Annotated in this window: 42 protein-coding genes and 2 pseudogenes; 25 read left to right on the top strand and 19 right to left on the bottom strand. The window is 70.8% G+C overall.

The window, feature by feature from the left end; genetic code table 11:
• Window positions 1–1,101: NAD(P)H-dependent amine dehydrogenase family protein (locus GPY60_RS19235; protein WP_156689283.1), on the top strand; the 1,101-nt coding region annotated here is incomplete at its 5' end.
• Here GPY60_RS19235 and GPY60_RS19230 read toward each other — a convergent pair.
• A complete protein-coding gene (locus tag GPY60_RS19230; RefSeq protein WP_156689282.1) occupies window positions 1,098–2,495 on the bottom strand; it encodes an alpha/beta hydrolase domain-containing protein in 1,398 nt (465 codons plus the stop codon). The genes GPY60_RS19235 and GPY60_RS19230 overlap by 4 nt on opposite strands.
• Window positions 2,492–3,621, bottom strand: a pseudogene (locus GPY60_RS19225) (sigma-70 family RNA polymerase sigma factor). Before GPY60_RS19225 ends, GPY60_RS19230 begins: the two are co-directional and overlap by 4 nt.
• Between GPY60_RS19225 and GPY60_RS19220 the strand changes: the two are divergent.
• From GPY60_RS19220 to GPY60_RS19205, 4 genes are read left to right on the top strand one after another with little or no spacing between them, the layout of a single operon-like run.
• On the top strand, window positions 3,566–4,408 hold the full coding sequence (locus GPY60_RS19220; protein WP_156689280.1) for an alpha/beta hydrolase: 843 nt from the start codon (window positions 3,566–3,568) through the stop codon (window positions 4,406–4,408). The pseudogene GPY60_RS19225 and the gene GPY60_RS19220 overlap by 56 nt on opposite strands.
• A gap of 45 nt (window positions 4,409–4,453) precedes the next feature.
• Window positions 4,454–5,203 carry a DUF2786 domain-containing protein gene (locus GPY60_RS19215; protein WP_156689279.1) on the top strand — a complete coding sequence of 250 codons (750 nt, stop codon included), beginning with the start codon at window positions 4,454–4,456 and terminating at the stop codon, window positions 5,201–5,203.
• Window positions 5,200–5,703, top strand: a complete 504-nt coding sequence (locus GPY60_RS19210; RefSeq protein WP_156689278.1) for a TIGR04338 family metallohydrolase — start codon at window positions 5,200–5,202, stop codon at window positions 5,701–5,703. The genes GPY60_RS19215 and GPY60_RS19210 overlap by 4 nt, the downstream gene beginning before the upstream one ends.
• A gap of 44 nt (window positions 5,704–5,747) precedes the next feature.
• Window positions 5,748–7,823, top strand: a complete 2,076-nt coding sequence (locus GPY60_RS19205) for a beta-glucosidase (protein WP_156689290.1) — start codon at window positions 5,748–5,750, stop codon at window positions 7,821–7,823.
• Window positions 7,824–7,853: 30 nt separating this feature from the next.
• Here the strand turns inward: GPY60_RS19205 and mymT are convergent, their stop codons facing one another.
• The gene (gene mymT / locus GPY60_RS19200) at window positions 7,854–8,015 is read right to left on the bottom strand and encodes a metallothionein MymT (RefSeq protein WP_156689289.1); all 162 of its coding nucleotides are present in this window, start codon (window positions 8,013–8,015) and stop codon (window positions 7,854–7,856) included.
• 116 nt (window positions 8,016–8,131) lie between these two features.
• Here mymT and GPY60_RS19195 point away from each other — a divergent pair, with 116 nt between their 5' ends.
• On the top strand, window positions 8,132–8,791 hold the full coding sequence (locus GPY60_RS19195) for an O-methyltransferase (RefSeq protein ID WP_231639726.1): 660 nt from the start codon (window positions 8,132–8,134) through the stop codon (window positions 8,789–8,791).
• On the opposite strand, the gene GPY60_RS19190 is transcribed toward GPY60_RS19195, so the two are convergent.
• Complete coding sequence (locus GPY60_RS19190; protein ID WP_156689276.1) at window positions 8,788–9,771, bottom strand: NAD(P)H-dependent flavin oxidoreductase; 984 nt, start codon at window positions 9,769–9,771, stop codon at window positions 8,788–8,790. The genes GPY60_RS19195 and GPY60_RS19190 overlap by 4 nt on opposite strands.
• Before the next feature lie 6 nt (window positions 9,772–9,777).
• Complete coding sequence (ilvD, locus tag GPY60_RS19185) at window positions 9,778–11,478, bottom strand: dihydroxy-acid dehydratase (protein WP_156689275.1); 1,701 nt, start codon at window positions 11,476–11,478, stop codon at window positions 9,778–9,780.
• 76 nt (window positions 11,479–11,554) lie between these two features.
• Between ilvD and GPY60_RS19180 the strand changes: the two genes are divergently transcribed.
• The 5 genes from GPY60_RS19180 to GPY60_RS19160 all read left to right on the top strand — a co-directional run bounded on the left by GPY60_RS19180 (window position 11,555) and on the right by GPY60_RS19160 (window position 17,345).
• Window positions 11,555–11,845: a metal-sensitive transcriptional regulator gene (locus tag GPY60_RS19180; protein ID WP_156689274.1), complete on the top strand. Its 291-nt coding sequence runs from the start codon at window positions 11,555–11,557 to the stop codon at window positions 11,843–11,845.
• Window positions 11,846–11,960: 115 nt separating this feature from the next.
• Window positions 11,961–13,217 carry an MFS transporter gene (locus GPY60_RS19175; protein ID WP_156689273.1) on the top strand — a complete coding sequence of 419 codons (1,257 nt, stop codon included), beginning with the start codon at window positions 11,961–11,963 and terminating at the stop codon, window positions 13,215–13,217.
• Window positions 13,218–13,303: 86 nt separating this feature from the next.
• Entirely contained in the window at window positions 13,304–14,290 is a 987-nt protein-coding gene (locus GPY60_RS19170; protein WP_156689272.1) for a L,D-transpeptidase, read from the top strand.
• Window positions 14,291–14,500: 210 nt separating this feature from the next.
• Complete coding sequence (locus GPY60_RS19165; RefSeq protein ID WP_156689271.1) at window positions 14,501–15,088, top strand: TetR/AcrR family transcriptional regulator; 588 nt, start codon at window positions 14,501–14,503, stop codon at window positions 15,086–15,088.
• Window positions 15,078–17,345 (top strand): molybdopterin-dependent oxidoreductase, encoded by a 2,268-nt coding sequence (locus GPY60_RS19160; protein ID WP_156689270.1) that lies wholly within the window; start codon window positions 15,078–15,080, stop codon window positions 17,343–17,345. Before GPY60_RS19165 ends, GPY60_RS19160 begins: the two co-directional genes overlap by 11 nt.
• Here GPY60_RS19160 and GPY60_RS19155 read toward each other — a convergent pair.
• On the bottom strand, window positions 17,298–18,290 hold the full coding sequence (locus tag GPY60_RS19155) for a GlxA family transcriptional regulator (protein ID WP_156689269.1): 993 nt from the start codon (window positions 18,288–18,290) through the stop codon (window positions 17,298–17,300). The genes GPY60_RS19160 and GPY60_RS19155 overlap by 48 nt on opposite strands.
• Window positions 18,291–18,379: 89 nt before the next feature.
• Between GPY60_RS19155 and GPY60_RS19150 the strand changes: the two genes are divergently transcribed.
• The 4 genes from GPY60_RS19150 to GPY60_RS19135 are packed head-to-tail and all read left to right on the top strand — an operon-like array spanning window position 18,380 to window position 21,277.
• Window positions 18,380–19,030: an HD domain-containing protein gene (locus tag GPY60_RS19150; protein WP_197283741.1), complete on the top strand. Its 651-nt coding sequence runs from the start codon at window positions 18,380–18,382 to the stop codon at window positions 19,028–19,030.
• A gap of 33 nt (window positions 19,031–19,063) precedes the next feature.
• Window positions 19,064–19,768, top strand: coding sequence for a nitroreductase family protein (locus GPY60_RS19145; protein ID WP_156689268.1), 705 nt, complete (start codon window positions 19,064–19,066; stop codon window positions 19,766–19,768).
• Window positions 19,769–19,789: 21 nt separating this feature from the next.
• The gene (locus tag GPY60_RS19140) at window positions 19,790–20,713 is read left to right on the top strand and encodes an NADP-dependent oxidoreductase (protein ID WP_156689267.1); all 924 of its coding nucleotides are present in this window, start codon (window positions 19,790–19,792) and stop codon (window positions 20,711–20,713) included.
• Window positions 20,714–20,746: 33 nt separating this feature from the next.
• Entirely contained in the window at window positions 20,747–21,277 is a 531-nt protein-coding gene (locus GPY60_RS19135; RefSeq protein ID WP_156689266.1) for a cupin domain-containing protein, read from the top strand.
• A 4-nt stretch (window positions 21,278–21,281) separates the two neighbouring features.
• Here GPY60_RS19135 and GPY60_RS19130 read toward each other — a convergent pair whose 3' ends face one another.
• Window positions 21,282–23,282 carry a M13 family metallopeptidase gene (locus GPY60_RS19130; RefSeq protein ID WP_156689265.1) on the bottom strand — a complete coding sequence of 667 codons (2,001 nt, stop codon included), beginning with the start codon at window positions 23,280–23,282 and terminating at the stop codon, window positions 21,282–21,284.
• A gap of 42 nt (window positions 23,283–23,324) precedes the next feature.
• Here GPY60_RS19130 and GPY60_RS19125 point away from each other — a divergent pair, with 42 nt between their 5' ends.
• Both GPY60_RS19125 and GPY60_RS19120 read left to right on the top strand, forming a co-directional pair.
• Window positions 23,325–23,969 (top strand): hypothetical protein, encoded by a 645-nt coding sequence (locus GPY60_RS19125; RefSeq protein WP_156689264.1) that lies wholly within the window; start codon window positions 23,325–23,327, stop codon window positions 23,967–23,969.
• Window positions 23,970–23,977: 8 nt separating this feature from the next.
• The gene (locus tag GPY60_RS19120; RefSeq protein WP_156689263.1) at window positions 23,978–24,667 is read left to right on the top strand and encodes a hypothetical protein; all 690 of its coding nucleotides are present in this window, start codon (window positions 23,978–23,980) and stop codon (window positions 24,665–24,667) included.
• 4 nt (window positions 24,668–24,671) lie between these two features.
• Here the strand turns inward: GPY60_RS19120 and GPY60_RS19115 are convergent, their stop codons facing one another.
• Entirely contained in the window at window positions 24,672–25,229 is a 558-nt protein-coding gene (locus tag GPY60_RS19115; protein ID WP_156689262.1) for an XRE family transcriptional regulator, read from the bottom strand.
• Complete coding sequence (locus GPY60_RS19110; protein ID WP_156689261.1) at window positions 25,226–28,225, bottom strand: MMPL family transporter; 3,000 nt, start codon at window positions 28,223–28,225, stop codon at window positions 25,226–25,228. The genes GPY60_RS19115 and GPY60_RS19110 overlap by 4 nt, the downstream gene beginning before the upstream one ends.
• Window positions 28,226–28,564: 339 nt before the next feature.
• Here GPY60_RS19110 and GPY60_RS19105 point away from each other — a divergent pair, with 339 nt between their 5' ends.
• Window positions 28,565–29,104 (top strand): hemophore, encoded by a 540-nt coding sequence (locus tag GPY60_RS19105; RefSeq protein WP_156689260.1) that lies wholly within the window; start codon window positions 28,565–28,567, stop codon window positions 29,102–29,104.
• Window positions 29,105–29,108: 4 nt separating this feature from the next.
• Here GPY60_RS19105 and GPY60_RS19100 read toward each other — a convergent pair whose 3' ends face one another.
• Window positions 29,109–30,266: a lysylphosphatidylglycerol synthase transmembrane domain-containing protein gene (locus GPY60_RS19100; RefSeq protein ID WP_156689259.1), complete on the bottom strand. Its 1,158-nt coding sequence runs from the start codon at window positions 30,264–30,266 to the stop codon at window positions 29,109–29,111.
• A gap of 148 nt (window positions 30,267–30,414) precedes the next feature.
• Here GPY60_RS19100 and GPY60_RS19095 point away from each other — a divergent pair, with 148 nt between their 5' ends.
• Window positions 30,415–31,563, top strand: coding sequence for an AI-2E family transporter (locus GPY60_RS19095; protein ID WP_156689258.1), 1,149 nt, complete (start codon window positions 30,415–30,417; stop codon window positions 31,561–31,563).
• A 114-nt stretch (window positions 31,564–31,677) separates the two neighbouring features.
• Here the strand turns inward: GPY60_RS19095 and GPY60_RS19090 are convergent, their stop codons facing one another.
• From GPY60_RS19090 to trmB, 3 genes are read right to left on the bottom strand one after another with little or no spacing between them, the layout of a single operon-like run.
• The gene (locus GPY60_RS19090) at window positions 31,678–34,572 is read right to left on the bottom strand and encodes an MMPL family transporter (protein ID WP_156689257.1); all 2,895 of its coding nucleotides are present in this window, start codon (window positions 34,570–34,572) and stop codon (window positions 31,678–31,680) included.
• A gap of 49 nt (window positions 34,573–34,621) precedes the next feature.
• Window positions 34,622–35,338 carry an NYN domain-containing protein gene (locus GPY60_RS19085; RefSeq protein WP_156689256.1) on the bottom strand — a complete coding sequence of 239 codons (717 nt, stop codon included), beginning with the start codon at window positions 35,336–35,338 and terminating at the stop codon, window positions 34,622–34,624.
• A 9-nt stretch (window positions 35,339–35,347) separates the two neighbouring features.
• Complete coding sequence (trmB, locus tag GPY60_RS19080; RefSeq protein WP_370462765.1) at window positions 35,348–36,106, bottom strand: tRNA (guanosine(46)-N7)-methyltransferase TrmB; 759 nt, start codon at window positions 36,104–36,106, stop codon at window positions 35,348–35,350.
• A gap of 182 nt (window positions 36,107–36,288) precedes the next feature.
• Between trmB and GPY60_RS19075 the strand changes: the two genes are divergently transcribed.
• The 3 genes from GPY60_RS19075 to GPY60_RS19065 all read left to right on the top strand — a co-directional run bounded on the left by GPY60_RS19075 (window position 36,289) and on the right by GPY60_RS19065 (window position 40,909).
• A complete protein-coding gene (locus GPY60_RS19075; protein WP_156689255.1) occupies window positions 36,289–37,365 on the top strand; it encodes a hypothetical protein in 1,077 nt (358 codons plus the stop codon).
• Window positions 37,362–38,894, top strand: a complete 1,533-nt coding sequence (locus tag GPY60_RS19070; protein WP_231639725.1) for a hypothetical protein — start codon at window positions 37,362–37,364, stop codon at window positions 38,892–38,894. Before GPY60_RS19075 ends, GPY60_RS19070 begins: the two co-directional genes overlap by 4 nt.
• A gap of 185 nt (window positions 38,895–39,079) precedes the next feature.
• The gene (locus tag GPY60_RS19065) at window positions 39,080–40,909 is read left to right on the top strand and encodes a phosphoenolpyruvate carboxykinase (GTP) (RefSeq protein ID WP_156689254.1); all 1,830 of its coding nucleotides are present in this window, start codon (window positions 39,080–39,082) and stop codon (window positions 40,907–40,909) included.
• A 71-nt stretch (window positions 40,910–40,980) separates the two neighbouring features.
• On the opposite strand, the gene GPY60_RS19060 is transcribed toward GPY60_RS19065, so the two are convergent.
• The 3 genes from GPY60_RS19060 to GPY60_RS19050 form a co-directional block, all read right to left on the bottom strand.
• Entirely contained in the window at window positions 40,981–41,355 is a 375-nt protein-coding gene (locus GPY60_RS19060; RefSeq protein WP_156689253.1) for a hypothetical protein, read from the bottom strand.
• Window positions 41,352–41,549, bottom strand: a complete 198-nt coding sequence (locus GPY60_RS19055; protein WP_156689252.1) for a hypothetical protein — start codon at window positions 41,547–41,549, stop codon at window positions 41,352–41,354. Before GPY60_RS19055 ends, GPY60_RS19060 begins: the two co-directional genes overlap by 4 nt.
• 549 nt (window positions 41,550–42,098) lie before the next feature.
• Complete coding sequence (locus GPY60_RS19050; protein WP_231639724.1) at window positions 42,099–44,714, bottom strand: helix-turn-helix domain-containing protein; 2,616 nt, start codon at window positions 44,712–44,714, stop codon at window positions 42,099–42,101.
• A 154-nt stretch (window positions 44,715–44,868) separates the two neighbouring features.
• Here GPY60_RS19050 and fadD4 point away from each other — a divergent pair, with 154 nt between their 5' ends.
• Window positions 44,869–46,386, top strand: a complete 1,518-nt coding sequence (gene fadD4, locus GPY60_RS19045; RefSeq protein WP_156689251.1) for a fatty-acid--CoA ligase FadD4 — start codon at window positions 44,869–44,871, stop codon at window positions 46,384–46,386.
• On the top strand, window positions 46,383–47,330 hold the full coding sequence (locus GPY60_RS19040; RefSeq protein WP_370462764.1) for an enoyl-CoA hydratase/isomerase family protein: 948 nt from the start codon (window positions 46,383–46,385) through the stop codon (window positions 47,328–47,330). The genes fadD4 and GPY60_RS19040 overlap by 4 nt, the downstream gene beginning before the upstream one ends.
• Here the strand turns inward: GPY60_RS19040 and GPY60_RS19035 are convergent.
• Window positions 47,315–47,722 (bottom strand): CD225/dispanin family protein, encoded by a 408-nt coding sequence (locus tag GPY60_RS19035; RefSeq protein WP_156689250.1) that lies wholly within the window; start codon window positions 47,720–47,722, stop codon window positions 47,315–47,317. The two genes, GPY60_RS19040 and GPY60_RS19035, sit on opposite strands and share 16 nt — an antisense overlap.
• A gap of 85 nt (window positions 47,723–47,807) precedes the next feature.
• Window positions 47,808–48,962, bottom strand: a complete 1,155-nt coding sequence (locus GPY60_RS19030) for an acyl-CoA dehydrogenase family protein (RefSeq protein WP_156689249.1) — start codon at window positions 48,960–48,962, stop codon at window positions 47,808–47,810.
• Between the two features lie 9 nt (window positions 48,963–48,971).
• Between GPY60_RS19030 and GPY60_RS19025 the strand changes: the two genes are divergently transcribed.
• A complete protein-coding gene (locus GPY60_RS19025) occupies window positions 48,972–49,967 on the top strand; it encodes a MaoC family dehydratase (protein ID WP_156689248.1) in 996 nt (331 codons plus the stop codon).
• An 11-nt stretch (window positions 49,968–49,978) separates the two neighbouring features.
• On the opposite strand, the pseudogene GPY60_RS27570 reads toward GPY60_RS19025, so the two are convergent.
• Window positions 49,979–50,297, bottom strand: a pseudogene (locus GPY60_RS27570) (hypothetical protein); the annotation flags it as partial.

Here is a 50,297-nt window from a genome sequence, read left to right as displayed (position 1 = left end):
ATGGGGGTCATCGCGCTGCGCGGGGTGATCGACCACCCGCAGTTGGAATTGGTCGACCTCGTGGTGCACAGCGACGCGAAAGCGGCGCGCGACGCCGGGGAGTTGTGCGGGGCCGAACCGGTGGGGGTGGTCGCGACACAGGACCCCGCGGCGCTGCTCGCCGGTGACGCCGACGCGGTGGTCTACGCCGCCGGCGCGAACCTGCGACCGCTCGAGGCGGTGGCGGACATGGTGGCGATCCTGCGGGCGGGCAAGAACGTGGTGTCGTGTTCGGTGGTGCCGTTGGTGTTCCCCGACGCGGTCGACGGTGCACTGACCGATCCGTTGCGCCAGGCGGCGCTCGATGGGGGAGTATCATTCTTCACCACGGGCATCGACTCCGGGTTCGCGAACGACATTCTGCCGCTGACGCTTACGGGTGTGTCGCGGTCGATCGAGTCGGTGCGGGTGACGGAGATGTTCAACTACGCCACCTACCCGGACAAGTCGGCGGTGTACGAGATCCTCGGGTTCGGCCAGCCGCCGGAGTGCCGGGCCTTCGCCGCGCAGCCGGGCATGTTCGCGTTCGGCTGGGGTCCCGTGCTGCACCAACTGGCCGCCGGGCTGGGCGTCACGATCGACCACATCGACGAGAGCGTCGAGCGGGTGCCCGCCGGCGAGGCGTTCGACACCCCGACCGGGCACATCGCGGCCGGAACGATCGCGGCGATGCGCTCGACGCTGACCGGTTACGTCGGCGGCAAGGCCACGTTCGTCCTCGACCACGTGACCCGCATGCGTGACGACATCGCCCCCGACTGGCCACAACCCCACATCGCTATCCCGCCGAAGGATCTCGGCTACGGGGCGGCGTCGGGCCGCGGGCTCTATCGCGTCGAGATCGACGGATCGCCGAGCATGCGTTGCGAATTCGAGATGGCCGAGGACTACGACCACGACCTCGGGGCGCGGATGGCGGGCGCCTCGCGGATGGTCAACGCCATTCCCGCGGTGTGTGCGGCGCCGCCGGGCCTGCTGTCGGCCCTGGACCTTCCGCTCGTCACCGGACGGGGCCTCGTCCGCCCGGTGCCCGGACCCCCGCCGGACAGCCGGCTGTTCTAGCCCTTCGGGTACATGGCGGCCGCAAGCTCGCGGATCTCGGCGCGGTCGGCGGCGAGAACGAAACCCGCCTCGATGGCCTCGTCGAGCGCCGCGGTGAAACGCGGTAGGTAATCGTCAATACCGTTCGGGTAGAGGCGGTTCAGCGTTGCCGTGTCGAAGGGTTCGCCGGAGCCGAAGATCGCGGACATGTGGCTCTCGGTCCCGCCGAATCCGGTCGTCCGGGCGATCGGGACGTCCACCCAAGGGGTACGGACCCCGCCCCGCGCGAGGCCGTTGGCGTCGAGAACCGGCTGCGGCTGTTCGGTGTCGCGCACCTCGATGGGTCTGGCCGTCGGCGGCGGCGCGGCAGTGCCCACCCACGCGTTGAGCGCGCCGAGCGCGGCCTGGACGACGTAGTGGTGTTGCGGCGCGAAGTTGATGTAGTGCGAAAGCCGTTGTCCCATCAAGGTGTCGGTGGGCGCGTAGGCGGCGGCGAGGTCGTCGATCGGTGCCGAACCACTGTCGATGGGCGCCACCATGATCGTGTAGTTGTCGGCGTGTGCGGCGCCGGGAATCTCCCAGACGCGCAACCGTTCGTGGTCGGGCTGCCTGGCGAAGTAGTAGCCCTCCCGGGCGGCGCTGAACAGGTCGGTCTCCGTGATGACCGTCAGCACCGGGACGCGCAGGTCCCGGCGGAAGGCGACCGCCTGCCGCGCGCGGTGTTCGTCGAAGATGGAGCTGCCGTCGAGGGGCGCGCCCGCCGCGAACCGCGAGTGGACGAGGAAGCCGTCGAACGCCCCCGCGAGCGGGTCGACCGCGTTGATGTAGGTGGTGAGGAACATGGCCGACTGGGACTCGCCCAGCGCGATGACGTGCCGGGGCCGCAGGCCGCGCATAATTCCGCTGGCGCCGGCACTTCCGAGCAGGGCCCCGGCCTGCGAGAAGATGTCGTAGGCGAAGGCGTCGCCGGGGTGGTGCAGGCCGCCGTAGCGCGCCGGGTCGTGGCTCTTGAGGGACATGTCCGCACCGAGCATGCTGGTGCCGCCCTCCACGCCGACCCGCTGCGCCGAGATCGCGACGTACGCGTAGCCCGAGCGGACGACCTCACGATGCGCCATCATCCACACCGCCGGGGCGTCGATGCCGCTGCTGACGTTGAGCCATTCCACCAGCACCGTCCCGTTGAACCGCGCGGGGTCGGCCGGGGTCAGCGCCGCGATCCGGGTGGTGTAATCGGCTGTGGCGGAGGGGTTTACCGGCCAGTGGCCGTCTGGGCCCAACTCGCCGGCCGCGGCGTACGAGGTGGCGGTCCCGGACACGAAGAATTCCTCGGCGACGTAGCCGACGTCACCAATGTCGTAGGCGCCCAACAGCAGGAACGGTTTGCCGGGCGCGGGGGTGACGATCGGCGTCATTGCAATAGCGAACCGGGCAACCCGAACCTGGCGAACAGCGCGCCGTCGAGGAAGGCGACCACGTGCGAAATCCGGCCGTCGACCATGTCGAGCACGTGCAGTTGGAACGGCACGTGCACCTCCCCGGCGCGCATGTACATGGCGGCCGCCGGCTGGCCGTTGGCGGTCAGGGGGATCATGCGCATGTCGCCGGGATGCTCGGCGGGGCACTGCTGGTGGATCAGCGTGATGATGTCGCGTGCGCCCCGGTACCAGCCGGTGTAGGGCGGCATCTCCCAGATGGCCTCGGCGGTGAACAGCTCGACCAGCCGATCGATGTCGTAGGACTCGAACGCGGCGATGTACCGGTCCAGCAGGTCCTTCGCCTCGGCGGAGTCGGGTGCCGGCAACCGATCCTCCGTGCTGGGCCGGACGGCTTCCAGCTGGGCGCGGGCCCGCTGCAGCAGGCTGTTGACCGCGACGGTGCTGGTGCCGACCGCCTCGGCCACCTCGGCGGCCTTCCACTGCAGCACGTCGCGCAGCAGCAGCACCGCCCGCTGGCGAGGTGAAAGGTGTTGCAACGCGGCCACGAACGCCAGCCGCACCGACTCGCGCGACCCGACCACGACCGACGGGTCGGCCGGGTCGTCGGCCAGGTCGGGCAGCGGCTCGAGCCAGGGCACCTCGGCGCGTTCGACCAGGTCCGCGGTGGGGTCCGCGTTCGGGGCGCCGAGCCCGGTGGGCAGCGGCCGGCGCTGACGGCCCTCCAGCGCGGTGAGGCAGGTGTTCGTGGCGATGCGGTGCAGCCAGGTCCGCATCGACGACTTGCCCTCGAAACGGTCGTAGGCCTTCCACGCCCGCAGCAGCGTCTCCTGCACCAGGTCCTCGGCGTCGTGCACCGATCCGGTCATGCGGTAGCAGTGCGCGAGCAGTTCGCGGCGGTAGGGCTCGGCGTCGGCCGAGAAATCACCCCGGGCGGCGCCGGAGCCTTTGATGTTTTCCGCAAGGAGCTCCACGAGGCATGAGCCTACGCATTGAGGCCGACAGCCAAAAAGGGAAGACCGCCCCGCCAGCCACTACGCTGGCCCGTGATGACTACCACCACCCGCACGGAACGGGACTTCGACGGCGTCGGCGGCGTGCGCATCGTGTACGACGTGTGGACGCCGGACAGCGCACCGCGCGCGGTGGTCGTGTTGTCCCACGGCCTGGGCGAGTATGCCCGCCGCTACGACCACGTGGCGCAGTGCTTCGGCGACGCAGGTCTGGTCACCTACGCGCTGGACCACCGCGGTCACGGCCGCTCGGGCGGCAAGCGGGTGCTGGTGCGGGACATCACCGAGTACACGGCGGATTTCGACACGCTGGTGGGCATCGCGACCCGGGAGCATCCGGGCCTGAAGTGCATCGTGCTCGGGCACAGCATGGGCGGCGGGATCGTCTTCGCGTATGGGGTCGAACGGCCCGACAACTACGACCTGATGGTGCTCTCGGGCCCGGCCGTGGCGGCCCAGGACCAGATCTCGCCGCCGAAGCGGCTGGCCGCCAGGGTGCTGGGTGCGGTCGTGCCGGGCCTGCCCGTCGAGGAACTCGACGTCGACGCGATTTCGCGCGACCCGGCCGTCGTCGCCGCCTACAAGGCCGACCCGCTGGTGTACCACGGGAAGGTGCCCGCCGGCATCGGCCGCGCGCTGCTGCAGGTCGGCGAGACCATGCCGCGGCGCGCCCCGGCGCTGACCGCGCCGCTGCTCGTGGTGCACGGCTCCGACGACCGCCTGATCCCCGTCGCCGGCAGCCGCCGCCTGGTCGAGTGCGTGGGGTCCACCGACGTCCAGCTCAAGGTCTATCCCGGCCTGTATCACGAGGTCTTCAACGAGCCCGAGCGCGCGCAGGTGCTGGGCGACGTGGTCGCCTGGATCTCAAAACGGCTGTGAGCCGCCGCGAGCGGAGTGTCGCCGGGCTGCCGTAATTTGGCGCGTATGACGGACGACAAGATGCTGGCCCGCATCGCCGCCCTATTGCGTCAGGCCGAAGGCACCGACAACGCGCACGAGGCCGACGCCTTCATGAGCGCCGCGCAGCGGTTGGCGACGGCCGCGTCCATCGACCTGGCGGTGGCGCGGTCCCACGGTGACAAGCGCTCGGCCGCGCAGGCCCCGACCCAGCGCACCATCACCATCGGCACGGCCGGCAGCAAGGGCCTGCGGACCTACGTGCAGCTGTTCGTGGTGATCGCCGCGGCCAATGACGTGCGCTGCGACGTGGCGTCTAACTCGGCCTTCCTCTACGCGTACGGATTTCCCGAGGACATCGACGCCACCCACGCCCTGTACGCCAGCCTGGTCGTCCAGATGGTGCGCGCGTCGGACGCTTACCTCGCCACGGGCGCGCACCGGCCGACGCCGACCATCACCGCCCGGCTCAACTTCCAGCTGGCCTTCGGGGCGCGCGTGGGCCAGCGCCTGGCCGAGGCGCGCGACGAGGCCCGCAGCGAGGCCACCAGGGATCGCCGACGCCCGCCCGGAACCGCGATCGCGTTGCGCAACAAGGAGCTCGAGCTCCACGACTTCTACCGCGGCGCGTCGAAGGCGCGGGGCACCTGGTATGCCAGCCGGGCGTCGGCCGGCTACTCGTCGGCCGCCCGGCGCGCGGGCGATCGGGCGGGCCGGCGGGCGCGCCTCGGGAACAGCCCGGAGCTGCCCGGCGCCCGCGGCGCGCTGGGCCGGTGAGCCCGGGCACCAGGGACTCGCAGAGGGCCAAGGTCTACGCCGCCGAGGAGTTCGTCCGGACATTGTTCGACCGCGCGGCCGAGCACGGTTCGCCCGTGCTGGAGTTCTTCGGCACGCAGTTGACGCTTCCGCCGGAGGGCCGGTTCGGGTCGATCGCCGCCGTCCAGCGCTACGTCGACGACGTGCTCGCCCTGCCCGCGGTGCGGCACCGGTGGCCGACGGTGCCGCCGCTGAAGATCCGGCCTCGGCGGGCGGCGACCGCGGCGCACTACGAATACCGCGACGGCACGGGCGTGATCGCGGTGCCCGACCGGGACACCGCCGACTGGGCGCTGCGTGAGCTCGTGGTGCTGCACGAGGTGGCGCATCACCTGTGCCGGGCCGAGCCGGCGCACGGGCCGGAGTTCGTCGCCACGCTGTGCGCGTTGACCGAACTGGTCATGGGGCCCGAGCTGGGGCACGTGCTGCGCGTCGTCTACGCGAAAGAGGGTGTGCGGTGAGCGAGTTGGATCCCGACGCCCGGGCGCGTGAGGTCGAGGCCCGCATGACCGACGACGAGCGCTTCTCGCTGCTCGTCGGGGTGATGGGCGCCGGTGAGATGTGGCCGGTGCGCGACGAACGCATCCCGCCGGGCACCCCAATGAGCGCGGGCTACGTGCCGGGGGTGCCGCGTCTCGGCGTGCCCGCGTTGCTGATGAGCGACGCCGGGCTGGGCGTCACCAATCCCGGCTTCCGGCCGGGCGACACTGCCACCGCGCTGCCGGCCGGGCTGGCGCTGGCCGCAAGCTTCAACCCGTCGCTCGCCCGGGCCGCGGGGGAGGTGATCGGCCGCGAGGCCCGCAGCCGCGGGTTCAACGTCCAGCTCGCCGGTGCGATGAACCTCGCGCGGGACCCGCGCAACGGCCGCAACTTCGAATACCTCTCGGAGGACCCGCTTCTGACGGCCACGATGGCCGCGGAGTCGGTCAACGGCATCCAGGCGCAGGGCGTCGTCTCGACGGTCAAGCACTTCTCGCTGAACTGCAACGAAACCAACCGGCACTTCCTGGACGCGGTCATCGACCCCGACGCCCACCGCGAATCCGACCTGCTGGCCTTCGAGATCGCCATCGAGCGGTCGCAGCCGGGTGCGGTGATGACCGCCTACAACAAGGTCAACGGCGAGTACGCCGCCGCGAACCGCGCCCTGCTGACCGGAATCCTCAAGGGCGCCTGGGGATATCGTGGCTGGGTCATGTCGGACTGGGGCGCGACGCCCAGCTGGGAGTGCGCCACGGCGGGGCTCGACCAGGAATGCGGGGCGCAGATCGACGCCCTGCTGTGGCAGGCGGAGGCATTCGGCGAGCCGCTGCGCTCCGCCTACGCCGACGGCAGGCTGACGGGGGAGCGGCTGTCCGACATGGTCCGCCGCATCCTGCGGTCGGTCTTCGCCGTGGGAGCGGACAACACCTCCGGCGCGACACAAATCGACGAGGCTGCCCATCACGAGGTCGCGCTGCGGATCGCGCGCGAGGGGATCGTGCTGCTCGCCAATGACGGGATCCTGCCGTTGGCGCCGGAATCGGCGGGCCGGATAGCCGTCATCGGCGGCTACGCGCAGGCGGGCGTCCCGGCCGGTTACGGCTCGAGCACCGTCGTTCCGCCGGGCGGCTTCGCGGCTGTGATCCCGATCGGCGGCACCGGCCTGGAGGCTGGGATGCGCAACCTCTACCTGGTGCCGTCGAGCCCGGTGGACGAGCTGAGAAGGCTTCTGCCCCATGCACAGATCGACTTCGATCCCGGCATCGCCCCGGCCGAGGCGGCGCTGGCCGCGCAGCGGGCCGATGTCGCGGTCGTGTTCGCGGTCCGCGCCGAGGGCGAGGGATTCGATCTCGCGGACCTGTCGCTGCCGTGGGGGCAGGACGCGCTGATCGCCGCGGTGTGCGGCGCCAACCCGAACACGGTGGTGGTGCTGGAGACCGGCAACCCGGTCGCGATGCCGTGGGCGGATTCCGTGAGGGCGATCGTCCAGGCGTGGTACCCCGGTCAGGCCGGCGGCCGGGCCATCGCGGAAACCCTTGTGGGAGAGGTTAACCCATCGGGCCGCCTGCCGGTGACATTCCCCGTGAGCCTCGAGCAGACGCCGCGCCCGGAGCTGCCCGGCCGGGACGCGGCGTGGGGAACGCCCAGCACCATCGACTATGCCGAGGGCGCCGACGTCGGCTATCGCTGGTTCGCCAGGACCGGCCGGGACCCGCTGTTCGCGTTCGGTCACGGCCTGTCCTACACGACATTCGACTACCGCGACCTCGTGGTCACCGGCGGCGACACGGTGACCGCCAGCTTCGACGTCGTCAACACCGGCAACCGGGCCGGCGCCGACGTGCCCCAGCTGTACCTGACCGCCGCTCCGGATGGGCAGCGCCTGCGGCTGCTGGGATTCCGGCGTGTCGAACTCGGGGCCGGTGAGGGCCGGCGGGTGACGATCGAGGCCGACTCGCGACTGCTCGCCCGCTACGACGGCGGGGCGGGATGCTGGCGCATCGAGCCCGGCGAACACCGAGTAGCGGTGGGGATTTCGGCCGCCACGTGGCGGCTGGCCGCGCCGGTGGCGCTGACCGGCCGCACGTTCGGGCGCTGAACGAGCCCGACGCGCGGCCGGCCGGTGTGCCTACTGGACGGGGGTCAGCTCGTCGCCGCACGTGCAGCGGTAGGCCTCACCGGCGCCGCTGCAGTGGCAGGGAACCTCGATCCGCACCCGACAGCCGCAGCCCTCGTGGCCACAGCTCAGCACGGTTCCGGCTTCGTAACTCGCCATGTCAATCACCCTTATCTGTGTCGGAGACTTGCAGGTGGCCGGCGACCACCCCGTCACTATATACCCTAAGGGGGTATGGGTAAACAGCCCGGATGGGGCACGGCTTCCCCCGTGCGGCTAGCGTGGCGAGGGTGAGCAACGAACCGACCCCGCACGACGTAGACGCCTTCCTGGACGCAACGCTGATCGGCGACGATCCCGACCTGTCGGCGGCCTTACAGGCCAGCGACGCCGCTGGCCTGCCGCCGATCGCGGTGTCGGCGCAGCAGGGCAAGTTCCTCAGCCTGCTGGCCGGGGCCACGCAGGCTCGGCGGATCCTCGAGATCGGCACGCTGGGCGGGTTCAGCACCATCTGGCTGGCCCGGGGCGCCGGCCCGCAGGGCCGGGTGGTGACGCTGGAATACGAGCCCCGGCACGCCGAGGTCGCGCGGGCCAACCTGCAACGTGCCGGCCTCGCCGACCGCGTCGACGTGCTCGTCGGTGCCGCGCTGGAGACGTTGCCCAGCGTGACCGGCGGCCCGTTCGACCTGGTGTTCATCGACGCCGACAAGGAAAACTATCCGGCCTACCTCGACTGGGCGGTCCGGCTGGCGCGTCCCGGGGCACTCATCGTGGCGGACAACGTGGTTCGCGAGGGCAGGGTGCTGGCGCCGCAGGCCGGCGACGCGCAGGCGCGGGCGGTGCGCGAGACGCTGCAGGCGATGGGCGAGCACCCCCGGCTCGACACCGCGGTGATCCAGACGGTCGGCGCCAAGCGCTGGGACGGCTTCGCGTTGGCGCTGGTGCGTTAGCGCGGGCTCAACCGTTCGACCACCTCGGCGGCCGACTCGACGTCCTCGATGCGCAGCGCCGTCTCCCCGGCGTACAGCGCCGCCCGGTCCACCCATGAGTCGGGCATCTCGGCCACCGGCGCCAACGGCGTGAAGAGCGGTCGACGTGCCGATTGCAGCCGCAGCAGCGGGCCGGCGTCGAAGTAGCCCAAAGCCGACATCGGGCCGCTCACCGCGTTGAGCGAGGCCGGCAGCGCCTTGGCCCTGCCATCGGGGCGGCACCACCGCCGGGTCGCGTCGTTGGGGACGACACGGTGCCGCAGCGGCCAGCTGAACCCGAACAGGTTGGTCTCGATCGTCTTGTCCGCGTTGAGGATTCGCCGCTGATATGCGCGGTTGGCGTTCGCCTCGTGCGTCATCAGGAACCGGGTCCCCGCGATCACGCCGGCCGCGCCGGCCGCCAGGGCCGCCCGCGTGTCGGCCCGCTCGGCGATGCCGCCGGCGACGAACACCGGCCGCGGCCCGGCCACGGCCAGCGCCTGCGGCAGAAAGTCGAGTGCGGGCATGGTGCCGACCAGGTGGCCGCCGGCCTCGCGGCCCTGGGCGATGAGACCGTCGGCGCCGCCGGCGACGGCGGCCAGGGCCTGGTCCGGGGTGCCGACCATCACGAAGACGAGGGAGCCGGCGTCGCGGAGATGCCCGATGAGACCGCGCTTTTCGCCGAACGCCAGCACGACGACGTCCACCCGCGAACTGACGCAGACCTCGACGTGCCGGCGGTGCAGGAACGGCAGCAACAGGTTCACCGCGACCGCGCGGCCGGGGGCCTCGGCGCGCACCCGGGCGATCCCGTCCCGCAGCCGGCGGGGCGTCTCCAGGCCGATGGTGCCCAGGCCGCCGGCCTTGGCCACGGCGGCCGCCAGCTCGGCGCGCGCCAGCCCGCCGCCCATTCCGGCCTGGCCGACGGGAACGTCGAGCCGCAACCGGTCGGCGATATCCATGGAGGACTAGCCGCAGACCGCGCCGATCGCCGCCGAGCTGACGAGTTTGACGTACTTGGCCAGCACACCGGTCTTGTAACGGGGCTGGGGCGGCACAAAACCTTCACGGCGGGAGTCGAACTCGGCCGGGTCGGTCAGCACGTCGAGCGTGTGGTTGGCGACGTCGAGGCGGATGCGGTCGCCGTCGCGCAAGAACGCGATCGGGCCGCCGTCGACCGCCTCCGGCGCGATGTGGCCCACGCACAGGCCGGTGGTGCCGCCGGAGAAGCGGCCGTCGGTGAGCAGCAGCACGTCCTTGCCCAGGCCAGCGCCCTTGATCGCGCCGGTGATGGCGAGCATCTCGCGCATCCCCGGTCCGCCCTTGGGGCCCTCGTAGCGGATCACCACGGCGTCGCCCTTGGTGATGGTGCCGTCCTCGAGCGCGTCCAACGCGGCCCGTTCGCCGTCGAAAACCCTTGCGGTGCCCTCGAACACGTCGGAGTCGAAGCCGGCCGACTTGACCACCGCACCCTCGGGCGCCAGCGACCCGCGCAGGATCGTGATGCCGCCGGTCGGGTGGATGGGATTGTCCAGCGCGCGGAGCACCTTGCCGTCCGGGTCCGGTGGCGTGATGGCGGCAAGGTTCTCGGCCATGGTCTGCCCGGTCACCGTCAGGCAGTCACCATGCAGCAGGCCCGCATCCAGCAGCGCCTTCATGATCACCGGAACCCCACCGATGTGGTCGACGTCGAACATCACATGGCGACCGAAAGGTTTGACGTCGGCCAGGTGCGGCACCTTGGCACCGATCCGGCTGAAGTCGTCGAGCGAGAGCGGGACGTCGGCCTCGTGGGCGATCGCCAGCAGGTGCAGCACCGCGTGCGTCGAGCCGCCGAACGCCATCACCACCGCGATGGCGTTCTCGAACGCCTCCTTGGTGAGGATGTCGCGGGCGGTGATGCCGCGGCGCAGCAATTCGACAACGGCCTGGCCGCTGCGGCGGGCGAACCCGTCGCGGCGGCGGTCGGTGGCCGGCGGCGCCGCGCTGCCCGGCAGCGACATGCCGAGCGCTTCGGCCGCACTGGCCATGGTGTTGGCGGTGTACATGCCGCCGCAGGCCCCCTCGCCCGGGCAGATGGCCCGCTCGATGGCGTCGACGTCCTCGCGGGGCATCAGCCCGCGCGCGCAGGCGCCGACGGCCTCGAACGCGTCGATGATCGTGACCTCGCGCTCGGTGCCGTCGGAGAGCTTGGCGACGCCCGGCAGGATCGAGCCGGCGTAGAGGAAGACCGCGGCCAGGTCGAGGCGCGCGGCGGCCATCAGCATGCCGGGCAGCGACTTGTCGCAGCCGGCCAGCAGCACCGAGCCGTCGAGGCGCTCGGCCTGCATCACGGTCTCCACGCTGTCCGCGATGACCTCGCGGGACACCAGCGAGAAGTGCATGCCCTCGTGGCCCATCGAGATCCCGTCGGACACCGAGATGGTGCCGAACTCGAGGGGGTAACCGCCCGCCGCGAAGACCCCCTCCTTGACCGCCTTGGCGAGGCGGTCGAGGGACAGGTTGCAGGGCGTGATCTCGTTCCACGACGAGGCGACCCCGATCTGCGGCTTGGCGAAGTCCTCGTCGCCCATGCCTACCGCGCGCAGCATGCCGCGGGCGGCGGCCTTCTCCAGGCCGTCGGTGACGTCTCGGCTGCGCGGTTTGATGTCGGCGGTCTCGGTGGCCATCGCTCAAGTATGCGGGATGAGCTGCACCGCAGACGAAGGGCCCATACCCCGACGGGGTATGGGATAGACTCGTCGGGTGACGAGCGCGCACGGGTATTCGGAGCAGAAGAACAACTACGCCAAGCGGTTGCGGCGCATCGAGGGGCAGGTGCGGGGCATCGCCCGGATGATCGACGAGGACAAGTACTGCATCGACGTGCTCACCCAGATCAGCGCCGTCAACAGCGCCCTGCGTTCGGTGGCGCTGAACCTGCTCGACGAGCACCTCAGCCACTGCGTGACCAATGCCGTGGCCGAGGGCGGTGACCAGGCCGACGAGAAGCTGGCCGAGGCCTCCGCCGCGATCGCCCGGCTGGTTCGTTCCTGACGACGCGGGGCGTGTTGAAACGAAGAAAGTCGTGAACCCGTAGTCGCAGTGCGTACGGTAGGAGCAGCGTGATCGCGTAAGCAGCCGCACCCGGCCAGATCCCGCGCCCGAGCCTATGACTGCCGACACCGCCACCGCAGCCGCGCGAACGTGGACGCCACGCATCGCGGCGCAGCTTGCCGTCCTGGCGGCGGCGGCCTTCACCTACGTCACGGCCGAGATCCTGCCGGTCGGCGCGCTGTCGTCGATCGCGCGGAACCTGCACGTCAGCGTCGTCTTGGTCGGGACGCTGCTGTCCTGGTATGCGCTGGTGGCGGCCCTGTCGACCTTCCCGCTGGTGCGCTGGACGGCGCACTGGCCGCGGCGGCGAGCGCTGGTGGTCAGCCTGGTCTGCCTGACCGCCTCGCAACTCATCTCGGCGCTGGCGCCCAACTTCGCGGTGCTCGCCGCCGGCCGGGTGCTCTGCGCCGTCACCCACGGCCTGCTGTGGTCGGTGATCGCACCGATCGCCACCCGCCTGGTGCCGCCGAGCCACGCCGGCCGCGCCACCATGTCGATCTACATCGGCACCAGCCTGGCCCTGGTCATCGGCAGCCCGCTGACCGCGGCGATGAGCCTGATGTGGGGCTGGCGGCTCGCCGCGGTGTGGATCACCGTCGCCGCGGCCATCGTCACCGTCGCGGCCCGGTTGTTGCTGCCCGAGATGGTGCTCACCGACGACCAGCTCGCCTGCGTGGGTCCCCGGGCGCGTCACCACCGCAACCGGCGGCTGATCATCGTCAGCCTGATCACGATGGTCGGCGTCACCGGCCACTTCGTCTCGTACACCTACATCGTGGTCATCATCCGCGAAGTCGTCGGCGTGCGCGGGGCGAACCTGGCCTGGGTGCTGGCCGCCTACGGCGCCGCGGGGGTGGTCGCCGTGGGCCTGGTCGCCCGGCCCCTCGACAGCCGGCCGCGCGGCGCCATCATCGCCTGCATGGCGGGGCTGACGGCGGTGTTCGTCGTGCTGATGGGGCTGGCTTTCGGCGGCCAGCCCGCCGTCGCGACCGTGCTGATCGGCACGTGCGCGATCGTGCTGTGGGGGGCCATGGCGACGGCGGTGTCGCCGATGATGCAGGCCGCCGCCATGCGCAGCGGGGCCGACGACCCCGACGGCGCCTCCGGGCTGTACGTGACCGCGTTCCAGGTCGGCATCATGGCGGGCTCGCTGGGTGGCGGGCTGCTCTACGAGCGCAGCATGGCGCTCATGCTGACCGCATCGGCCGGCCTCATGGCCGCCGCGCTGGCGGGCATGGCCGCCAACAGGCGGCTGCTCGACGTTGCGCCGCAAGCTCAGCCGATTCATAGCTCCGCAGGTCACCGGCCCTAATTGGGCCCGTACGGGCCGCGTAAATGAGTAGCTCGTCGCCGCGCTATGCGACACTGTGTCGAGACCGTGACTGGAGGGATGGGTATATGTCGGGCTGGACGAGGGCAAGCTTTCACGCCGCTCTGACCGCAGCCGGGTTGGCCGCTTCGCTGGTGCTGGGCGCCGGCTTCGCGTCGGCGGACCCCGACCCGGCACCCGGTGACCCGGGTGTGGTCGCCGCACCGCCCGGGCCTCCCGCGCCCCCGCCGGACCCCTTCGCCGCGCCGCCTCCGGCCAACAACCCGCTGATCCCGGCGCCGCTCGCCCAGCCGACCGCGACGGGTCCCGCTGCCGGGCAGAACCCCGCGCCGTTCACGGGCACGGCGCCGTTCGGGCCGCCGTCGTTCGTGCCGAAACCCGGCTCGACGGTGGGCGTCGCGCAGCCGATCATCCTCAACTTCCCCGGGACCGTCGAGGACGCCGGCGCCGCGATCGACGCCGTGCACGTGTCGTCCGTCCCGCCCGTGCCGGGCAAGTTCTACTGGATGACGCCGACGCAGCTGCGCTGGCGCCCGCTGAGCTTCTGGCCCGCCCACACCGCGGTGACGGTCGACGCCGGCGGCACGGTCATGAGCTTCCAGACCGGGGACACGCTGATCGCCACGGCGGACGACTCCACCCACCAGCTGACGATCACCCGCAACGGGACGGTGGAGAAGACCTTCCCGATGTCGATGGGCATGACGTCCGGCAATCACCAGACTCCCAACGGCACCTACTACGTGCAGGACAAGAAGGCGTCGGTGGTGATGGACTCCTCGACCTACGGGGTTCCGGTCAACTCGACCTACGGCTACAAGGTGACCGTGGAGGACGCGGTTCGCTTCGACAACGTCGGCGACTACGTGCACAGCGCGCCGTGGTCGGTCGACGACCAGGGCAAGCGCGACGTCAGCCACGGCTGCATCAACATCAGCCCCTCCAACGCGCGGTGGTTCTTCGACAACTTCGGTCCGGGCGACCCGATCGTCGTGAAGAACTCCTCCGGCGGCGACTACAAGAAGAACGACGGCTCCGCCGACTGGATGAACTAGCGCCGGCCGCTTGGCCGCCTGCGCGCTTTGAGTGTGCGTTCCTGGCCTTGAGTGTGTAGTGGTGGCGGCGTCGCTCGGCGTGCCGCCTGCGTGGTTACACTCTCGACGCCGTCCTTACACTCTCGACGCCGTCCTTACACTCTCGACGCCGGGCTTGCGAACGCCGGTTATGTATAGCAACATACATAGCCGGGGTAGCGAGGAGTGTGAATGCCCAGCCCACGCGAGCGCATGGTCGTCTCCGCCGCGCTGTTGATACGGGAACGCGGCGCGCACGCCACCGCGATATCCGACGTCCTCGAGCACAGCGGCGCGCCGCGCGGGTCGGCCTACCACTACTTTCCCGGGGGGCGCACCCAATTGCTCTGCGAGGCGGTCGATTACGCCGGTGATCATGTGGCCCGCATCATCGCCGAAGCCCGAGACAGCCGCGAGCTGCTGGACACGCTGATCGACAAGTACCGCCGGCAACTGCGCGACACCGACTTCCGCGCCGGCTGCCCCGTCGTCGCGGTCTCCGTCGAAGCCGGGGAGGAGACCGACCGCGAGCGGATGGCGCCGGTGACCGAGCGGGCGGCCGCCGTGTTCGCCCGCTGGTGCGACCTGATCGCCCAACGGTTCGTCTCCGACGGCATGCCGGCCGACGAGGCCCACGAGGCGGCGCTGTTGGCGACCAGCGCGCTCGAGGGCGCCATCGTCCTCGCGCGGGTGCGGCGAGACCTGGCACCACTGGACGCCGTGCACCGGCGGCTGCGCGCGCTGTTGCCCCTGGGAAAGGAACACGAAGATGACCGCTGAGTGGCAACCGACCGCATGCATCCTGTGCGAGTGCAACTGCGGGATCGTGGTGCAGGTCGAGGACGGCCACCTCGCCCGCATCCGGGGCGACAAGGCCCACCCGGGTTCGCAGGGTTACACCTGCAACAAGGCGTTGCGGCTCGATCACTATCAGAACAATCGCGGCCGACTCACCTCCCCGCTGCGCCGACGCGTCGACGGCAGCTACGAGGAAATCGACTGGGACACGGCGGTTGTCGAGATCGCCGAGGGCTTCAAGCGCATCCGCGACACCTACGGCGGCGACAAGATCTTCTACTACGGCGGCGGGGGCCAGGGCAACCACCTCGGCGGGGCCTACAGCGGCGCGTTCCTCAAGGCCCTCGGCTCCAAGTACCGCTCAAACGCGTTGGCGCAGGAGAAGACCGGCGAGGCCTGGATTGACGCCCACCTGTACGGCGGACACACCCGCGGCGAGTTCGAGCACGCCGAGGTGTCGGTGTTCGTCGGCAAGAATCCGTGGATGTCCCAGAGCTTCCCGCGCGCCCGCGTGGTGCTCAACGAGATCGCCAAGGACCCGGTGCGGTCGATGATCGTGATCGACCCGGTGCTCACCGACACCGCGAAGATGGCCGACTTCCACCTGCGGGTGCGTCCGGGTACCGACGCCTGGTGCCTCGCCGCCCTGGCGGCGGTGCTGGTGCAGGAAAACCTCTGCAACGAAAGCTTTCTCGCCGACCATGTGCACGGCGCCGACGCCGTGCGCGCGGCCCTGCGGGACGTGCCCGTCGCCGACTACGCGCAGCGCTGCGGGGTCGACGAGGAACTGTTGCGCGCGGCGGCGCGGCGCATCGGCACCGCCGGCAGCGTGGCGGTGTTCGAGGACCTCGGCGTGCAGCAGGCGCCCAACAGCACGCTGTGCTCCTACCTGAACAAGATGCTGTGGATCCTGACCGGCAACTTCGCGAAAAAGGGCGGCCAGCACCTGCATTCGTCGTTCGCGCCGCTGTTCAGCACGGTCTCGGGCCGCACGCCCGTCACCGGTGCGCCCGTCATCGCTGGGCTGATCCCCAGCAACGCCGTGCCCGAGGAGATCCTGACCGATCACCCCGACCGGTTCCGGGCCATGATCGTCGAAAGCGCCAATCCCGCACATTCCCTGGCCAATTCCGCCGCCTGCCGGGAGGCCTTCCAAAGCCTCGAGCTGATGGTGGTCGTCGACGTCGCGATGACCGAGACCGCCCGGCTGGCCCACTACGTGCTGCCCGCGGCGTCGCAGTTCGAGAAGTGCGAGGCGACGTTCTTCAACTTCGAATTCCCCGCCAACACCTTCCAGTTGCGCCGACCGCTACTGGAGCCCCTGCCCGGCACGCTGCCCGAGCCGGAGATCTGGGCCCGGCTGGTGCGCGCGCTCGGTGTGCTCGACGAAGCCGACCTGCGCCCGCTGCGCGAGGCCGCCGCGCGCGGCCGGCAGGCCTACGCCGAGGCGTTCTTGACCGCCGTCGCATCGAATCCGACTGTCGCCAAATTGGTTCCGTATGTCCTCTACGAGACGCTGGGTCCGACCCTGCCCGGGGGACTGGCCGGTGCGGCGGCGGCGTGGGGGCTCGCGCAGAAGACCGCCATGGCCTACCCCGACGCCGTGCGGCGCGCCGGCCACGCCGACGGGAACGCCCTCTTCGATGCCATCCTCGACAACCCGTCCGGGGTCACGTTCACCCTGCACGAATACGAGGACGACTTCGCGCTGATCGGCCACTCCGATCACAAGATCGCGCTGGAGATTCCCGAAATGCTCGACGGTCTGCGGTCTTTGGCGGCGGCCCCGCCACGGCTGACGTCGCCGGAGTTCCCGGTCGTGCTGTCGGTGGGCGAACGGCGCGCCTACACCGCCAACGACATCATCCGCGACCCGTCGTGGCGCAAGCGCGACGCCGACGGGGCGCTGCGTGTCAGCGTGGAGGACGCCCAGGCCCTCGGGCTCGTCGACGGGGCCCGGGCGCGCGTCAGCACCGCGGCAGGCAGCGCCGAGGCGACCGTCGAGGTCAGCGAGACCATGCTGCCCGGACATGCGGCCCTGCCCAACGGTTTTGGGGTCGACTACGTCGACGACGAAGGGCGCACCGTCATCCCGGGCGTGGCGCCCAACGACCTCACGTCGACCGGGTGGCGCGACCCCTACGCCGGGACGCCGTGGCACAAGCACGTGCCCGCGCGCATCGAGGCGTGCTCAGCTTTGGATGGCCGTGCGGAACCGGTCGCGGTAGGCCTTCGGTGAAACACCGAGGTGGTCGACGAACGCGCGCCGTAGGGTCTCCGTGCTGCCGAACCCCACCAGCTGCGCGGTGTCGCTGACGGTGCGGCCGGCGTCCAATGCCGCACGGGCGGCGTCGATCCGGACCATCTGGACGTAGTCGGCGGGGGTCGTTCCCAGTTCGGAGCGAAACAGCCGGGTCAGCTGGCGCGTGCTGAGGGCGGCCCTCGCGGCGAGGGTGCGCACGCTGTGGTCGGCCCCGGGGTCGGCGGCGATCGCTTCGGTGACCTTGCGCAGCGCGGACTGCGGCGGCGGATTGTGTTCGACCAGCGCCGAGAATTGTGATTGCCCGCCGGCGCGTTTGAGGTAGACGACCAGCCAGCGGGCGACGTCGCGCACCAATTCGGCGCCGTAATCCTGTTCGACCAGGGCGAGGGCGAGGTCGATGCCCGACGAGATTCCCGCCGAGGTGTAGACGTCGCCATCCTGAACGAAGATGGCGTCCGGCTCGACGGCGATGTCCGGGAAGGCCCGGGCAAGGAGCCGGGTGTCCCGCCAGTGGGTGGTGGCCCGCCGGCCGCTGAGCAGGCCGGCCTGCGCGAGGATGAACGACCCCGTGCAGATGGACCCGAGGCGCCGGGTGCGGCCTGCCATCGCTTTGACGGCCGCGACGAGCGCGGGGTCAATCGCGCGCGCCGGCACGTTGTCGCTGCCCGCGACCAGGACGGTGTCGGCCGATGCGATCGACGAAAGGCTGTCGGTGACACCCAGCCGGGTCCCGATCGAGGTTGTCACATCGCGCCCATCCACCGACGCGATCTTGATGCCGTAGTGCCCGCCGAAACGATTGGCCTCGGCGAAGACCTCGGCCGCGCCCGCGACGTCCAGGAGCGTCACCTCGTCGAAGACGACGATCACCACGACCCGCGGGTGGACGCCGGGAGTTACCACACGGCCATTGTGTCGCATTTTGTGGGAAGGACGGCTCACCAGCCGCGGGTGGATCGCGACGGCCGTGCACAGACTGAATCCAAGATGCTCAACGGAGGAGAGTGATCATGGATACCCAGTCGATAGAAACCATTGCCGGCGTGGCCATCCCCGACACCGCACTGGTGCGCGCGGCGACCGACTTCATCCGCGACGCCGAGGACGACCTGCTCTTCGACCATTCGCGCCGGGTGTTCCTCTTCGGCGTCCTGCGGGGTCGCCGCCTCGGGCTTCGGCCCGACCTCGAGCTGCTCTACGTGGCGGCGATGTTCCACGACCTCGGCCTCACCGACCGCTACCGCTCGTCGAGCCTGCGCTTCGAGGTCGACGGCGCCAACGCGGCGCGCGACTTCCTGCTGCACCACGGCGTCGACGCCGCCGACGCCCGCAAGGTTTGGCTTGGCATCGCGTTGCACACCACTCCCGGCGTGCCCCAGTTCCTCGAGCCGGAGATCGCCCTAGTCAATGCCGGCGTCGAGGCCGACGTGGTCGGCATCGGCCGCGACGAGCTCTCCGCCGAAGCCATCGACGCGGTGACCGCGGCCCACCCGCGTCCCGATTTCAAGCGCCGCATCCTGGCGGCCTTCAACGACGGCATGAAGCACCGCCCGGACACCACCTTCGGCACGATGAACGACGACGTGCTCGCGCACTTCGATCCGGCGTTCCGGCGCGTCGACTTCGTCGACCTCATCCTGGGCAACGCTTGGCCCGAATAGCAACGAGCCCCGAGTAGCGAAAGGAGCAGACAAATGGACGTTTACGAGGCGCTGTACACCACCCGGATGATGCGGCGGCTGCGGCCGGACCCGGTCCCGCTCGAGACGCAGGCCCGCATCATCGACGCGGCCGTGCGGGCCCCCAATGGCGGGAACACCCAGCGCTGGCACTTCGTCGCAGTCGACGATCGGAAACTCATCGCCGAGTTCGCGGAGCTGTTCCGCCGGGCGCGCGACCTGGAGTACGAGAAGTTCCGCACGGGAACCGGCCCGATGGTGGCGACGGCTCCCGGCGCGGACCCCGCCGCCCATGCCGAAACCATGCGCCGCATGCAAGGCTCGGGCAACTACCTGGCCGATCACTTCGAAGAGATCCCGCTGCTGCTCTTCGTCTTCGCCATCGACGACCTCGGCGGCGCCAACATCTACCCGGCGATCTGGAGCGCGCTGCTGGCCGCCCGTGCCGAGGGGGTCGGCGGCGTCATGACGATGGTGCTGCGCAACTTCGCGGACAAGGTGAACGAGCTGCTGGGCGTGCCGGTCGAGGAAGGCTGGACGATGTCGGCCATGCTGACCCTCGGCTACCCGCGGGGCAGGTGGGGTGTCGCGGCGAATCGGCGGCCCGTTCACGAGGTTTCGTCCCGCAACCGCTGGGACGCGCCATTCGGTGTGGAGGTGCCGGAGCCGCTGTGGCCGGCGCACCGCGAGCTGACGACCGGTCTGAGCGCCGTCGGCTAAATTAACGGCGGGGTGACCACCATGAAAGCGATCGTTGCTCGTGACCGGGCCGCCGGTCTCGCGGGGCTCAGTCTGGACGAGATGCCGTACCCGCATGCCGCGGAAAACGACGTCATCGTGCGGGTGCACGCCGCCGGCTTCACCCGGGGCGAGCTCGACTGGCCGTCGACCTGGACCGATCGGGCGGGACGAGATCGGACGCCCACCATCCCCGGGCATGAAGTTTCGGGAGTCGTCGCCGAGTTGGGTTACGGCACAACCGGTCTGACGGTCGGGCAGCGGGTGTTCGGCATCACCGACTGGGCCCGCGATGGAACGCTCGCCGAGTATGTCGCCGTGGAGGCGCGCAACCTCGCACCGCTGTCGGCGGGCGTCGACCACACGATGGCCGCCGCGTCGGTCATCTCCGGGCTGACTGCATGGCAGGGGTTGTTCGACCACGCGCACCTCGCCGCCGGTCAGACGGTGCTGGTCCATGGCGCCGCCGGCGCCGTCGGGTGCCTCGCGGTGCAACTCGCCCGCGAGGCGGGGGCCCGGGTGATCGGGAGCGGCCGCGCCGGTGACAGGGACACGGTGCTGGGTGTCGGCGCCCACGCGTTCCTGGAGCTGGAGCGAGATTGGCCGGCGAGCGCCGGCGAGGTCGACGTGGTGTTCGACGTGATCGGCGGTGACGTGCTGAGGCGCTCAGCGGATGTGGTGCGTCCCGGCGGCGTGCTGATCAGCGTCACCGAACCGTCGCCGGTTCAACCGCAGAGTGGGCGGGCGGTGTTCTTCGTGGTCGAGCCCGACCGCGCGGGCCTGGTCGCCCTCGAACGCCGGCTTCGCGACGGCCGGTTGCGCCCGAACGTCGGATCGGTCTGTTCGCTCGCGGACGCGCCGTCGGCCTTCGGCCCCGGACAACGCGCCCGCGGCAAGACGATCGTCGCGGTCGCCGATGACCGCTAGCCCCGAATAGGCACTGCCGGAAAGGATTCCACGATGTCGATAACAGATGGCGCGGTATTGACGGTGACGCGGCCGGGCGAGGGCGACAGCTTCCCCATCCCGGGCTTCGGGGCCGTCTTCAAGCTCACCAGCCGAACCACCGGCGGCCTGGTGGCGATGGTCGAGCATCCGTTCGCGGTCGGCACGATCACCGCGGCGCATCGGCACACCCACGAGGACGAGCACTCCTTCGTGCTGGCCGGCGAGATCGGTTTTCGGTCCGACGACACCGAGGTGGTGCTCGGACCCGGTGGCTACATCACGAAACCCCGCGGTCAGATGCACGCCATGTGGAACGCCGGCTCCGAGCCCGGGCGGATCCTCGAGGTCATCACTCCCGGTAACGGTTTCGAGAACTACTTCCGCGAACTGAGTGAGCTACTCACGTCCGCGGACCCGGCGACCCCGGTTCATGAGTCAGCCGACTTCGCCGAGCTGGCGAAGAAGTACGGCCTGACGTACGGGACGCCCGACTGGCTCGACGACGTGGTGCGGCGATACGGCCTGTCCGTGGCGACGCATTGAGCGCCTAGTTCCAGATCCTGACCCGGCTCTCCGGCTTGAGGAACAGCGCGTCGTCCTTGGTCACGTCGAACGCCTCGTAGAAGGCGTCCATGTTGCGGACCACACCGTTGCACCGGAATTCAGGCGGCGAGTGCGGGTCGGTCGCCAGCCGCCGGATCGCTTCCGCGTCGCGGGATTTGGTGCGCCACACCTGCGCCCAGCCGTAGAACACGCGCTGCACGCCGGTGAGCCCGTCGATGACGGGGGCGGGTTCGCCGTTCAGCGACAGCTGGTAGGCCAGCAGCGCGATGGACAGCCCGCCGAGGTCGCCGATGTTCTCGCCGACGGTGAACGCGCCGTTGACGTGATGACCGTTGTCGAGCTGGCGCGGGGTATAGGCCTCGTACTGCTCGATGAGTGCCTTGGTGCGGGCGCCGAACTCGGTGCGGTCGTCGTCGGTCCACCAGTCGACGAGATTTCCGTCGCCGTCGTACTTGGCGCCCTGGTCGTCGAAGCCGTGCCCGATCTCGTGACCGATCACCGCGCCGATGCCGCCGTAGTTGGCCGCGTCGTCGGCCTCGGCGTCGAAGAACGGCGGCTGCAGAATGGCTGCGGGAAAGACGATTTCGTTCATGCCCGGGTTGTAGTAGGCGTTGACGGTCTGCGGGGTCATGAACCACTCGTCGCGGTCGACGGGTCCGCCGAGCTTGGCCAGTTCACGGTCGTGATTCACGGCGTAGCCGCGCCGGCAGTTGCCGTAGAGGTCACCGCGGTCGACCACCAGCGCGGAGTAGTCGTGCCACTTCGCCGGGTAGCCGACCTTGGCGGTGAACTTGTCCAGCTTGGCCAGCGCGCGGTCCCGGGTCTGCGGCGTCATCCAGTCCAGGTCGTTGATGCTCTGCCGGTACGCCGCCTTCAGATTCTCCACCAGGGCGTCCACCCGTGCCTTGGCGCCCGGCGGGAAATGCCTTTGCACGTAGAGCTTTCCGACGGCGTCGCCCATGAGGCTCTCCACCAGGGACACCGCCCGCTTCCAGCGGTCGCGGATCTGCTCGGCCCCGGTCAGCAGGCGGCCGTAGAAGTCGAAGTCCGCCGCGACGATGTCGTCGGTCAGCCACGCGGCGCGGGAGCGGATCACCCGCCACCGCGCCCAGGCCTTCCAGTCCTCCAAGTCCTCGCTCGCCCACAGGGCGGCGAACGCGCTCAAATAATCCGGTTGGCGCACAATCACTTCCGCGACGGCGTCGGGTGTCGTGCCGAGGGCGCCGACCCAGCCGGCCCAGTCGAACCCGACACCCTCGGTCTGCAGGTCGGCGAAGGTGCGCAGGTTGTAGCTCAGTTCGGCGTCGCGGCGCTTGACGACGTCCCAGTGCGCGGCGGCCAGCTTGGCCTCCAGCGCGACGATCCGGGCCGCCGTCTCGGCGTGCTCGTCCGCGTCACCGCCGTAAACCAGGCCGAACATCCGCGCGATGTGCCCGGGATAGGCCGCCAGCACCTCGGCGTGCTGCTCGTCGCGGAAGTACGACTCGTCGGGCAGCCCGATGCCGGACTGGGTGACGTGGACCAGGTAGCGCGACGAGTTCTTGGCGTCGGTGTCGATGTAGAGCGCGACGCCGCCGCCCACCCCGGTGCGCTGCAGCGCCCCGACCGCGGCGGCCAGCGCGTCGGCGTCGGCGGCGTCGTCGATGGTGGCCAGCTCGTCGAGCAGCGGCCGCACGCCGCGGCTTTCGACCGTCTGCTCGTCGAGGAAGCTGGCGTACAGGTCGCCGATGCGCTGCGCATCCGGATCGACGGTGCCCGCGTTGCCGTTAGCGGCGGTCTGGCTGGCCTCGACGATCAGGTCGCGCACCTGCTCCTCGGCGCGGTCGTAGAGGTGGCGGAACGCGCCGTCGGTGGCCTGGTCGGCCGGTATCTGGTAGTCGGCCAGCCAGCGGCCGTTGACGTGACCGAACAGGTCGTCTTGCGGGCGGGCATCGGCGTCGACGTGGCTCAGGTCGATGCCCGAGCGGATGGCCTCTACTGTCACCCCGCCATCCTTCCATCTTCTTTTGGGTGCAACGATCGGGCCATGTCAGACGCCGAGCCCCCCGACGACGACGAGTCCGTCGGTTCCGACGACGACGCCGGGACCGAGGCGTCCGACGCCGAATACGAGGGCGGCGGCATGTTTTCGCCCTACGGCGTCGCGTCGGCTGTCCTGGGCGTGCTGTCGGTGGCGGCGGTGGTGCTCGCGGTCCTCATCTGGTCGGGCCACCGCGACGAGCTGGCCGAACGGGTCTACCTGAGCCGGGTCATGCAAGCCGCCGCGGACTGGACGAACGTGCTGATCAACATGAACAGCGCCAACATCGACGGGAGCCTGCAGCGGCTGCACGACGGCACGGTCGGCGAACTCAACGCCGACTTCGACGCCGCGGTGCAGCCCTACCGGCAGGTGGTGCAGAAGCTGCAGTCGCAGAGCACGGGGCGGATCGAGGCGGTCGCGATCGAAACGGTGCACCACGACCTCGACACCCAGCCGGGAACGGCGCGCCCGGTCGTCACCACCGCGCTGCCGGCGTTCGCCAGCCGGTCGGATTCCGTGCTGCTGGTCGCGACGTCGGTGAGCGAGAACGCCGGCGGCAAGCCCACCACCGTGCACTGGAACCTGCGCCTGGACATCGCGAACGTCGACGGCAAGCTCATGGTCTCCGGGCTGGCGTCGATCCGGTGAGGCAGTCGATGAGAAACGTGTGGCGGCTGTTCGCCTTCGACATCCTGGCCCCGCTGGCCACCATCGTCGCGCTGCTGGCGATCGGATTGGTGCTCGACTGGCCGCTGTGGTGGGTGTCGGCGTGCTCGGTGTTGGCGCTGCTCGTCGTCGAGGGCATGGTGGTCGACTTCTGGCTGTTGCGCCGCGACTCGGTGAGCGTCGGCACCGACGACGACGCGCCGGGGCTGCGGCTGGCCGTCGTCGTGCTGTGCACGGCCGCCCTGTCGGCCGCCGTCGCGACCGGCTACGTGCACTGGACGAGGGCCGACCGCGGGTTCCGGCAGGATTCGCGCGACGTGGTGCGGATCGCGACGGCGATGGCCGAGGCCATGGCGTCGTTCACGCCGAGCGCCCCCGGCAGCTCCATCGACCGCGCCGCGGCGATGATGGTGCCCGAGCAGGCCAAGGCGTTCAAGGAGCAGTACCAGAGGACCAGCGTCGACCTGGCGCAGCACAACGTCACCGCGCAGGCGGCGACGCTGTCGGCCGGGGTGGAGGCCCAGGGACCGTCGGCGGCGAGTGTGGCGGTGATCCTGCGGGTCACGCAGACCACCCCGGGTCAGCCGCCCAGTCAGGCGTCGCCCGCGCTGCGCGTCACGCTGATCAAGCGCGGCGACAACTGGCTGGTCTCCGACGTGCTGCCCGTCAACTCCCGCTGAGGGGTCAGTTCGACTCGGCCGACCGCGCGGACTTCACCTTGACGAACCGGTCCGACAGGCGGCGCATCCGGATCATCAGCGACGCCGACGGGCTGGTGCTGCCGTCCAGGTAAGCGAACAGCTCGTCCGCCGAAACCCCGATCCGGGACGCGAACTCCTGGTGCCCGAGCCCCGAGCGGTCGATCAGCAGGCGGACGTGCCGGGCCACCTCGGCGCGCTCGTCGGCCTCCAGGTGGGTGCGGGCGCGTTCGAGCACCTCCCACAGGGCCCTGGAAACACCTGTGATGCCGAACGGCCGGCTGCCGTCCAGCACCTCCTCCACCTGACGCGCGGTCCGACCGTACGGGTCACGCTTGAGCGCGGTGGCGATGCGCTTCCAGGTGGCGATGTCGCCGGCCTGCAGCGCCGACCGGATGGCGGCGGTCGGCCAGAACTCGACGGGCTGGTCGGAATCCTGCGGCGGGTCGGCGGCGGGGCCGTCGGGGCCGGCGGAGGGGCTTCCGCTGTCGGCGGAGCGTTGCCGCGGCGGCGGCGCGGAGCGCCGGTCGGGTGCCAACGTCACCTCGCCTCCTCCAGCATTGCCACGGCCACCGACAGGCACCGCTGCCTGACTTCCTCCCAGTCTGCCTCGTCGTGGGCATCCGGCGCAGAATGATCGCTCAGGTCGGACGGGTGGGGATCCGCGAGCTGGCGGACCAGCTGGCTGGCGATCCAGTGCCGCTTGGGTGGCTGACTACAGTAATACCTGTCCATCCCGGCCAGCACGAGCGCAGCGGTTTCGGGTTCCACGGTCTGCACCATGTCAGCAAAGTCGGCGTAATCGCGCCGACTGTTACGGCACATGATCAGGTAGCCCTTGAGGCGCAGCGCCTCGGCGCCGGTGGGGATCATCAGCCGGTCGCCCGTCGGCAGCTGCACGTGGGTGGTCTCCACCGGGCTGCTTCGCTCGTAATGCGGCTGGTCGTCGTCGTCGCAACCGGTCTGCAGCGCGTCCAGCGCGACCGACAGCCGCCCCCGCCACACCGTGACCGGGTGCACGGGCCGGTCCGGCCCGGCGATCGCCTGCGCCGCCCCGTTGCGGGACGCCTTCTTGGCGGTCCCGTGCCAGTTGGCGCCGTTCCCGTTGCGCGCCGGGATCCGCATGGGCTTGGCGCGGATGTTGACCTGGTGCGGGATCTGCTCGGGCCCGCGGCCCCGGCCCTCGGCGGACTGCGTCGTCTTGCCGTTGCGCCCGCAGCCGGAGAAGGCCAGCGGGTCGGCCACGCAGATGGCGTCAGGCGCCAGGTTCTTCAGCTTCGCGGCCGACTTGAGCACCATCTTCAGGTCGGCGTGCGGCGCCGTCAGCGCCGAGATGTCGTCGGGGATGACGACCACGTCTCCGAGGTCGACCTCGGGCAGCGGCCGGTCGAAGTCGACCGACGGCAACACCCGGGACAGCCAGCCTGGGATCCACCAATTCCACTGCGCGAACATCGCCATCAGCGCCGGCACCAGGACCAGCCGCACCACGGTCGCGTCGACGGCGATCGCGACGGCGCAGGCCACGCCGATCTCGGCCACCAGCGGCATCCCGGCGAACGCGAACCCGATGAACACGGCGATCATGATCAGCGCCGCGCTGGTGATCGTGCGGGCGCTGGTGCTCACGCCGTACGCGACGGCGTCCCGGGTGTTGCCCGAGTGCAGGAAGCGTTCGCGGATGCGGGTGAGCAGGAAGATCTCGTAGTCCATCGACAACCCGAACGTCATCGCCAGGACCAGCGGGGGCACCGTGCTGTCGATCGAGGTGATGTGGGCGAAGCCGAGGTTCTGCAGCCAGCCCCACTGGAACACCATCACCAGGCTGCCGTAGGCCGCCGCCACCGACAGCAGCGTCATCAGCACGCCCTTGAGGGCAAGGAACACCGAGTGGATCGAGATCAGCAGCATCACGAACGCGATCAGCGCCACGAACGCCAGCACCAGCGGCTCGGTCTGCGACACCCGGTCGTCGAAGTCCTTGATCAGCGCCGTCGGCCCGCCGACGTCCACCCGCGCCGTGCCCGCGTCGGGGATCTTGGGCAGTTCGGTGCGCAGCCAGCCAACGGTCTCCCTGGCCCGCATGTCCTCGGGATCCACCTTCAGCACCGCGGAGAGCAACGCGCTGCCGTTGTCCTCGGCGAACTGCGGCGGGCTCACGGACGCGATCTCGGGTGCCTGCGTCATGCGCTGACGGATCGCGCCGACGGTCTGCGCATGTTCGGGCGAGGCGGCGCCCCCGTCGGGGAAGGTGATCAGCACGCTGACCGGGCCGAGCGCGCCGGGCCCGAGCGCCTGGGCCGCCGCCCCCACGCCGGCGCGGATCTGGTGCGCCGAGTCGAACTGGCGCAGCAGGCTGTTGCCGAGCACCATCGACGACGTCGGCAGGGCCATGACCAGCAGAACCGCCGCCGCGGCCAGCGCCGAGATCCACGGCCGGTGCATCACCCAGCCGATCCACCGGTTCCAGAAGCGGGACTGGGTGGACTCCGGCCGCCGCGACCAGTGCAGCAGGGCCGAGCGCTTGGCGGCCGCCCGGCCGAACGTCGCCAGCACCGCGGGCGTGAGCGTCGCCGACGTCAGCATGGCCACCGCGACGGCCAGGATCGCGCCGGTGGCCATCGACTTCAGGGCGGGCGTGTTGATCAGATAGATCCCGGTGAGCGAGGCGACGACCGTCATCCCGGACAGCACCACCGCCAGGCCGGACGTGGCCATCGCCGCGTCGACGGCGTCGTGGTGGTCGCGGCCCGTGCGCAGCTCCTCACGGAATCGCATGAGGATGAACAGCGAATAGTCCACGGCGAGGGCGATGCCGAACATCGACACGGTCGACGTCACGAACACCGACATGGTCGTGAACTCCGACAGCAGGTAAACCAGTCCCATCGTGACCACGACCGTGCACACGCCCAGCGCCAGCGGGATGGCCGCGGCCGCCAGCGAGCCGAACACCGCCAGCAGCACGACCAGGATGATCGGCAGGTTCCACTTCTCGGCGGCGGCGATGTCGTGCTTGGTGTTCTGCGCCGCGGCGGCGCTCAGCGCGCCTTGCCCGATGACGTAGAGCCGCACCCGGCCGTCGGCCGTCTGGCCCGGCTGGTCGCCGTTGACGCCGATCTTCTTCTGGAGTTGCTTGGCGACGTCACTGGTGCCGGCGTTGCGGGCGTCCAGCTTCAGGGACAGCACGTACGGCCGGTCGGGCTGGGGCGGGCGCTGAGTGGGGTTGGGGACCTCGGTGATGCCCGGGAACTCGCCCGCGATCTGCCGGAGCTGCGCGACAGCATCGGTCATGTCCTGGTAGGTGGCGTCGGGCCGCGGCGCGGCCACCAGCGCCAGCGACGAGGCCCCCTGGTCGTGGTAGAGGTCCTCGAGCTGGTCGTGCACGGCCAGCGACTGCGAGCCGGCGACCTCGAAGCCACCGCCGGTGAGGTTGCCGGACTGCGTCATCGCCAGATAGACGGCGGGAACCAACGCCAGCAACCAGCCCGCGAACACCAACCAGCGGTACCGGCGCAGGCTGCGGCTCAGGCGCATCATGAACTGCTGGATTTTGGGCTCCCCGGGGTGTCTCGCGACGCGTGCAGGCGAGGATACCGCAGCGGCCTGTGGATGAGTTGGGCTTATCTGCATCCTGAGCTGCGGTGACGACGATGTTGCTCAAGAGCTGCCAAGCCGTTGTCGCCCGGTGACCAACGGGACGTAGCTCACACCGGGCTCACGCGAGCTGGCAGGGCGCGGACGCGGATGGCAGGATATCGGTTGGCCTGCGGGGGATCGGGGTTACTCCGCGACATTTGCTGGCCGTCCACCCGACTTTGTGAGCCGTTTGCGCGGCGCACCCGTTGGCTGCCGTCGCAAACTTCGAAGGAGTTGTCCATGACCACACGCCGCAGGTTCTTCGCGGGGCTGTTCGCGGCCGCGCTGCCGGGTGCGGTGTTCGCGCTCTCGGCCGGCCCGTCGGCGACCGGTTCGACCGACCCGTGCTCGGCCAGCGAGGTCGCGCGCACGATCGGTTCGGTGTCCAAGTCGATGGGCGATTACCTCGATTCGCACCCGGAGACCAACCAGACGATGACCTCGATGCTCCAGCAGCAGGCCGGGCCGCAGTCCCTGACGGGGCTGAAGTCCTACTTCGAGGCGAACCCCAAGGTGGCCGGCGACATGACGTCGATCGCGGCGCCGCTGACCACCATCTCGACGCAGTGCAAGCTGCCGATCAGCATCCCGCAGGTGATGGGCGCTCTGCAGCAGGCGCAGGCCGGCGGCGGCCTGCCCTCGCTGCCCGGCGGCCTGCCGGGCGGAGCCGCGGCCGCGTCGCCGCTCGGCGGTCCGGCCGCTCCGGCCGCTCCGGTTTCGACGCCGCCGTCGACCACCCCGCCGGGGGTCACGGTGGGGTCGGGCCAACCGCGTGGCTAGCTAGCTAACCCTCCGGTTCCGGCTCGCGGTCGGGCGGCAGCGGGCCCTGCAGGGCGGTCTCGGTGGGGTCCGCTTGGTACAGCGGAAGGTCCAGCGGGCCGGTGGGCGGCTCGTCGTCGGAGTCGGAGACCTTCTCGGTGCGGAACACGAAGAAGAACACCACCCAGCCGACGGCGGCGATCAGCAGCCAGCTGATCAGCCGGTAGATCAGCATCGCCGAGATCGCGCTCGGCAGCGACATGCCGCTGGAGACCAGGCCGGGCACCAGTACGGCCTCGACCACCAGCAGGCCGCCGGGCATCAGCGGGATCGTCCCGACGGCCCGGGCGGCCGCGTAGGCCACCGTCAGCCCCGCCACCGAGGCGTGGTCGCCCGCCGCGTATGCGGCGAAGCCCAGGCAGGCCACGTCGGCGATCCAGTTGAACATCGACCAGCTGAACGCGACGCCCAGGTCGCGCCGGCTCAGGCTGACCGACTCCAGCTGCATCAGGGTCTCGCGCCACTTGTCCAACCCCGTGTCGGCCGGCTTGCCCCGAACCCCGTTGTACCACGCCAGGATTCGGCCGCCGATGCCGTCGATCAGCTCCGGCCGCGAGGCCACCGCCTGCGCCAGGATCAGCAGCGCGATGAAGCCGCCCAGGGTGAACAGCAGCGAGAACGGGTTGTTCTTGGCGCCCAGGAAGAAGGCGCCGCCCAGGCCCAGCAGGGCCAGCCCGACCGCCTGCAGCACGCCGGACATCACCAGCTGCCACGACGCGACCACCGTGGAGGCGCCCCAGATCCGCTGCTGGCGCAGCAAGAACGTCGCCGACAGCACCGGGCCGCCCGGCAGCGTGGTGCTCAGCGAGTTGGCGGCGTAGAAGGCCGCCTCCGACCGCAGCTGCTTGACGTGCACACCCGCCGACCTGAGCAGCGTGCGCTGGATCTGGGCAAAGCTGTGCATCGATGCCGCGGCCGCGGCCACCGCCGCCAGCAACCACCACCAGTTCGCCGAGTTGAGGCTCATCCACGCCTTGGCCAGCTGGTCCCAGCCCAGCGCGACCTCCACGGCAAGCACGACCGCGACGATCGCCAGGATCACCCAACGCAACCACCAGTACTTGCCGCGCGAGGTCTGTTCGCGGGGCAAGTCGAGCTTGCGGACGGGGGCGTCGTGCGACACGTGCTTTAGGGTAACGGTGCAGGTGGGGAGGGGATCGCGGCGCAGTTCCGACCGTGTCGGGGTCGTAACCGGATCGTGCCAGCCGCTTAGGCTCCTGACAAGCCCCGCGGTGGGGCCCGGCCGGGGTGCCGACGGCTAGGCTTGGCGAATGCCAGCAAACGTCGACGACGCGTCGGTCGAGCCCTTTGTCCGCAAGACCGCAGCCTGGGCGTGGCGCCTGCTCGTCATCCTGGCCGCGTTCGTCGCCCTGGTGTGGGTGCTGGGCAAGCTCGAGGTGATCGTCGTCCCGGTGCTGGTCGCGTTGCTGCTCAGCGCGCTGCTGGTGCCGGTGGTCGACCTGATGGACCGCCGCGGCGTGCCGCGCGGCGGCGCCGTGGCGATCGTGCTGCTGGCCGGCTTCGGGATCCTGGGCGGCATCTTGACGTTTGTCATCATCCAGTTCATCGACGGCCTGCCGGGCCTGACCGAGCAGATCAGCCGCAGCATCGACTCCACCCGCAGTTGGCTCGAACACGGGCCGTTTCACTTACGCAACGAGCAGATCAAGAACGCCGGCAACGCCGCGATCGACGCGCTGCACAACAATCAGTCGAAGCTGACCAGCGGCGCGCTGGCCACCGCCGCAACCATCACCGAACTCGTCACGGCCGCCGTGCTGGTGCTGTTCACGCTCATCTTCTTCCTGTACGGCGGGCGCAACATCTGGCAGTACGTCACCCAGATCGTTCCCGCCGGCGTCCGTCACCGCGTGCGCGAGGCCGGCACCGCAGGGTACGGCTCCCTGATCGGCTATGTGCGGGCCACGTTCCTGGTCGCCCTGACGGACGCGGCCGGTGTGGGCACCGGCCTGGCGATCATGCACATCCCGCTGGCGCTGCCGCTGGCGTCGCTGGTGTTCCTGGGGGCGTTCATCCCGCTGGTCGGGGCCGTGGTCGCCGGCTTCCTGGCCGTCGTGGTGGCGCTGCTGGCCAAGGGCATCGTGTACGCGCTGATCACGCTCGGACTGCTCGTCGCGGTCAACCAGGTCGAGGCGCACCTGCTGCAGCCGCTGGTGATGGGCCGGGCGGTGTCGATCCACCCGCTGGCCGTCGTGCTCGCCATCTCGACCGGTGGTGTGCTGGCCGGGATCGTCGGCGCCCTGCTCGCCGTCCCGACGGTGGCCTTCCTCAACAACGCGATCCAGGTGCTTTTGGCGCCGGACCCCGATGCCGAGGCCGAGAAGCAGGTGGAGGCGGCCGACGAGACGGGCCCCATCCTGCAGGTGGAACCGGACGACCCGGAGCACGCGCCCCGCTGACGACCGGGGCCACGAAACGTAAACGGCTGCGGCGTTTTTCGGCGTGTCGTGTGCGACGTTTACGTGTCGCTGCACGCCGAGGCCGGCGGTCCGGACTCGGCTGGGCTCGAGCGCCTAGAGCCGACCCTCGCGGCGGAGCAGGTCCTGGGCCGACAGGCCCCCGCCGGCGCGGCGGCGCTGGCGCGACGGGTCCCCGTTCTCACCCTGACCGCGGGTGTTCATCTTCTCGGTCGCCGCGTCGGAGTCGTTGTCTTCCGGACGCATGACCGGCAGCGCGGCGGTGGGATCGGCGGCGTCGTTGGCGCTGTCGTGGTTGGTGGGCACCGGGATGGCCCTGGTCTGGCCGCTCGACGGCGGCGGCGGTGGCGTCGGCGCCGGACGGGGTGCCGCGTTGGCCGGACCCCGCGCGTCGGCGGGCCGCTCCGGGGCCGGCGTCGCGCCGCCCTGGGCCGACAGCCGCGACGTCTTGGCCTCGGTCGGCCTCGGCTGCGCGCGCGTGCCGGCCACTGAGGCTCCAGTGGCTCCCGCGGCCCCGGCGGGGCGGGGCTCGGGCGGCTCAGGAATTCTCGTCGGCCGGGCCCGGGACGGCTCCAGCGCGCCGGGATGCGTCGGGTCCTTCGGCGCGCGCGGCGGCGCGGCCGCCAGGCTGGCCGCCGCCACCGGCGGACGCGTGGGCCGCCCGTTGAACGTCGGCCGCTTGCGCTCGGGGTGCAGGTCGATCTCGCCGAGCCCGACCTTGTTCTGCAGCCGCCTCGCCCAGCGCGGCGCCCACCAGCAGTCGTCGCCGAGCAGCTTCATCACCGAGGGCACCAGGAACATCCGGACGATCGTCGCGTCCAGCAGCAGGGCCGCCATCAGGCCGAACGCCAGGTATTTCATCATCACCAGGTCGGAGAACACGAACGACGCGGCCACCACGGCGAGCACGCACGCGGCGGCGGTGATCAGGCGGCCCGTGGTCGCCGTGCCGATCCGGATGGCCTCGGCGGTCGACATGCCCCGTTCGCGGGCCTCGACCATCCGGGACACCAGGAACACCTCATAGTCGGTGGCCAGCCCGTAGCCCACCGCCACGACGAGCGCGATGATCACCACCATCAGCGGTGTCGGCGTGAAGTTCAGCTGCTTCGCGAAATGCCCGTCGACGAAGATCCACGTCAGGATGCCCATCGTCGAGCCCAGCGTCAGCGCGCTCATCACCGCGGCCTTGATGGGCAACACCATCGACCCAAAGGCCAGGAACATCAACAGCATGGTGGCCGTCACCAGCACCACCAGCATCAGCGGCGCCTTGTCGAACAGGGCGTGGATGCTGTCCTGTTCCAGCGCCGGCGTGCCACCGACCAGGACGGTCAACCCCTTCGGCGGGGTGATGGACCGCAACTCGGCGATCTTCTTCGCCGCCTCGTTGCGGTTGACGAGACCGTTCTCGATCACCCGGACGGAGCCGTCCTCGGGATGCGTCGTCCCGTTGGGACCAGCGGCGCAGGGGTTACCGGCGATCGCCGGGCACGGGCGCTCGTCCCACTGCTTGTTGGTGAACCCGGTGAAGCCCGACACCTTGCTCCGGATGTCGTTGACCTGCTGGTCGGTGACCGCGTTGTGGTTGTTGCTCTCGATCACCAGGGTGAGCTGCTCGGTGCGGTAGCCGGGGAAGAGCTTGTCGAAGTGCTCCTGGGCCAGGCGGACCGAACTGTTGGGCGGCAGGTACTTCTCGCTGATGCCCCCGAACGAGAGGTTGCCCAGCGGGATCACCAGCAGGATCATGCCGACGATGATCGGGACGGCGAACGCCAGCGGCCGCTTCATCACGAAGTTGGTGAGCTTGCCCCAGAACCCGGCCTCCACCTCTTCGCGGGTCTTGGTCTTCTGCAGGCGCTCCGCCAGCCACTCCAGGTAGACGCGCGAGGGCTTCCAGTTCCGCAGGAAGGGCACCTTCAGCGCGGTCCGCACGCCCAGCGCGTCGACGTGGCGGCCCAGGATGCCCAGGCACGCGGGCAGCAGCGTGATCGACAGCAGCGCGGCGAAGCCGACCGCCGCGATCAGCGCGTAGGTCAGCGACTTGACGAACCCCTGCGGCAGCAGCAGCAGGGTGGCGCCCGAGGCGATGATCAGCACCGCCGAGAACGTCACCGTGCGCCCGGCCGTCATCACCGTTCTTCGGACCGCGGTCTCGGTGTCGTAGCCCTCGGCGATCTCCTCCCGGAATCGGCTCACGACAAAGAGCCCGTAGTCGATCGCGAGACCCAGGCCGATCAGCGAGACCACAGGTTGGGCGAAGAAGTGCACCGGCCCGAACATGGCGATGCCGCGCAGGATGCCCAGCGCGCCGGCGATGCTCAACCCGCCGACCATGACGGGCAGGCCGGCGGCGATCGCGCCGCCGAACACCAGGAACAGCACCACCGTCACCGCGGGCAGCGCCAGCACCTCCATGCGGCGCTGGTCGGTGGCGATCGTTCCGGCCAGGGCGTTGGCGATCGGCTCGAGGCCCGCCAGTTCCACCGTGCCGCCGTCGAGCTTCTGCAGGTCGGGCGCGACGGCTTTGTAGTTGTTGAGGATGGTGTCGTCGTCATTGCCCTTCAGCGGGATGCTGACGAAGGTGTGCTTCTTGTCCTCGGTCGCCATGCCCTTGATCTGCGCGTTGGGCGGGTCGCTGCCTGGCGGCAGGGCCAGGTAGCCGGCCCAGCCGAGGACCTGGTCGGGGTGGTCGTTCTTGAACTTGTTGAGCTCGTCGACCACCTTCTGCCGCCACGCCGGGTCGTCGACGGTCTTGCCGTCGGGGGCGGTGAAGGTGGCCACGATGTGGCCAGTGCGGTCGCGGCCGTACACCTTGTCACCCAGGACCGAGGCCTTCACGGACTGGCTGCCGTCGTCGTAGAAACCGCTCTGCGTGACGTGCTTGCCCAGGCTCATGCCGAAGACGCCGCCACCGAGGCACAGGGCCACCATGACCCCGATTACGATGTACCGGTAGCGGTACACAGTTCGACCCCACCAGGCGAACACGTGAGCTCCTTACTGGATCGGTGACGACCCGCGCATTGATTTCCCAGTCTCACACACGCGCGGTCAACAGGGCGGACAGCGGCCGGAAAGGCTGCAGCCACGCCCCCTGCTCGGGAAGCGAATCAAGACCGATCCGCGGGAGTGGTTCCCGGAAGACACCCGCGATGTCCTCCAGGTCGACGAACTCCAAGGTATCCGACGCTAGCGCCCAACTCGCATGTTCGCGAAATCCGATCACCTGGACGGTCGCCCCTGAGCGGGCGATTTCCTCCAGCGGTTGCCGGAACGCCTGACCGTCGGCCGACGCCACCACCAGGGCCGCGAGCCCCTCGGCGCGCCGCCGCTCGATGTGGTTGAGCATGTCGCGGTCGACGTCGCTGTCCTCGTCGATCTTCGGCTTGGCGAAGACGGCGAAGCCCACGTTGCGCAGCGCGTCCACCCACGGGCGGACCACGTCCGCGCTGCCCGGCGCGATGTTGGTGAAGACGGTGGCCTCCGGCTCGATGACGACGCCCGGACGGCCGGCGCTGATCTCGGCCGTGCGCGCCAGCAGCCAGCGGCCCAACGCGTCGAAGCGCGGCCGCTCGAGCGCGGTCGGGCGCCGGCCCAGGATCGACCCCAGACCCATGTCGAGGTTGGGTGCGTCCCAGACGAGCAGCACGCGGCCGCCCGGGGCCAGGCTCGCCACCGTCTCGCCGGACAGGACCGCCGGCGGCGCCACTGGTTCTGCGTGTTCGGTTGCCGCGGTTTCCTCGGTCAGGCTCATGGTGACCGCCTATTCATCGTCGAGCCCGGATGGGCGTCTGACCCAGATGAACTCCGTGACGTCGCTGCCCGCCCGGTGGGCCTTCGTCTCGTACTTGGTGATGGGCCGCTCGATCGAGATCGGCAACGCGTCTTCGGGGGCGGCGCGGCGCAACCGCGGCTCGGCATCGCCGACCTCGGCGATGTGCTCGGCGTAGCCCGGATGGTCCGTGGCGGCGTGCAGGACACCACCGGGGAGTAGCCGGTCGGCGATCAGCCCAACCGTGCCGGGCTGCAGGAACCGGCGCTTGTGGTGGCGGGCTTTGGGCCACGGATCGGGGAAGAAGACGCGGACCCCGGTCAGCGTCACGGGCGCGAGGAGATGCTGCAGCACGACGAGCGCGTTCCCGCGGATCAACCGGATGTTGCCCACCCGCTCGCGGTCGATCGCGCTCAGCAGTTGCGCCAGGCCCCGCCGGTAGATCTCCACGGCGATCACGTCGACGCCCGGTTCCTCCTGCGCCATCGCCAGGGTCGAGGTGCCGCTGCCGCAACCGATCTCGAGCACGACGGGCGCCTGCCGGCCGAACCATGCGGGGATGTCCAGCGGGCCGGGCTCGCCGGCGCCGCCCTCGGTGGGGGTGCCGACCGAGAGGCCGAGCTCGGGCCACAGCCTCTCCCAGGTCTGTCGCTGGGCGTCGGACAGGGCGGAGCGCCGGGAGCGGAAGCTCGAGGCCGGCAGGTAGCGCTGTCCGGAGCCGGCCTCCACCTCTACCGAAGGTCGGGACACCGACCCACCCCGGATTGCGCACGCATTTGTCCATGGTGGCCCATGACCTATAGATGCGGCCGCCTCCGGGTCCAGATTGATACCCAACAGTTGCCTTCGCCTGGTAGTCGACCGGGAAGTGGCTCGCGGCCGGCCCGCGCGGGTGCCACCATGCGGGGGCGACCACAGCGTACGGGCGGGACATGGAAGAACGGGGACACCGGAGGTTCGCCGGCGAGCTGGCGCGCTTCGCCGCCCGCCACGCCGACCCGGGCCTGACGGCGGTCGCCGAGCGGGCGGCCGCGCCGCTGCGGGTGGCGGTCCGCGGCCGTCCCGGCGTCGGTCGCGCGACGGTGGCGCGGGCGCTGGCCCGCGCCGGCGGGCCGGCGGGACTGGCTGTCCAAGCCGCCGGACCCGACTCCGACGTCTTGCTCTACGTCACCGCCGAGGTCGTCAAGCCCGAGGACGCCGACGCGATCGCCGCGGCGCGACCCGCCGTGGTCGCGGTCCTGAACAAGGCCGATCTGACCGGATCCCTGTCGGGGCGCACCGGAGAGCCCCCGACGGTCGCGGCGCGAGCGCGCTGCGCCAAGCTGTCGGCGCTACTCGGCGAGCCCGTCGAGCCGATGATCGGGCCGTTGGCGGTCGCCGCCCTGGACGGCCTGGACCGCCAAACGTGGGCGGCGCTGCGGGTTCTGGCGGACCATCCTTCCGGCGCGGCCAGCCTCGACGGGTCCTTCGCCGGCTTCCTGAGCGCCGACAACCCGGTGCCGGCCGACGTGCGCGTGCGCCTGCTCGACACCCTGGACCTGTTCGGGGTCGCGCTGGGGATGGCCGCGGTCCGGCGCGGCCGGACACCCGCCCAGCTGCGGGCCCTGCTGCGGCGGGTGAGCGGGATCGACGCCGTCCTGGGCAGGGTGGCCGCGGCCGGCGCCGAGCCGGGCTACCGGCGGGTGCTCGACGCCGTCGTCGAGTTGGAGGCGCTGGCCGCCGCCGACAGGCGCCTGGCCGGGCCGATCTGCGCCTTCCTGTCCTCCGACGACGCCGTGCTGGCGCGCATGGCCGCGGCCGCCGCAATGGCCGAGGCGGCCGGGCTGGACCCCCTCGCCCCGGCCGGGCACCTGTCCCGGGCCCTGCGGTGGCAGCGCTACGGCCGCGCCTCGGCGGGCGAGCTGCGGCGGGCCTGCGGTGCGGACATCGTGCGGGGATCGCTACGGTTGTGGACGCAAACCCGCCGATCGCTGCCTGGAGAAACGCCCCTGCCGAAAGAGACGTTGTGACCGACGACCCGGTCGCAGAGGTGGACGCGCTGGTGGCCGCGGCGGGGCCGCGGCTGGATCCGCCCGCGGTCAACCGGCGTGACGTGGTGCTTGTCACGGGACCCTGGCTGGCCGGTGTGACGGCGGTCGCCGCGGCGCTGGGCGAACGGTTGTCGCAGTACAAGTTCGTCGAGTCGACCGACCTCGGTCCAGGCGAGGCGCCGATCGCCGTCGTGTTCGTCGTCTCGGCGGCGGCCCACCTGACCGCCTCGGACTGCGCGCTGCTGGACGCGGCGGCCGAGCACACCGATGTGGTGGTGGGCGTGGTGTCCAAGATCGACGTCCACCGCGGCTGGCGCGAAGCGGTCGCCGCCAACTCCGCGACTCTGGCCGCCCACGCCCCGCGCTACGCCCGGGTGCCGTGGGTGGGCGTGGCCGCGCTGCCCGACCTCGGCGACGCGGACGTCGACGAGCTCGTCCGGGAGGTTTCCGACCGGCTCGCCGACCCGGACATCCCGCGCCGCAACAGGCTGCGGGCGTGGGATTCCCGGCTGCAGAACGTCGCGCGGCGGTTCGACCGCGACGTGGAGGGCGCCGGCCGCCGGGCGCGGGTCGACGCGCTGCGCGAGCAGCGCAGCACGGCCCTGCGGGAGCGGCGCGAGCACAAGACCGAGCGCAGCATCACGCTGCGCGGGCAGCTCCAGCAGGCACGGGTGCAGCTGACGCACTTCGCGCGCAACCGGTGCGCGTCGGTGCGCACCGAGTTGCAGGAGGACGCCGCGGCCCTGCCGCGCCGCAACATGAGCGGATTCGAGGCGCACACCCGGGCGCGGCTCGACGAGGTGGTCGGCGAGGTCGTCGAGGGCACGGCCACCCAGCTCGACGAGGTCGCGCGGCTCACCGGCGTGCCGGTGACCCTGCCGGCCCCCGGGCCGGTGCCCACCGTGGAGGCGTCGCCCCCGCCGCTGAAGGCCCGGCGCCAGGAGGCCTGGTTGCTGATGCTGCTGGGCGCCGGTTTCGGGCTCGGGGTCGCGCTCACCCTCGCCCGCCTGGTGGGCGGCCTGGCTTCGCGGCTGAGCCCCGCGCTCACCGTGGCGGGCGCGGCGGCCTGCGTGGCGGTCGGGCTGGCGCTGACCTTCGTGGTGATCCACATCCGCGGGCTGCTGCGCGACCGGGCGTTGCTGGATCGCTGGATCGGCGACGTCACGTCGGCGCTGCGGTCCGCGGTCGAGGAGCTGGTGGCCACCCGCGTGCTGGCGGCGGAGACGGCCCTGACCACCGCCCTGGCGGCGCAGGACGAGGCGGAGAACTCGCAGGTGTCCGCCCAGGTCAACACCATCGACGGCGAACTGCGCGAGCACGCCGTCGCCGTCGCCCGCGCGGCGGCGGTGCGGGACCGGGAGATGCCGGCTGTCCGGGCCGCGCTGGACGCGGTGCGTGCGGAGCTCGGCGAACCGGGGCCGCCGCAAACCGGGATCCCGGCCGGGGGGGAGGGCGCGGGCGACCCGGAGAAACCGGTCCCGACGAGCGGTGACGAGGAGATTTTGTGACGTCCGGTGACGTTTCTGAATCGTTCCTGTGAGGAGTCCTATACCCGCCCGAGGCTTCCCCGACAAGGCACTCACGATAACCTGTAGTTAACGCCACTTTTGAACCAGCAGAAATGGGTTGAGTGGGCGACTGCTCCAAGCAGGCAAGAGAAGCCCGAGTACAAAGACGAATTCAGGAGACTTCGATGACCTCAGCGACCATTCCCGGACTAGACAACGCGCCGACGAATCACCCGGGGCTGCTCGCGTGGGTTCAGGAGGTCGCCGAGCTCACGCAGCCCGACCGCGTGGTGTTCGCTGACGGCTCCGACGAGGAGTGGCAGCGGCTCACCGACCAGCTCGTCGAGGCCGGCACGTTCAAGAAGCTCAACCCCCACAAGCACCCCAACTCCTTCCTGGCCCTGTCCGACCCCTCCGACGTCGCGCGGGTGGAGTCGCGCACCTTCATCTGCTCGGAGCGCAAGGAGGACGCCGGGCCCACCAACAACTGGATGGAACCCGCCGAGATGCGGTCCACCATGACCGAGCTGTACCGCGGCTGCATGCGCGGCCGCACCATGTACGTGGTGCCGTTCTGCATGGGCCCGCTCGGCGCCGAGGACCCCAAGCTGGGTGTGGAGATCACCGACTCCGAATACGTCGTCGTCTCGATGAAGGTGATGACCCGGATGGGCAAGGCCGCCCTGGAGAAGATGGGCGACGACGGGTTCTTCGTCAAGGCGCTGCACTCGGTGGGCGCCCCGCTGGAGCCGGGCCAGGCCGACGTGCCGTGGCCGTGCAACGACACCAAGTACATCACCCACTTCCCGGAGACCCGCGAGATCTGGAGCTACGGGTCGGGCTATGGCGGCAACGCCCTGCTCGGTAAGAAGTGCTACTCGCTGCGCATCGCCTCGGCGATGGCCCACGACGAGGGCTGGCTCGCCGAGCACATGCTGATCCTCAAGCTGATCTCCCCGGAGAACAAGGCCTACTACTTCGCCGCGGCGTTCCCGTCGGCGTGCGGCAAGACCAACCTCGCCATGCTGCAGCCGACGGTCCCCGGCTGGCGCGCCGAGACCCTGGGCGACGACATCGCCTGGCTGCGGTTCGGCAAGGACGGCCGGCTGTACGCCGTCAACCCCGAGTTCGGCTTCTTCGGGGTGGCCCCGGGCACCAACTGGAAGTCCAACCCCAACGCCATGCGCACCATCGAGGCCGGCAACACCGTCTTCACCAACGTCGCGCTCACCGACGAGAACGAGGTGTGGTGGGAGGGCCTCGAGGGCAGCCCCGAGCACCTCATCGACTGGAAGGGCAACGACTGGTACTTCCGCGAGACGGAAACCACTGCGGCGCACCCGAACTCGCGGTACTGCACGCCCATGTCGCAGTGCCCGATCCTGGCGCCCGAGTGGGACGACCCGCAGGGCGTGCCGATCTCGGGCATCCTGTTCGGCGCCCGCCGCAAGACCACGGTCCCGCTGGTGACGCAGGCCCGCAACTGGCAACACGGCGTGTTCATGGGCGCCACGATGGGCAGCGAGCAGACCGCCGCCGCCGAGGGCAAGGTGGGCACCGTCCGCCGCGACCCGATGGCGATGCTGCCGTTCCTCGGCTACCACGTCGGCGACTACTTCCAGCACTGGCTGGACCTCGGCAAGAACTCCGACGAGTCCAAGCTGCCGCAGGTGTTCTTCGTCAACTGGTTCCGCCGCGACTCCGATGGCGACTTCCTGTGGCCCGGCTTCGGCGAGAACAGCCGGGTGCTCAAGTGGATCGTCGACCGCATCGAGCACCGCGCCGGCGGCCAGGACACCCCGATCGGCATCGTGCCGAGCGCCGATGACCTCGACCTGGACGGGCTCGACGTCGAAAGCGGCGCCGTGGCTGAGGCGCTCGCGGTGAACGCCGACGAGTGGCGCAAGGAGCTCCCGTCGATCGAGGAGTGGTTCGAGTTCATCGGGGAGCGGCTCCCGACCGGTGTAAAGGACGAGTTCGAGGCCCTCAAGCAGCGGCTGTCCGACGCCGGGTAGCGCTTGACGCTGAAGTCCCCGCGCGCGCAAGCGTGTCGGGGACTTTGCGTTTCGGGACGCCTTGGCGGCGTTCAGCTCTCCTGTTCGAGCCACGCCCGCACGGTGCCACCCGCCTCGAGGTAACCGACCCAGCGGTCGACGACGGCGAGCGCGTCGGCGTAGCGCCGAAAGTCCCCGGCCGCCAGCCAATTCCCGTTGCTGATCACGAACAGCTGGTACGTCTTCTTCCGGTGCGACGCCGCCTCGACCAACGCCAGCTCGGCGCGGCCCAGGCTGCGGGTCCACAGCAGGCGCTGGATCATCGGCTGCAGGCGTGGCTTGGCCCAGAACGCGGTGGCGCTTGCCGCTTCGCCGCGCGCGAAAGCGTCGGCGATCCACGACGCCAAACCGGGGCCGTCCGAGGCGCTCTCCCCACCCCGCGGGGGCGAGTGCCTCGCGTCGATCACGACGTCAACTCCGGCCGTCGGGCATCGCGAAACGGAATGACGGTCGCGAGTTCGATCTCCGGCTCGTCCACCCAGAGCGCGGGGTGCACCGGTCCGAACTTCGCCCGCAGCCGGTCGCGTCGCGCTTCGAGCAGATCGATCACCACCCCGTTCGGCCCCCCGCCCGATCGGCGGCGATGGTGGTGGTTGAACACGGGGCCTCCGGCGCTAAGCGGGGGGGGGGGGGTGGCGGGTCGGGACGGCGATCACGAACGGCCCTGTGGCGGGCGCGAACCGGCCCCGGCGGTCGCGGGTCGGCACACGCCGTTCGACGAAGCCCACTACCCGTGCCGCGATCGCGCCCGCGGCCAGGCTCGGCGCCAACCAGACGCTGTCCCGCAGCCGCCGCTGTGCCGGAAAGCGTTGCGGCGCAGAGGCTGAGCGCTGTGGGTAGGGGGCGTGCAAGAGTCCGCGTGAATTCGTCACCGGCTTCTCCTCGACTCGTCGGCGGGGCGATGGCGTCACGCTATGACGGCGGGTACGGCACGCACATCCGTAGTCGACTACCTGATTTGGGCACGCCGGGACCACGCGCCGGCGGGTGACCTACTTGGTGTCGACTCGCGCAGATGCGCTGCGGCGGCGCGGATTTGCCGGTCACCGGGGTGAGGCCACCGGACGACACGCGAGCGGGCCGCGTAGCCCGCTACGTGGGCGAGTTCGACCGCCCCCGGCGCCGGGTCGTCCGGGCGACCGGGAGGCTACTACGTCCGCGCGCCGCGTCGCATGAATTCCGCCAGGGCCTTGCGGTCGGCGACGCCGAGCTTGGTGCACGCGTGCAGGACGTGGCCCTCGACGGTGCGCGCCGACAGGCTGAGCCGCTCGGCGATCTCCCGGCTGGTCAGGCCCGATGCGACCAGGTTGGCGACGTCGCGTTCGCGGGAGGTGAGCGGCAGCGGCGTGGCCGCCGCGGCCAGCGCCGGGCTCCGCATGCCTCCGGCCGCCGCGGCGATGCGGTCGGCGCGCACCACGGCCTCGGTCGCCCGGCGGCGGTCGTCGCGGCGTCCGAACAGCTCCGCGGCCTGGGCGGCCGTGTCCGCGGCCGACAGCATCGCCCCGATCCTTTCGAACCGTTCGCTCGCCGCGCACAGCGCGACGGGGTCGCGGTCGCGCAGCGCCGCACCGTCGGCGGCGTGCGCCGGCGCGAGGCGGCCGTCGACGGATTCGGCGACGTCGATCAGCCGTTGCAGCCACTCGCGTCCCCCGAACCGGGCGGCGTCGTGCAGGGCGAGCATTTCGATCGCGCATTGGCCGCAGCGCCGGGCCGAGTCGGCGGCGTCGATCGCGGCCGCGATGGCGCCGCGGGTATCGCCCCGGGCGGCGGCGAGCCAGGCGTCGAGCAGGCGCAGCTGCGGACCGAACACGGCGCGGTGTGCGCCCGCGCGGGAGTTCAGCTCGTCGATGGTGGCGGCGGCCGCCTCGGCACGGCCGAGCCCGCAATAGGCCTGCGCCAAGGACATTCTGGGCACGCTCCACCAGGCGGCCGACTTCGTGGTGAGCGCCGCGACCGTCTGCTCCATGCGCGACGCCGCCGCAGCGAACCGCCCGCGGGCGAGGTCGACGGTGCCGGCCGCCATGTTGTCCAGCCCCCAGTCGAGGTACTGGTGCATCGAGAAGATCTGGTCGCCGCCCGCGAGGCGGGTCTCGGCGGCGTCGAACTCGCCGGTCAGCACCAGGGCCCAGACCTCGGCGTAGGCCATCAGGTGTCGTAGCACGCCGTCGACGCCGCGCTCGTCGCGGCGGGCGCGCTCGGCCAGGGCCGTGAGTTGGTCTCCGCGCCCGGTGAACGCCCACGCGAAACCCCCGCCGACCAGCGCCCAGCCGAGCGCGTCCGGGGACGACGCCGGATCGGCCAGCACGCGGCGGGACAGCTCCGCGGCGTCGGCCAGCCGGTTCTCCAAGGCCAGCGACGCCGCCGCCAGGCCGTCGACCACCAGGCGGAGCCCCGGGTCGGCGATCCGCCGGCGCAGCACCGCGAGCACGTCGTCGGCGGCGTCGGCGTCGCCGGCCGATAGCTGCAGATTGGCGACGCGCACGACGCCCCAGCCGAGCACCTGCTCCTCGTCCATCGCGTCCGGGTCGTAGGCGCTCAGGGCCTGGTCGGCCTCCGCGGCCCTGCCCTGCCACAGCAGAGATCTGGCCAGCAGCTCGCCGGCGGCCGGGCCGGCGCCACGGTCGACGGCGGCGCGGGCCAGGCGCTCGCCCAGGGTGACGTCGGTCAGCGCGATCGCGTCGTCGGCGGCCGCCACCAGCAGCTCGGGGTCGGCGTGCGCGTCACTGTCCAAGGTGAGCCCGGCCAGCCGGATCCGCTCGCCCGGTCCCCGGAGCGGCTTGGCGGCCAGCGCGTCGACCAGCTCCCCGCGCAGCCGGCGGCCGGCGGCCACCCCGATGCGCCGGCGCATCACGTCGCTGAGCAGCAGCTGATTGAACTGGACCTCGCTGACCTCCCGCTCGTCGGTGATGCGGATGAGGCCGCGCCGTTCGGCCTGCTCGACGGCGCCGGCGCCGGTCAATCCGATCAGCGTGTCCAGGTCGAGCGGCTCGCAGATCGCCAGCAGTCCCAACGCGTGGGTGACGTCCTCGGGCAGCTGCTCGACCCGCTCGTCGACCAGCGCGGCCAGCTCGTCGCGCACCACGGCCGGCCCGCGCAGCTGCCAGATGCCCCGCACCTGGCGCAGCGTCCCGGCCTCCACCGCCCCCTCGACCAGGTTGCGCAGGAAGAGCGCGTTGCCGCCCGAGTCCTGCCACATGACGTCCACGCTGAGGCCCTCGACCGGCCCGCCCAGCACCCGCTCGACGAGCTCGGCGCACTGGTCGCGGGTGAAGGGCCGCAGCTCGACGCGCCGCAGGTAGCGGTCCTTCCACAGCGAGGTGATGGCGTCGGGCACCGGCTCGTTGGCCCGCACGTTGGCCACCATCGGCACCGACCGCTCCAGCGCCAGCTGCAACACCAGCGTGGCCGACAGGTCGTCGAGCAGGTGGGCATCGTCGACGCCCAGGACCGCGCCGCGATCGGCGGTGAGCGCGTCGCGGGCGGCCGCCAGGTAGGCCGTCGGGTCGCGGGCGGTGCCCGCCCCGACGAGGTAGGTGAACGGACCGAGGGGAATGCTGCGCGACGAGGCGGTGCCCGCCACCCAGCGCACGCGTTCGGGCAAGGAATCGGCGACATCGCGGGCCAGCGTGGTCTTTCCGACGCCGGCCGCCCCGACCACCACGACGCCGGCGGTGCGGGATCGCTCGGTGAGGGCAGCGTGAACCGCCGCGAACTCCGGCTCGCGGCGCAGCAGCGGCCAATCCTCGGCTTCCACCAGAGCCAGCACTCTACCGATCCTGGCCGCCCCCGGCAGTTGATCGACCTGCGCGAGCAGTCGCAAAAGCACACGCGCGCCCGGCGTGTCGTGTGCTTTTGCGTCTTGTCGGCGAAGGACCCGACCACTTGACACCCGTCAAGTTTTTCGGCGGTACAGTCGGCGCATGCAGATTCGCGAGCACTGCGGCTCGGGCAAGCCGGCCGTCATCCTGTACCCGTCCGGCACCGTCGTCACGTTCGACGAGCTGGAGGCGCGCGCCAACCGGCTGGCGCACTATTTCCGCCGGGCCGGCCTGCGCGAGGGCGACGTCGTCGCGATCCTCATGGAGAACAACGAGCACATCCACGCCGTGATGTGGGCGGCGCGGCGCAGCGGCCTGTACTACGTGCCGATCAACACCCACCTGACCGCGGCCGAGGCCGCCTACATCGTCGACAACAGCGCCGCCAAGGCCATCGTCGGGTCCGCCGCGCTGCGCAAGACGTGCGAGAACCTCGGCGAGCACTTGCCGGGCGGTCTGCCGAAGGTGTTGCTCATCGCGGACGACGACCTTCCCGGCTGGGAGCGATATCCGGAATGCGTTGCGGGCGAGCCCGATACGCCGATTCCCGACGAGCGCGAGGGTGACCTGCTGCAGTACTCGTCGGGCACCACCGGCCGCCCCAAGGGCATCAAACGGGAACTGCCGCACGTGTCCCCGGCCGAGGCGCCCGGCATGATGTCGGCGCTCGTCAGCTTCTGGATGACGCCCGACTCGATCTATCTGAGCCCGGCGCCGCTGTACCACACGGCGCCGTCGGTGTGGTCGATGAGCGCGCAGGCCGGCGGCATCACGACGGTGGTCCTGGAGAAGTTCGATCCCGAGGGTTGCCTCGACGCGATCGCGCGCCACCGGGTGACGCACGGCCAGTTCGTCCCGGCGATGTTCACCCGCATGCTGAAACTTCCTCAGGCGGTGCGTGATTCGTACGACCTGTCCAGCCTGCAGCGGGTGATGCATGCGGCGGCGCCGTGCCCCGTGGAGATCAAGAAGCAGATGATGGACTGGTGGGGGCCGATCATCGACGAGTACTACGCGTCCTCGGAGGCCCACGGGTCCACGCTGATTTCCGCCGAGGACTGGTTGGCGCACCCGGGTTCGGTCGGCAAACCCATGGCCGGCGCCGTGCACATCCTCGACGAGGACGGCAACGAGCTGCCGCCCGGGCAGGCCGGTGAGATCTACTTCGAGGGCGGGGTCTCCTTCGAATACCTCAACGACGAGGCGAAGACCGCCGCGTCGCGCTCAAAGCACGGGTGGGCGACGGTCGGCGACATCGGCTACCTCGACGAGGAGGGTTACCTGTACCTGACCGACCGGCGCCACCACATGATCATTTCCGGCGGGGTGAACATCTACCCGCAGGAAGCGGAGAACCTTCTGGTCACCCATCCAAAGGTGTTGGACGCGGCCGTGTTCGGCGTGCCCGACGACGAGATGGGTCAGCGGGTGGTGGCGGCCGTGCAGACCGTCGACCCGGCCGACGCGACCGACGCGTTCGCCGAGGAGCTCATCACGTGGCTGCGGGATCGTCTGGCGCACTACAAGTGTCCGCGCTCGATCGCCTTCGAGGCCCAGTTGCCGCGCACCGACACCGGCAAGCTCTACAAGAACGGTTTGATCGAGAAGTACTCCGTGTGACCCTGCGCGTCGTCGATCTGACGGAGCCGGCCGAACTCTCCGTCCCGCCGGGAGTGGTCGTCGCCGTGGGGAAGGTTGCCGGCGCGCCCGAATTCTGGCTCGAGCACGCCACTTTCACGCTCACCGAGGATCCGTGTGACGACCGGAGGGTGGTGGTCGTCGACTCGGTGGCCGAAACCCTGGCCGAGGTGACCGAACGCTGCGCGCGCTGGCCCCACGCCAGCGCCGTGTGCGACGACGTGCTGCGCGCGGTCGACCCGGCGGGCCCCGCACTGGCGGGGGTGGTGACCGAATCGCTGGCCTATTCCACGCTGCAGGCCGGCCCGGAGTTCGCGCGCTGGCTGGCCGAACGCGGGCCGGCGCGCATGCCCGAGATCGCCGAACCGGTCCGCGCGCGGCGCGACGGCGACACTTTGCGCGTCGAGTTCGACCGCCCGCAGCGGCACAACGCGTTCTCCACCGACGCGCGCGCCGCGCTGCTGGAAGCGCTGACCGTCGCCCTGCTTGACCCCTCGGTGACGGGAATCGTGTTGCGCGGCAACGGTCCCTCGTTCTGCAGCGGCGGCGACCTCGCGGAGTTCGGCACGCTCGCCGACCCGGCGTCGGCGCACCTCGCCCGCACCCGGCACAGCCCCGCCCTGGCGCTCGACGCGCTCACCGCGCGGCTGGGGCGCTCCTGCCGGGCCGAGGTGCACGGCCGGGTGTTGGGCAGCGGGCTGGAGATGGCGGCTTTCTGTGGATGGGTTGAGGCGCAGAATGATTCGGTGTTCGGGCTACCCGAGCTGGCGCTCGGGCTCATTCCCGGCGCCGGCGGCACCGTCAGCGTCAGCCGCCGGATAGGCCGTTGGCGCACCGCCTATCTGGTGTTGTCCGGACGCACGATCGGCGCCGACGTGGCCCTGTCCTGGGGACTGGCGGACGCGGTGACTCAGAAGCCCGAGTAGGTGGTGGTCGTGGTGCTGGGCAGGTTCGAGATGGCCACCGCGAACAGGGTGAACCACAGGATGACGCCGATCACCGACGCGACGACGCCCACGATCGCGCCGATGATCGCCCACTTCTTGGCGTTGTCGGCCGCGCTCTGGGCCTCGGCGTAGCGGCCCTGCGACCACAGGCCAGAAACCTTGGTCGAGTACACGATCGACACGATGCCGAACGGGAGGCAGCACAGCACGGTCACCAGGATCGCCCAGACCAGGTAGTTGTCGGGCTCGCGCTGGCCCTGCCAGGCGGGCTGCTGGCCCGGCCAGCCCTGCGGCTGCGGGTTCTGCCAATACGGCTGCTGGCCTTGCCATTCGGGGGAGCCCTCGTACGGCCCGGGCGGCGGATAACTCATGGCGACCAACCTTCTGCGGACCGACGGCGGGAGAAGTCAGGCAAATATAGCGCAGCGCCGCGCGTCCGCCCCGCATTTTCGCTCGTCAGATGCCGCCGCGGGACACCAGTTGCCGCGCGATGACGTTGCGCTGGATCTCGTTGGTGCCCTCGCCCACGATCATCAGCGGCGCGTCGCGGAAGTAGCGTTCCACGTCGTACTCCGTGGAGTAGCCGTAGCCGCCGTGAATGCGGACGGCGTCCAGGGCGATCTCCATGCCGACCTCGGAGGCGAACAGCTTGGCCATCCCGGCCTCCATGTCGCAGCGCTCGCCGCTGTCGTAGCGTTCGGCGGCGTAGCGGGTGAGCTGGCGGGCGGCGGTCAGCTTGGTCGCCATGTCGGCCAGGTAGTTGCCGACCGACTGGTGCTTCCAGATCGGCTGGCCGAAGCTCTCGCGCTCCTGGGCGTAGGCCAGCGCGTCCTCGAGCGCCGCGGCGGCGACGCCCAGCGCGCGGGCGGCCACCTGGATGCGGCCCGTCTCCAGGCCCTTCATCATCTGCGAGAAGCCCTGGCCCGCAACGCCGCCCAGGATCGCCGACGCGGGCGCGGCGAAGTTGTCGAACGACAGCTCGCAGGACTCCACACCCTTGTAGCCGAGCTTGGGCAGGTCCCGCGAGACCATCAGGCCGGGGCCGGGTTCGACGAGCACGATCGAGATGCCCGCGTGCTTCGGGGTGGCGTCGGGATCGGTCTTGCACAGCAGCGCGATGAGCCCCGACCGGCGTGCGTTGCTGATCCAGGTCTTGGCGCCGTTGATCAGCAGCCCGCCGTTGCGGTCGGGCAGTGCCGTCGTCGACATGTTCTGCAGGTCCGAACCGCCGCCCGGTTCGGTCAGCGCCATCGTGGCCCGCAGCTCGCCGGTGGCCATCGGGGGCAGGTATGCGCGCTTCTGCTCGTCGGTGCCGAACAACGCGAGCAGCTTGGCCACCACGGTGTGCCCGCCCATCGCACCGGCCAGGCTCATCCAGCCGCGCGCCAGTTCCTCGGTGACCCGGGCGTAGCACGGCATCGACACGGGCGACCCGCCGTGCTCCTCCGGGACGGCCAGGCCGTAGATGCCGATCCGCTTCATCTGCTCGATCCACGCCTCCGGGTAAGTGTTGGCGTGCTCCACCTCGCGCACGGTCGGCTTCACGTCGCGGTCGATGAACGCCCGCACCGTGGCGACCAGCATTTCTTCTTCGTCGTTCACGCATGCCATATTGGCCCGGTGACTTACGCGCGGTTACGCGAGGGCGGCCCGTACTTCGACGACCTGGCGGTGGGCCAGGTGTTCGACTGGGCGCCGGCGGCGACGCTGTCGCCGGGTCTGGCCGCGGCGCATCAGGCGATCGTGGGGGACCGGTTGCGCCTCTCGCTGGACGCGGTGCTGGCCACCGCGGTGACCGGCGAGCCGGGGCCGCTGGCCCATCCGGCGCTGGTGTGCGACGTCGCGATCGGCCAGTCGACGCTGGCGACGCAGCGCGTCAAGGCGAATCTGTTCTACCGCGGCCTGACGTTTCACCGGTTCCCCGTTGTCGGCGATACCATCTACACCCGCACGGAAGTCGTTGGGCTGCGCGCCAATTCGGTCAAGCCGGGGCGGGCGCCGACCGGGATGGCGGCGCTGCGCATGATCACCATCGACCAGGCCGACCGCCTGGTGCTCGACTTCTACCGGTGCGCGATGCTGCCGGCGGGCCCGGACTTTCGGCCGTCCGGGGCGCCCGGCGACGACCTGTCCGCCATCGGCGCCGACGCGCCCGGACCGGCCGCCGACCCGACCGCGCACTGGGACGCCGACGTCTTCCGCAACCGGGTGCCCCGTCCGCACTTCGACCCCGGCCTGGCCGGCGCGGTGTTGCACAGCACCGCGGACGTGGTCACCTCTGCGCCCGAACTCGCCCGCCTGACGTTGAACATCGCTGCCACGCACCATGATTCGCGGGTCGGCGGGCGCCGGCTGGTCTACGGCGGGCACACCATCGGGCTGGCGTTGGCGCAGGCGTCGCGGCTGCTACCCAACCTCGTCACGGTGCTGGGGTGGCAGTCGTGCGACCACACCGGGCCCGTGCACGAGGGCGACACGCTCTACAGCGAATTGCACGTCGAGTCGGCCGAGCCGACGGCGCACGGTGGCGTGCTGCGGCTGCGCTCAACGGTATTCGCCGTCGGCGAGCCGGACCGCCAGGTGCTGGACTGGCGGTTCAGCGCGCTGCAGTTCTGAGCGCTGCTCGGTTAGGCTGACCCGCCGTTGCTGCCGCCATTGGTAAAGCTGGTGTTGCTCGCACCGCCGGCACCGCCGGCTCCGGCGGTGCCGGCGTTGCCGCCGCTGTTGCCCACGATGTTGCCAGTGGCGCCGGGGCCGCCTGCGCCGCCGCTGGCACCGTTGCTGCCGGCGCCACCGTCGCCGTTGGCGCCGCCGTTGTCAATGGCGCCGCCGCCGCCACCACCGCCGGTGCTGGTGCTACCCGTCCCACCGGCGCCGCCGTTGAACTGCGGGGGGAAGAGGGTGTTGGCGACGGCGTCGCCGCCCGCCCCACCGTTACCGGCGGCA

This window comes from Mycobacterium sp. Marseille-P9652 (assembly GCF_902652685.1).
Classification (GTDB): Bacteria; Actinomycetota; Actinomycetes; order Mycobacteriales; family Mycobacteriaceae; genus Mycobacterium.
The sequence above is the reverse complement of the archived record's forward strand: the minus strand, read 5'-3'. Positions and strand labels throughout refer to the sequence as shown.

Bases quoted from the DNA above. Each gene is read 5' to 3' on its own strand.
- GPY60_RS19230 (WP_156689282.1), bottom strand. From the start codon at position 2,495: ATGACGCCGATCGTCACCCCCGCGCCCGGCAAACCGTTCCTGCTGTTG.
- GPY60_RS19220 (WP_156689280.1), top strand. From the start codon at position 3,566: ATGACTACCACCACCCGCACGGAACGGGACTTCGACGGCGTCGGCGGC.
- GPY60_RS19215 (WP_156689279.1), top strand. From the start codon at position 4,454: ATGACGGACGACAAGATGCTGGCCCGCATCGCCGCCCTATTGCGTCAG.
- GPY60_RS19205 (WP_156689290.1), top strand. From the start codon at position 5,748: ATGACCGACGACGAGCGCTTCTCGCTGCTCGTCGGGGTGATGGGCGCC.
- GPY60_RS19190 (WP_156689276.1), bottom strand. From the start codon at position 9,771: ATGGATATCGCCGACCGGTTGCGGCTCGACGTTCCCGTCGGCCAGGCC.
- ilvD (WP_156689275.1), bottom strand. From the start codon at position 11,478: ATGGCCACCGAGACCGCCGACATCAAACCGCGCAGCCGAGACGTCACC.
- GPY60_RS19175 (WP_156689273.1), top strand. From the start codon at position 11,961: ATGACTGCCGACACCGCCACCGCAGCCGCGCGAACGTGGACGCCACGC.
- GPY60_RS19170 (WP_156689272.1), top strand. From the start codon at position 13,304: ATGTCGGGCTGGACGAGGGCAAGCTTTCACGCCGCTCTGACCGCAGCC.
- GPY60_RS19165 (WP_156689271.1), top strand. From the start codon at position 14,501: ATGCCCAGCCCACGCGAGCGCATGGTCGTCTCCGCCGCGCTGTTGATA.
- GPY60_RS19160 (WP_156689270.1), top strand. From the start codon at position 15,078: ATGACCGCTGAGTGGCAACCGACCGCATGCATCCTGTGCGAGTGCAAC.
- GPY60_RS19155 (WP_156689269.1), bottom strand. From the start codon at position 18,290: ATGCGACACAATGGCCGTGTGGTAACTCCCGGCGTCCACCCGCGGGTC.
- GPY60_RS19150 (WP_197283741.1), top strand. From the start codon at position 18,380: ATGGATACCCAGTCGATAGAAACCATTGCCGGCGTGGCCATCCCCGAC.
- GPY60_RS19145 (WP_156689268.1), top strand. From the start codon at position 19,064: ATGGACGTTTACGAGGCGCTGTACACCACCCGGATGATGCGGCGGCTG.
- GPY60_RS19140 (WP_156689267.1), top strand. From the start codon at position 19,790: ATGAAAGCGATCGTTGCTCGTGACCGGGCCGCCGGTCTCGCGGGGCTC.
- GPY60_RS19135 (WP_156689266.1), top strand. From the start codon at position 20,747: ATGTCGATAACAGATGGCGCGGTATTGACGGTGACGCGGCCGGGCGAG.
- GPY60_RS19125 (WP_156689264.1), top strand. From the start codon at position 23,325: ATGTCAGACGCCGAGCCCCCCGACGACGACGAGTCCGTCGGTTCCGAC.
- GPY60_RS19120 (WP_156689263.1), top strand. From the start codon at position 23,978: ATGAGAAACGTGTGGCGGCTGTTCGCCTTCGACATCCTGGCCCCGCTG.
- GPY60_RS19110 (WP_156689261.1), bottom strand. From the start codon at position 28,225: ATGATGCGCCTGAGCCGCAGCCTGCGCCGGTACCGCTGGTTGGTGTTC.
- GPY60_RS19105 (WP_156689260.1), top strand. From the start codon at position 28,565: ATGACCACACGCCGCAGGTTCTTCGCGGGGCTGTTCGCGGCCGCGCTG.
- GPY60_RS19095 (WP_156689258.1), top strand. From the start codon at position 30,415: ATGCCAGCAAACGTCGACGACGCGTCGGTCGAGCCCTTTGTCCGCAAG.
- GPY60_RS19085 (WP_156689256.1), bottom strand. From the start codon at position 35,338: ATGAGCCTGACCGAGGAAACCGCGGCAACCGAACACGCAGAACCAGTG.
- GPY60_RS19075 (WP_156689255.1), top strand. From the start codon at position 36,289: ATGGAAGAACGGGGACACCGGAGGTTCGCCGGCGAGCTGGCGCGCTTC.
- GPY60_RS19065 (WP_156689254.1), top strand. From the start codon at position 39,080: ATGACCTCAGCGACCATTCCCGGACTAGACAACGCGCCGACGAATCAC.
- fadD4 (WP_156689251.1), top strand. From the start codon at position 44,869: ATGCAGATTCGCGAGCACTGCGGCTCGGGCAAGCCGGCCGTCATCCTG.
- GPY60_RS19035 (WP_156689250.1), bottom strand. From the start codon at position 47,722: ATGAGTTATCCGCCGCCCGGGCCGTACGAGGGCTCCCCCGAATGGCAA.
- GPY60_RS19030 (WP_156689249.1), bottom strand. From the start codon at position 48,962: ATGGCATGCGTGAACGACGAAGAAGAAATGCTGGTCGCCACGGTGCGG.